Annotated in this window: 53 protein-coding genes (1 of these 53 running past the window's edge); 19 read left to right on the top strand and 34 right to left on the bottom strand. The window is 43.3% G+C overall.

Annotated elements, in window-relative coordinates; genetic code table 11:
* The 7 genes from KO511_RS18495 to KO511_RS18465 form a co-directional block, all read right to left on the bottom strand.
* Positions 1-4,908 carry the 5' portion of a non-ribosomal peptide synthetase gene (locus KO511_RS18495; protein WP_215988877.1) on the bottom strand. Its footprint begins 1,224 nt before the window's first position, so 4,908 of the gene's 6,132 nt are visible here — the first part of the coding sequence; its start codon is at positions 4,906-4,908; its stop codon lies beyond the left edge, outside the window.
* A 109-nt stretch (positions 4,909-5,017) separates the two neighbouring features.
* Positions 5,018-6,256 carry an MFS transporter gene (locus KO511_RS18490; protein WP_215988876.1) on the bottom strand — a complete coding sequence of 413 codons (1,239 nt, stop codon included), beginning with the start codon at positions 6,254-6,256 and terminating at the stop codon, positions 5,018-5,020.
* 4 nt (positions 6,257-6,260) lie between these two features.
* The gene (locus KO511_RS18485; protein WP_215988875.1) at positions 6,261-8,240 is read right to left on the bottom strand and encodes a TonB-dependent receptor; all 1,980 of its coding nucleotides are present in this window, start codon (positions 8,238-8,240) and stop codon (positions 6,261-6,263) included.
* A gap of 241 nt (positions 8,241-8,481) precedes the next feature.
* Positions 8,482-9,453: a helix-turn-helix transcriptional regulator gene (locus KO511_RS18480; protein ID WP_215988874.1), complete on the bottom strand. Its 972-nt coding sequence runs from the start codon at positions 9,451-9,453 to the stop codon at positions 8,482-8,484.
* 153 nt (positions 9,454-9,606) lie between these two features.
* The gene (locus tag KO511_RS18475) at positions 9,607-10,590 is read right to left on the bottom strand and encodes a helix-turn-helix transcriptional regulator (RefSeq protein ID WP_215988873.1); all 984 of its coding nucleotides are present in this window, start codon (positions 10,588-10,590) and stop codon (positions 9,607-9,609) included.
* A 376-nt stretch (positions 10,591-10,966) separates the two neighbouring features.
* Positions 10,967-11,434, bottom strand: a complete 468-nt coding sequence (bcp, locus tag KO511_RS18470; RefSeq protein ID WP_215988872.1) for a thioredoxin-dependent thiol peroxidase — start codon at positions 11,432-11,434, stop codon at positions 10,967-10,969.
* Positions 11,435-11,446: 12 nt separating this feature from the next.
* Positions 11,447-11,989 (bottom strand): glycine cleavage system protein R, encoded by a 543-nt coding sequence (locus KO511_RS18465; RefSeq protein ID WP_215988871.1) that lies wholly within the window; start codon positions 11,987-11,989, stop codon positions 11,447-11,449.
* A gap of 250 nt (positions 11,990-12,239) precedes the next feature.
* Between KO511_RS18465 and dapA the strand changes: the two genes are divergently transcribed.
* Positions 12,240-13,118 carry a 4-hydroxy-tetrahydrodipicolinate synthase gene (gene dapA / locus KO511_RS18460; protein ID WP_215988870.1) on the top strand — a complete coding sequence of 293 codons (879 nt, stop codon included), beginning with the start codon at positions 12,240-12,242 and terminating at the stop codon, positions 13,116-13,118.
* A gap of 54 nt (positions 13,119-13,172) precedes the next feature.
* A complete protein-coding gene (bamC, locus tag KO511_RS18455) occupies positions 13,173-14,198 on the top strand; it encodes an outer membrane protein assembly factor BamC (RefSeq protein ID WP_215988869.1) in 1,026 nt (341 codons plus the stop codon).
* Positions 14,199-14,298: 100 nt separating this feature from the next.
* On the opposite strand, the gene KO511_RS18450 is transcribed toward bamC, so the two are convergent.
* Positions 14,299-15,624 carry a Na+/H+ antiporter family protein gene (locus KO511_RS18450; RefSeq protein ID WP_215988868.1) on the bottom strand — a complete coding sequence of 442 codons (1,326 nt, stop codon included), beginning with the start codon at positions 15,622-15,624 and terminating at the stop codon, positions 14,299-14,301.
* A 27-nt stretch (positions 15,625-15,651) separates the two neighbouring features.
* On the bottom strand, positions 15,652-16,311 hold the full coding sequence (gene rnt, locus KO511_RS18445; protein ID WP_215988867.1) for a ribonuclease T: 660 nt from the start codon (positions 16,309-16,311) through the stop codon (positions 15,652-15,654).
* 195 nt (positions 16,312-16,506) lie between these two features.
* Between rnt and motY the strand changes: the two genes are divergently transcribed.
* Positions 16,507-17,391, top strand: coding sequence for a flagellar protein MotY (motY, locus tag KO511_RS18440; RefSeq protein WP_215988866.1), 885 nt, complete (start codon positions 16,507-16,509; stop codon positions 17,389-17,391).
* Between the two features lie 30 nt (positions 17,392-17,421).
* On the opposite strand, the gene KO511_RS18435 is transcribed toward motY, so the two are convergent.
* From KO511_RS18435 to flgA, 13 genes are all read right to left on the bottom strand, one after another.
* Positions 17,422-17,859 carry a DUF2753 domain-containing protein gene (locus tag KO511_RS18435; protein ID WP_215988865.1) on the bottom strand — a complete coding sequence of 146 codons (438 nt, stop codon included), beginning with the start codon at positions 17,857-17,859 and terminating at the stop codon, positions 17,422-17,424.
* A gap of 106 nt (positions 17,860-17,965) precedes the next feature.
* On the bottom strand, positions 17,966-18,382 hold the full coding sequence (gloA, locus tag KO511_RS18430; protein ID WP_215988864.1) for a lactoylglutathione lyase: 417 nt from the start codon (positions 18,380-18,382) through the stop codon (positions 17,966-17,968).
* A 12-nt stretch (positions 18,383-18,394) separates the two neighbouring features.
* On the bottom strand, positions 18,395-19,036 hold the full coding sequence (gene nth, locus KO511_RS18425) for an endonuclease III (protein ID WP_215988863.1): 642 nt from the start codon (positions 19,034-19,036) through the stop codon (positions 18,395-18,397).
* A gap of 33 nt (positions 19,037-19,069) precedes the next feature.
* Positions 19,070-19,762: an electron transport complex subunit E gene (locus tag KO511_RS18420; RefSeq protein ID WP_215988862.1), complete on the bottom strand. Its 693-nt coding sequence runs from the start codon at positions 19,760-19,762 to the stop codon at positions 19,070-19,072.
* A gap of 1 nt (position 19,763) precedes the next feature.
* Positions 19,764-20,390, bottom strand: a complete 627-nt coding sequence (gene rsxG / locus KO511_RS18415) for an electron transport complex subunit RsxG (RefSeq protein ID WP_125319455.1) — start codon at positions 20,388-20,390, stop codon at positions 19,764-19,766.
* Between the two features lie 8 nt (positions 20,391-20,398).
* Positions 20,399-21,445, bottom strand: coding sequence for an electron transport complex subunit RsxD (rsxD, locus tag KO511_RS18410; protein WP_215988861.1), 1,047 nt, complete (start codon positions 21,443-21,445; stop codon positions 20,399-20,401).
* Entirely contained in the window at positions 21,445-23,514 is a 2,070-nt protein-coding gene (gene rsxC, locus KO511_RS18405; protein ID WP_215988860.1) for an electron transport complex subunit RsxC, read from the bottom strand. Before rsxC ends, rsxD begins: the two co-directional genes overlap by 1 nt.
* A gap of 8 nt (positions 23,515-23,522) precedes the next feature.
* Positions 23,523-24,107 (bottom strand): electron transport complex subunit RsxB, encoded by a 585-nt coding sequence (gene rsxB / locus KO511_RS18400; protein WP_215988859.1) that lies wholly within the window; start codon positions 24,105-24,107, stop codon positions 23,523-23,525.
* Positions 24,107-24,688: an electron transport complex subunit RsxA gene (gene rsxA / locus KO511_RS18395; RefSeq protein WP_215988858.1), complete on the bottom strand. Its 582-nt coding sequence runs from the start codon at positions 24,686-24,688 to the stop codon at positions 24,107-24,109. Before rsxA ends, rsxB begins: the two co-directional genes overlap by 1 nt.
* Positions 24,689-24,957: 269 nt before the next feature.
* A complete protein-coding gene (locus tag KO511_RS18390; RefSeq protein ID WP_215988857.1) occupies positions 24,958-25,605 on the bottom strand; it encodes a lytic transglycosylase domain-containing protein in 648 nt (215 codons plus the stop codon).
* Positions 25,606-25,658: 53 nt separating this feature from the next.
* Positions 25,659-26,099: a flagellar export chaperone FlgN gene (gene flgN / locus KO511_RS18385; protein WP_215988856.1), complete on the bottom strand. Its 441-nt coding sequence runs from the start codon at positions 26,097-26,099 to the stop codon at positions 25,659-25,661.
* Positions 26,100-26,118: 19 nt separating this feature from the next.
* Entirely contained in the window at positions 26,119-26,400 is a 282-nt protein-coding gene (flgM, locus tag KO511_RS18380) for a flagellar biosynthesis anti-sigma factor FlgM (RefSeq protein WP_215988855.1), read from the bottom strand.
* Between the two features lie 151 nt (positions 26,401-26,551).
* Positions 26,552-27,283 (bottom strand): flagellar basal body P-ring formation chaperone FlgA, encoded by a 732-nt coding sequence (gene flgA, locus KO511_RS18375; protein ID WP_252724447.1) that lies wholly within the window; start codon positions 27,281-27,283, stop codon positions 26,552-26,554.
* A 145-nt stretch (positions 27,284-27,428) separates the two neighbouring features.
* Between flgA and flgB the strand changes: the two genes are divergently transcribed.
* From flgB to KO511_RS18315, 12 genes are all read left to right on the top strand, one after another.
* Positions 27,429-27,791, top strand: a complete 363-nt coding sequence (gene flgB / locus KO511_RS18370) for a flagellar basal body rod protein FlgB (protein ID WP_215988853.1) — start codon at positions 27,429-27,431, stop codon at positions 27,789-27,791.
* A 2-nt stretch (positions 27,792-27,793) separates the two neighbouring features.
* Positions 27,794-28,228 carry a flagellar basal body rod protein FlgC gene (gene flgC, locus KO511_RS18365; protein WP_215988852.1) on the top strand — a complete coding sequence of 145 codons (435 nt, stop codon included), beginning with the start codon at positions 27,794-27,796 and terminating at the stop codon, positions 28,226-28,228.
* Entirely contained in the window at positions 28,228-28,908 is a 681-nt protein-coding gene (gene flgD, locus KO511_RS18360; RefSeq protein ID WP_215988851.1) for a flagellar hook assembly protein FlgD, read from the top strand. The genes flgC and flgD overlap by 1 nt, the downstream gene beginning before the upstream one ends.
* Before the next feature lie 25 nt (positions 28,909-28,933).
* Positions 28,934-30,130 (top strand): flagellar hook protein FlgE, encoded by a 1,197-nt coding sequence (gene flgE, locus KO511_RS18355; protein ID WP_215988850.1) that lies wholly within the window; start codon positions 28,934-28,936, stop codon positions 30,128-30,130.
* 11 nt (positions 30,131-30,141) lie between these two features.
* A complete protein-coding gene (locus KO511_RS18350) occupies positions 30,142-30,873 on the top strand; it encodes a flagellar basal body rod protein FlgF (RefSeq protein ID WP_215988849.1) in 732 nt (243 codons plus the stop codon).
* A 21-nt stretch (positions 30,874-30,894) separates the two neighbouring features.
* Positions 30,895-31,680, top strand: coding sequence for a flagellar basal-body rod protein FlgG (gene flgG, locus KO511_RS18345; RefSeq protein WP_215988848.1), 786 nt, complete (start codon positions 30,895-30,897; stop codon positions 31,678-31,680).
* Positions 31,681-31,710: 30 nt separating this feature from the next.
* The gene (gene flgH, locus KO511_RS18340; RefSeq protein ID WP_215988847.1) at positions 31,711-32,379 is read left to right on the top strand and encodes a flagellar basal body L-ring protein FlgH; all 669 of its coding nucleotides are present in this window, start codon (positions 31,711-31,713) and stop codon (positions 32,377-32,379) included.
* A gap of 80 nt (positions 32,380-32,459) precedes the next feature.
* Positions 32,460-33,539: a flagellar basal body P-ring protein FlgI gene (locus tag KO511_RS18335; protein WP_215988922.1), complete on the top strand. Its 1,080-nt coding sequence runs from the start codon at positions 32,460-32,462 to the stop codon at positions 33,537-33,539.
* A 10-nt stretch (positions 33,540-33,549) separates the two neighbouring features.
* Complete coding sequence (locus KO511_RS18330; RefSeq protein WP_215988846.1) at positions 33,550-34,095, top strand: rod-binding protein; 546 nt, start codon at positions 33,550-33,552, stop codon at positions 34,093-34,095.
* Positions 34,096-35,469 (top strand): flagellar hook-associated protein FlgK, encoded by a 1,374-nt coding sequence (flgK, locus tag KO511_RS18325; protein WP_215988845.1) that lies wholly within the window; start codon positions 34,096-34,098, stop codon positions 35,467-35,469.
* A gap of 15 nt (positions 35,470-35,484) precedes the next feature.
* Positions 35,485-36,381, top strand: coding sequence for a flagellar hook-associated protein FlgL (flgL, locus tag KO511_RS18320; protein ID WP_215988844.1), 897 nt, complete (start codon positions 35,485-35,487; stop codon positions 36,379-36,381).
* A gap of 10 nt (positions 36,382-36,391) precedes the next feature.
* A complete protein-coding gene (locus KO511_RS18315) occupies positions 36,392-37,438 on the top strand; it encodes a flagellin (RefSeq protein ID WP_215988843.1) in 1,047 nt (348 codons plus the stop codon).
* Here the strand turns inward: KO511_RS18315 and KO511_RS18310 are convergent.
* Positions 37,435-38,436 carry a metal-dependent hydrolase gene (locus tag KO511_RS18310; RefSeq protein ID WP_215988842.1) on the bottom strand — a complete coding sequence of 334 codons (1,002 nt, stop codon included), beginning with the start codon at positions 38,434-38,436 and terminating at the stop codon, positions 37,435-37,437. The two genes, KO511_RS18315 and KO511_RS18310, sit on opposite strands and share 4 nt — an antisense overlap.
* 179 nt (positions 38,437-38,615) lie before the next feature.
* On the opposite strand from KO511_RS18310, the gene KO511_RS18305 reads away from it, so the two are divergent.
* Positions 38,616-39,485 carry a substrate-binding periplasmic protein gene (locus tag KO511_RS18305; RefSeq protein WP_215988841.1) on the top strand — a complete coding sequence of 290 codons (870 nt, stop codon included), beginning with the start codon at positions 38,616-38,618 and terminating at the stop codon, positions 39,483-39,485.
* A 145-nt stretch (positions 39,486-39,630) separates the two neighbouring features.
* Here the strand turns inward: KO511_RS18305 and KO511_RS18300 are convergent, their stop codons facing one another.
* On the bottom strand, positions 39,631-40,164 hold the full coding sequence (locus KO511_RS18300) for an Ail/Lom family outer membrane beta-barrel protein (RefSeq protein WP_215988840.1): 534 nt from the start codon (positions 40,162-40,164) through the stop codon (positions 39,631-39,633).
* Positions 40,165-40,670: 506 nt separating this feature from the next.
* On the opposite strand from KO511_RS18300, the gene KO511_RS18295 reads away from it, so the two are divergent.
* The gene (locus KO511_RS18295) at positions 40,671-44,261 is read left to right on the top strand and encodes a hypothetical protein (RefSeq protein WP_215988839.1); all 3,591 of its coding nucleotides are present in this window, start codon (positions 40,671-40,673) and stop codon (positions 44,259-44,261) included.
* A gap of 90 nt (positions 44,262-44,351) precedes the next feature.
* Here KO511_RS18295 and KO511_RS18290 read toward each other — a convergent pair whose 3' ends face one another.
* From KO511_RS18290 to fliD, 10 genes are all read right to left on the bottom strand, one after another.
* Positions 44,352-45,305, bottom strand: a complete 954-nt coding sequence (locus KO511_RS18290; protein ID WP_215988838.1) for a catalase — start codon at positions 45,303-45,305, stop codon at positions 44,352-44,354.
* A gap of 157 nt (positions 45,306-45,462) precedes the next feature.
* On the bottom strand, positions 45,463-45,750 hold the full coding sequence (locus tag KO511_RS22355) for a hypothetical protein (protein ID WP_252724448.1): 288 nt from the start codon (positions 45,748-45,750) through the stop codon (positions 45,463-45,465).
* A gap of 50 nt (positions 45,751-45,800) precedes the next feature.
* Positions 45,801-46,793 (bottom strand): flagellar motor protein MotB, encoded by a 993-nt coding sequence (locus KO511_RS18285; RefSeq protein ID WP_215988837.1) that lies wholly within the window; start codon positions 46,791-46,793, stop codon positions 45,801-45,803.
* 2 nt (positions 46,794-46,795) lie between these two features.
* Positions 46,796-47,650 (bottom strand): flagellar motor stator protein MotA, encoded by an 855-nt coding sequence (gene motA, locus KO511_RS18280; RefSeq protein ID WP_215988836.1) that lies wholly within the window; start codon positions 47,648-47,650, stop codon positions 46,796-46,798.
* Between the two features lie 9 nt (positions 47,651-47,659).
* Positions 47,660-48,388 (bottom strand): FliA/WhiG family RNA polymerase sigma factor, encoded by a 729-nt coding sequence (locus tag KO511_RS18275; RefSeq protein WP_215988835.1) that lies wholly within the window; start codon positions 48,386-48,388, stop codon positions 47,660-47,662.
* A gap of 11 nt (positions 48,389-48,399) precedes the next feature.
* Positions 48,400-48,897: a flagellar basal body-associated FliL family protein gene (locus KO511_RS18270; protein ID WP_215988834.1), complete on the bottom strand. Its 498-nt coding sequence runs from the start codon at positions 48,895-48,897 to the stop codon at positions 48,400-48,402.
* A 14-nt stretch (positions 48,898-48,911) separates the two neighbouring features.
* Entirely contained in the window at positions 48,912-49,883 is a 972-nt protein-coding gene (locus tag KO511_RS22350; protein ID WP_252724446.1) for a flagellar hook-length control protein FliK, read from the bottom strand.
* 2 nt (positions 49,884-49,885) lie between these two features.
* The gene (locus KO511_RS18260) at positions 49,886-50,200 is read right to left on the bottom strand and encodes a LafD (RefSeq protein WP_171362290.1); all 315 of its coding nucleotides are present in this window, start codon (positions 50,198-50,200) and stop codon (positions 49,886-49,888) included.
* Positions 50,184-50,570, bottom strand: a complete 387-nt coding sequence (gene fliS, locus KO511_RS18255; RefSeq protein ID WP_215988833.1) for a flagellar export chaperone FliS — start codon at positions 50,568-50,570, stop codon at positions 50,184-50,186. The genes KO511_RS18260 and fliS overlap by 17 nt, the downstream gene beginning before the upstream one ends.
* 20 nt (positions 50,571-50,590) lie before the next feature.
* The gene (gene fliD, locus KO511_RS18250) at positions 50,591-51,928 is read right to left on the bottom strand and encodes a flagellar filament capping protein FliD (protein WP_215988832.1); all 1,338 of its coding nucleotides are present in this window, start codon (positions 51,926-51,928) and stop codon (positions 50,591-50,593) included.
* Between the two features lie 674 nt (positions 51,929-52,602).
* Here fliD and KO511_RS18245 point away from each other — a divergent pair.
* Complete coding sequence (locus tag KO511_RS18245; RefSeq protein ID WP_215988831.1) at positions 52,603-53,058, top strand: hypothetical protein; 456 nt, start codon at positions 52,603-52,605, stop codon at positions 53,056-53,058.
* Positions 53,059-53,112: 54 nt separating this feature from the next.
* Positions 53,113-57,522, top strand: coding sequence for a PAAR-like domain-containing protein (locus tag KO511_RS18240; protein ID WP_215988830.1), 4,410 nt, complete (start codon positions 53,113-53,115; stop codon positions 57,520-57,522).
* Positions 57,523-57,671 lie beyond the last annotated feature (149 nt).

Below are 57,671 nucleotides of genomic sequence, written 5' to 3'. Positions count from 1 at the left end.
CAGCGCCTCAAGTTCTGAGAAGAAAAGTTGCATACTCAGCCCATCGAGCATCATATTATCCAACCCAATACATAACCTAGCATTGTCATGCTTTGGTGAGACGATAGCCTCTACAGTAAATAATGGCCAATTGGCAGGGTTATTAACACGATGAGAGAGTTGGGTTCGCAAAGAGTCAGCTTCTTTGCCATGAAGTTCTTCAAAGGTATGGCATTGAACTGAAAAGTTAGGGACCTTAACTAAGACTTGCTGCTTGTGATTGCGCACAATGGTTCTCAGTCCATCATGACGAACGATAAGTCTATTCATAGCGTGATTAAAGCGTGAGGGCTCGAACATGGTGACGCCGAATTCAACAAAGAATTGAGCACTCGTTTCGCCTAAAGAAAAACCTGATTGTCGACCAATCCAATATGCTTCCTGAACCTCGTTCATCGAAAATGGTTTATAGCGGTCTGCTTGGTTAGACTTTAGTCTAATTGGGTTGTCGTTAATCTTTGTTGTCGTTATTTTTTTTGCAAAGTTTTCCAATTTTGCGTTAGCAAATAAATCGGTAAGGTCTGCTGTATATCCGAGCTTTTGTAACTGACCTATACAACGTGTGGCCATTAAGCTGTCGCCGCCCAGCAAGAAAAAATCACTCTGACTATCAATAGATTGAGTGGGAAAAAGAGATTGCCACACCTGTGCTAATAAAAGCTCTTGGTCGGTGTTTAGAAGGCACTCAACCTGCGATGTCTTATCTACTTGCACACTATATTTCGACGATAATTGCTTGCGATCGACTTTGCCATTTGGGCTAAGAGGAAGGGCGTTAAGAAAATTAACATGTTTAGGCAACATATAATGAGGCAATTGCTCAGCAAGCTTTTCTTTTAGAGTATTGCTGTTGGGAATCAGAACTGGCGCTTGATTACGCAGTACATATCCCATTAAAGGTTTTTGATCGAGTGTATGTTCGAGTGATAGTTGGCTACTTTCAAACCAAGACAGAAGCTCGGATTGATTCGGTAATGAGTCTAATATTGGCTTTATTACCAGAGCACTAATTAAGGCATTTTCTCCAAAATCTGTCATTTCTAGAACTAACATTAACCCTTCGGCAGTGAGTAGCTTTTGTGCTTTGGTGAGAGTTTTTTCAGGTTCTTTGACTCTGTGGATGACATTATTAATCAAAACAATATCGCAGTGGCCAAATAATGGATGGTCTTCGCCGTTCCAATGATGGACATTACTGTTTGAGAATGTTGATAGACGATCTTTTGCAGATTGAACTAAAGACAAAGAAGTATCAAAAGCATGGTATTGAAGACTGTTTGGATTACATAAATCCAGTAATGCCTGCGCTGCGCGTCCACTTCTCGCTTCAAATTCAGCAATATTTACAGGGCGGCCGAGTTGAGATGACAGGGTTGATATAGCTTGAGCAATATTGGAAAGGTGAGATCTAAACTCTGAACAGTTGAACAATACTGCTTCCGGAGATATCTCTGTATCCAGTAAAGCATTAGCGGGTACTTCCCCCTGCAGTATACTTTTAAGGGTTTCACTATTTGATTGAAAGTTCGACTCGCTATCAAACCAAATGGGGTAAGGTGTTTTGGGGGGAAGTAGCCGATATTTGGTATCTATTCGTTCTGCTAATCCCTGCTCATGAAGTAATGCCCACCATTGCATAAATAGTGGCTCGTAGGTTTTAGATAAACCGTATGCCAGACACCATTCATCCCAAGTCTTAGGTGTTTCTTTGAACGGTATACTTATGTGGAGGTGATGCTGTAAGAAGTAGGCGACTTCTTCACCCTTTAAGCGTTCTAACTTAGGTTCTGTATTGGGAAACAGAGCTTGGTAGTTGTTCGGGATATTGGGTTCAGGTATTGAGACTCTTGAAAGATGCGGACCTTCTGGTATGACAAAAACTTCCAGGTGAGGATCTTTGCTGCCATTTTTTCTTAATGCTAAACTCACTCCATGACGTACACCCTTTATACGATTGAGTGCAGCGTCAATATCCCCTAACTCTATTCGATAGCCGCCAATTTTGACTTGAGTATCTTGGCGTCCGAGGAACTCAAGAGTTCCATTGGGCCAATAGCATCCCATATCCCCTGTTCTATACCAGCGCAGAAGCTCTCCATTTATAGGGTCTTGGCTTGTAACAAATTGTGCTGATGTTCTCTTTGAGTCGTTCCAGTAGCCCTTAGCAACGCCGACACCTCCAATCCAAAGCTCACCAGAAACCCAATCTGGACAGTCACGGCCTACAGAATCAACCACTCGATATGCTTGGTTGCTAAGAGGATATCCATAGGGGATTGATGACCAAAGTGGGTCAACTTTATCGACTATAAATTCATTGGACCATATTGCTGCTTCGGTCGCACCGCCCATTGCACTAAAAGTGCCTTGAGGGTGAAAATCGTGATAACGATCGGGTAGGGATAAATCGATCCAATCTCCGGAAAGCATGACGGTTCTAATCTGTGAAGGAGCCCTGAGTTCCAGTCCTTCACAATAAGTTAGGAACATATCAAACAAAGCTGGGACAGTATTCCAAATCGTAACACCATGTTTTTCGACTAGATCGGCCCATGCCATTGGATCTCGACGCTGGTTGTCTAAAGGTAGGATTAATGTACCTCCAGCAGATAGTATGCCGAAGATGTCATAAACGGAGAGATCAAAATGTAATGAAGATAGCGCTAGGACTCTATCTGTGAAATTGATTTGATGGCGTTGGTTGATGTCTATACACGTATTAAGTGCTGATGCGTGTGAAATTACTACGCCTTTGGGTGTGCCCGTCGATCCTGATGTATAGATGATGTACGCCGTGTCATCAGGCGTACGTGGATATGGAGGTGATTCTAATGGGTCTTTATTAGCGTCTTGCCAGTCGAAATGGATAGCTTCCGTCCAATTATATTTTGATGATGTGTTTTTGCAGCGCAGCACAAAACGGATCTTGGCGCTATCTATGATAGTTTGTCGGCGCATTAATGGTTGATCTGGGGCAATAGGGACATACACGCCACCCGCATAAAGAATTGCCAATACAGCAATAATTTGTCCGGGGTTTTTCTCCATGCTTATTGCGACTCGTTCGTCTGGCTCCAGTCCCGCTTGTAGCAATGTATTTGCCAAGCATTTCGCTTGATAGGTGATCGTTTCGTAGTTGTGTGAATCTTGGTTTTGGACAACCATTACTTTATTGGGGTTGCATTTAGCAAAGTCGAAAATACGATCGTGAAGCAGGCCGTGAGGTAAAATCGTGGGTGCTGTTATGCGTGATAGTCTTTGCTGCTTCTGAGCTTTTGGTAGAAGGTCAGGCAATGGTTGTGTCCAATCTGCATTCTCAGCAAGTAAATAATCAACACATTCTAAGAAGGCACTGAATAGGCTATCCACAAGGCCTGAAGGAAAAAGTTCATCGACGCTATCCCACTGTAACATGATGGCATCATTATGTTTGAAGGCGACAAAGTCGAGCCAGACCTGAGGGGTTTGTGAAATTCCCCAGCCAGGTTGACCAAGAGGGGAATCCACATCGTCGCCGAATAAGGATCGATTTAAGTTACTGGTAAAAACAACCGGAGCGCCGTTAGGGTGAGTACCACTTTTCTTTAATTCACGGATTACTTCGACACCAGAGTAGTGCCGGTGCTCATACACTTCAGCAAAACGTCGTTGCTGCGCTTGCACTAAATCTATAACACTTTTATCGTCTATTTTCATATCCAGTAACAAGATATTGGTAAAGTCGGCAAGCAAGCGTTGAACGTTGTCATTAAATGGATGACAATCAAATAAGGTTAAGTTGAGTAGGATGCTTGTTTGACCGCTCCATCTTGAAAGGGCTGCCGCATAAGCCGTTGCTAACACCATTGTTGGTGTCACCTTATGCTGAGAAGCATAGCTCTGGAACGTTGCCCATTTCTCAGCACTAAGCGAATGTTGGCGACGTTGAAACTTAGGTTTACTAATCGCCATTGGATCTATGGCCATAGGGAGCTTTGGTTCGCTAGGTAGTTTTTTTATTTGCTCAGACCAAAACTGCTGTGATGTATGTCTTTGCGCTGAAAATTCAACGGATTCTTGTGCTAGATAACTACAAAAATCGTAGTGTTTTGGTAATGGGTCCAGAGTGTGACCACGAAGAAGCTGTGACAATTCATTAAAAAATAGGCTAAAGCTTGCTGCGTCCATAACAAGAAGATCAATGCTTACATGCACGCGACATTGATTATTCGGAAGTAGTGAGTAATGGAACTCGATAGTTTGCCCATTCTGTACGTCTAATGTTCGGTGGCTCAGTGTGTCTCTTAAATCAAGCAGTATTGCTTCTACATCTTTAGGTAGCTGCCCCGTTAAGTCATGGCGAAACACAGTAAGTGGTGTGATGGGAGGCTCCCAACGCTGAAACCCATCATTTCTAAAAGCAACGCTTAACATGGGATGCCGGATTAACAATGCGTTTAAAGCTTTCTCTAGAGTATCTGGTTCAAGACCTTGACTTTCAAACTCTTGATAAAGGTGACAGCCATTACCTCCAAGAGGTTGTTTGGGATCCCTACCCACATAATAAGCATGCTGAACGGGTGTCATTAAAAATGATTGTCCGTCCGTCATGATAGGATAAGATTTGGTTTCCTTTGGCGTTGAATTTTGCTGAGTATTAAAGGTACTTAATAAAGTTTTGATTTCGCCTATCGTCGGGTTATCGTAAAGCTGTTTGAGGTTAATCTTGAATCCAGCTTGCCTAAACAGACTGACTACCCGCATCAAAAACATGGAATCGGCCCCCAGAGAAAACACATTATCGTTATCTTTGAGATCTGACGGAGATAAAAAATAGGTGTCGCAAAGCGACTGTTCAAATAGAGCAATTAAACCATTGATATTAGACATGTCGTCATCTTTCTTTTAATTATTTAGGGTAAAGACTCCCTAGGCCACGTACATATACGTGACAAGTTTGGGAGGATACTAAGCCCACATTCATGGGCTTATGTTAGGGTTAATTAGTCTCTGTGCGTAAAAAGAGCCCAGACGTTGAAAAAGGTAAAAGGCCAACTATCAAGGCAATAAAAGTTGCCAAAATCGCAATCATATAATGTGCGGAGTAACCTAATACGGCGATGATAGTGCCGCTTAACAAAGCCATTACGATTGCCACAGCCATATCCATTGATTGGAAAAGAGTAAAGTCGACCCCTGCTTGTTCGCCATAAGCCCACTCCATCATTAGAGTGTAAAGCGCAACAAATTTTGCAGCCGCGACAACAGAGCTCACAACGTAGAGGATTTGTAACCCTATTGTTCCCGTAATATAGTCGAGTGTATTGAGGAAAAATCCGAGGAATATTAATGCCTCTATACCTAAGCAGCTTAATAACATCACGCGAGCACTAAGGCGTTTCAGCATTAAGCCACTACAGAGAACACCAACCAAGCCTGTCAATGCACCACCACCGGCTGCTAGTATCCCAAGATCAGTAAGCTCTAGTCCTTGATCAAAAAGGTAAGGCATCAACATTGCTTGCACCGATCGAGTACCGATTTGGCATAATACGACCATTAAAAGCCCAAAACGTATATTAGGTGTATGCCAAGCAAAGCGTAAGGAAGCGCGTTTGTTAGTAGTCGCACTTGGCGTTGAAGAACGCTGGTTAAACAAGGTGATTGTTGGTAATGACATCAATACAATGATGGCGATCAACATATAGATAGCCGTTTGCCAGTGGTAGGCTCCCATCATGTAGATAAAAAGACCACCGCCAAATAGAGCCCCGATATAGCTGCCGCCGACTTGCATCATGTTACCTAAACGACGCTTTGATATTGGCAGTTGATCTACGGCTAAGCCGTCAGTTGTTATATCTGCCAAAGTCGATAGCAAAGTTAATGCAAATACACCACCAAAGAGCAGTATCGGTTTTTCTATGGCTGAATGTATAGCTAACCCTACCAGAATGAAGATGATACCTATTTGGGCGACTGCGATGAGGCGCCCATGACTAATGAGACCGTAGCGTTTGCGATGTATTTCAACTTTAGGTGCCCAAAGAAACTTCAAGGCCCATGGCAACATCACCAAATAAAATAAGCCAATTTGTGATGTTGAAATCCCCTCTGCACGCAGCACTGCAGGTAAGCCCTGCAGTGTAAACATCCCGACGATACTTTGTATCGTATAAACGCTAGCAAGGATTGCTAATAATGGCTTAAAACCCAGCATAGTTTGCGAGCCGTTCATGGCTTTACCACCCTAATTTCAGATTGATACCAACTTCTCGCCCTGTCCCATAGTTGTTTAGCGATGAAGGAATTTGTGGTAGTATGCAGGAAAAGGTTTTGTACTCTTTATCGGTCAGGTTATTACTAAATAACCGCATAGATAGGTTGTCGTTTATGGCATATTGAATGGCTAAGTCCACCAGTGTGTAGCCGTTTTGAGCTAGGGTATTCGCTTCATTAAAGAAGATGTCGGATGTATAGCGGGCATTGGCGGTAATCGACAATTCACCATCTAGCCAAGTTTGAGGTAAGGAGTATTCCATTCCTGCGACAGCGGTTGTATCTGGTGCATAAGGTAGGGTATTGCCTTGAATAGCGCTATTGCCAGATTCAAATGTGGAGCGACCGAATGTGGCGCCCAAGGTCAAAGCTAGATCGTAAGTTGGGTAATAAGTAACGTCGAGTTCAATGCCTCGGCTTTGAGCATCACCCATGTTTCGTAGTACTTGGCTACCTGGATCTCCCGTATACAGCTGAATGTCTGACGTCTCAATCCAGTATAGGGCGCCGCTAAAGTGAACTTGGTTGTCTAGTAGTTTTGTGCGCCAACCGAGTTCGCCATTTAGAGATTTTTCGGCATCATAGCCATTTTTATCCCCTGAACTTCGTGGTATTGGGCTAAAACCACCTGGGCGGTAACCATTGGTAATAGAGGCGAACACTCTTGATGTGTCATTAACTTGCCAACCAATCGCAGCTTTAGGAGATAGAACACTTTCGGACTTTTCTTCATTATAACTTTCAATACCCCACGCAGAGTTACCAGCGAAATCCGATTTTGATGTGTATCGAGATGCTCGTAGGCCTCCGGTTAGGTCAATTGACTTTGTTAATGCATAAGTACTTTGGCCAAACAAAGCATAGTTATCAGTTTGAATGCTATTTTGGGCACCATTATTGTTGGTATCAAAATGACGATTTTCATAGTAACCACCCACTAAAGCGGAAAGGTCTTGATTGAATTGTGTGTTGGCACGTATTTCTTGATTGAAGGTGTTTTGATCTTCCACCCACTTTTGAGTTCCAAAAAAGGCGCGATCAATATTGCGATTTTGGTAGGCAGTAATACTGGTTACTTGGGTTGAGCCAAGATCATAATTCATATCTAATACGTAGCTATTAACGACTCTTTTGAGTGTTGGAATCGCTGTGCTGGTGGCTTTTTCATTATACTCTTCTTCCGTTAGATACCACTCTTCATGGCTGTTTAAATTTGCTGAAGATACTGAAAGTGTTAGGGAAAGAGGAGACTCTTCAGGTAGATAATGGAAGCGCGCTGTGCCACTTAAATCTTCGCTATCATTCGCGTCATCAGTATTGGTTGGTATATAACGAACGTTTCCTTGGTCTTTGAGCAACCGAATGGCAAAATCAGCGTATGTGGTATCACTGATAGCGACGGCAGCTGCGCCATCAAATTGCTGGCTTAGATTGCTGTAGGTAATCCCTGTGAGAGCACTGGTACTGTCGGTTGCTTTTTTAGTGACGATATTAATTACACCACCTTGTGCATTTCCGCCATAAAGTGTGCCTTGAGGGCCTCTGAGCAGCTCGACTCGTTCGACGTTAATCAGCTGCTGAGTAAGAAAAGCGCTATCTTGTAAAACGCCATCAACGTAAACACTTATTGTTGGTGAATAAAAATCAGGCGAGCTTATTCCCCTTATAGTGGTATTAGCGTAAGTACGATTGCCTCGGGTCTGAATAATTAGTCCTGGGAAGGCTTTCTCGAGATCTTTTACCTCATGGATCCCAGACTTTTCAAGTTCTTCTCCTGTTTTGACTAATACAGAGCTATCAATGTGTTCTATGGGGATATTCTGTTTAGTGGCGGTTATGACCATAACTTCGTCATGACTGTCTTGAGCGGCCACAGCAGGGCTTAAGGTTGCGGCTATCAACGCTAACTTGAATGGGGAAGTTGAGAAACTGTGCGTGTACATCTTTACCGTGTTCCTATATTTATTAATAATTTTATTTTCTATGGTTAAAAATCTAATTTCTGGAGTGCAAATTAAATCAGGGGGAAAATACATGAATAGACTTTTCCTACTGAAAAAATAAGTATAAATAAGTACAATACCCATTAGAGAAATATGTCTTTTCTTATTTATGAGTATCAACTTATAGATTCTTTATTTATTATTTCTATGCTTTTCAAGCAAAGCTCTTATTACAAAGTAGTTAGTTGTATGTCGATACCTCATAGTTAAGATTAGGCTGCGATGAAGGTAGGTAATCAGAAGGGAGACAACCTAGCGCCTTTTTAAAAGTGGCTGAGAAATGTCCATGATTTGCGTACCCAACTTCCTGAGCTACAAATGAAACTGATGGGGGACTTTCATTGAGTAGTTCAATGGCTTTTGACATTCGTTGTTGAACAATATACTGGTGAACAGTGGTATTTAGCTCTTTACGAAATAATTGTTTTAGAGAGGTTTCGTTTGTACCTACTCTATGAGCTAACTGGCTAATGGTAGGAGGGAGACTATATTCTTGGTCTAATATTCCTATTGCAACTTCTAGGTGCTTAAAGCTTATTTTATGATTCGTTTTACATTTATCATCGTTAGCCAAGTAGTAAACGGCCTCATTAATAAAAGAATAGGACATATGATGATGCAAGCTATTCTTAGTCACCGAGGGTTCTATGAGTTGTTTGGCAATTCTGAGTAAGGTATCTGTTGCTCTTTTGGTGATGAAGAATGGCTGTTTACGTTTAAGCTTATTTTTAATGTCTGTACCAATTTGCATGACTTCAAAATACTCTACTAACATTCTTCTAGGTACCTGAAGTGCTATTAAGTGAGCATTCTGATGTTGATATTTACATGTACCAGACTGAGTATCGGAATAACAAAAAATCAAAGCTTTATTTGGGATTATATGTTGGGTGGATAGACTGTTGATGTGGTAGCATACAGCATTACTCATATTAATCATAATGGTCACTAAATCGAATTCAGTATGATTATTAGTCTCCAATTTAATTGGTGAGTAGAATTGAGCACGAAATTCATTGAGTATAATTTCATCATTTAGCTGATTACACCTGACGAAGAAATTACATTTGGGATGTTTAAACACAATGTTTCCATTTTTTTGTGTCGATTCCTGCATGAGTTCTATATCGAAGGGTAAACGGTAATAAGCCATAATTATATTTATTCTTTAACGATAATGAGAAACATTATCACTAAAATCAATCTATGTCTATGGTTGCACTTAAATTATTGATATAATTAACCAAAAATATATATATTTTTGTAATCTCATACTTGTCAATATTAATAAATTTGATTGGCAACACTATGCTGTTTGACGACATTTTCGATATTGCAGAGGATTCTGCCCAAAATGTTGTTTAAACAGCTTAGTAAAGTGTGAAGGACTGGAATATCCGACGTTATAAACGATATCAATGACTGGCTGATCGGTTAATACTAGCTCAATGGCCGCGACATCCATTCGAGTTTGTTGTAGATGCTTGGAAAAGGTGGTATTGAAAAGTTGTTTAAATCCTCTTTTAAAGCTGGTTTCATTGGTCCCCACCCGCTTACACAATTCAGCAATACTCCAGTTCTTGCTTGGTTCATTTTCTATTAGCTTATTTGCTTTACGTATTTTGCTCAGGGTTCGGCTTGATAGACATACGTATTCGTCTTGTTTCCGATTGCTATTTAACATCTCCAACTTATGCAGCAGTCTTGATAAGCACTGGTATGCTTGGGAAGATGTATAAAGGTGGGCTGTAGAGTGTGATAATTGGACTGAACTAGAGTTACCTAATTGATGAGCAAAGCTATGGATCTCAGGGCTGGTGTCAAATATCCAAGGACGACTTTCTATAAAAGGTTGAAGTTTACTATCTTTGAGGAGATCTAAAATTTGATTGTTTATATTTCCCAAGTATTGGCAATCAAATCTTATATCAACAACCTCAATAAAGCTTTTCTCGGAGCTTGTAAGAATATCATTGAAATTACAAGTTGATCTTATAAGAAGACTTTTTCCAGGTTCTAAATTTATGGTTTTTTGTTTACTGTCGTGCCAAAGTATATCTTTACCTTGAATTACGGTAAGTATGCGCAGGCTTGTGGTAGGCTCTTTGTTTTCAATGCTGCTGACCACACATTTTCCATATCCTGAGAATGTATAAATATTGCACCCCAAAAATCCACCATATGAATGGTAAGTAGAATTTATTGTTGATGAGTGATCGCTTCTAATTTTTGTGCACTGCATTGTTGTATGAGTACAGCTTGGCTGCAATGTTGATTCAACATAGCTCATAGACATTCCTCCGAGGAATCATAGTCAGCTAATACAGGCATATTCCATCAACATATTGAAGTGCTCTAAAGATCGAAATATTGTCTACATGCATACATATTTTTATCCTGCATAAGCGAGTTCTATATTCTGTTGGGTTGTTTGATTCTTGTCTGCTCAAATTGGAAATTATCTCGGATTTATTCCTGCCGAGATTGAGTAATCAATTCTTATTTTTCTGAAGTATCGTTAATTTTTGAGAATAACGACTTACATTGTTGGGCTAATGCTAATGAGGTTAATAATTAGGTATATGCAGTGTTATTTAGGTTAGTGCGTATTGAGGAAAGCGAAAAGAGTAGAGCCAGTGCGAGTGAAACTGGCTCTTTAGTATCAGCTATTGGTTACTGAGATAATCCAGCACCACTTCATGGTGATCTTTGGTTTTAAACTTATTAAATACATGCTCAATCATACCTTCCTCGTTAATAAGGAAGCTAATGCGGTGTAGCCCATCATAGATTTTACCCATGAACTTCTTTTCTCCCCAAACTCCAAACTGTTCAGCGATGGCATGATCTTCATCAGAAAGTAGGGAGAAGTTGAGGTTATCACGTTCGATAAATTTACCTAGGCGTTTGACCGGGTCGATACTGACACCCAGTACCACGACATTGTGCTTATCCAGTTCTGCTTTCACATCACGCAGGCCTTGCGCTTGAACTGTACACCCTGGTGTCATCGCTTTGGGGTAAAAATAAAACAGCACCTTCTTACCAGTGAAATCACTGAGTGAAACCGTATTATCATCTTGATCTTGAAGTGAAAAAACTGGGGCAATAGCACCCGCGGTTAGCGTGTTCATTGATTTTCCTTTCTATAGACTGTTTTTGATGAAATTGAGTGATCCATGTACACCAAGGGTGGCGCATAGCTCATCAAACTCTTCGCTCAATTGCATTAAGTTAAAATGGGCATCGACTTTTGCTGTGATGGCAATGTGGAATTGGTTTTTAGCACATTGAGTTTTATCTTTATGAATGGTTTGTGCGCTCAATGACGAAAGACCAATAGTCCTATCTGCAAAAAACTGTGTAAATTTCTCCGTAATACCCAGTTTATCATCAGATTCTACAAATACCTCTACATGATAAGAATTATCTATATACGTATGTTCAGAGGTACGCTTCATCATAGTAATGAGGTCGAGTTCTTGACCCAATAGTGGCAGCGTTGTCTCGACACGAATAATACTGGCATTATTACCCGAGAGTAGCATGATAAGAGTGAACTCATGGCCAAAAAGAGCGATGCGGCTGTCAACAATATTGCACCCAGATTTTGTGACGAGCTGTACGACTTGGTTGCACACCCCAGGCCGATCTGTTCCTACTGCTGTTATCACCAGATGTTGAGTCATAGTATCACTATTGAGTCATTGTTATGATTGTTAACCAAACAGCTTAGCATAGTTACACTAGGGCCAGTAGACCTGAGATAAAAGTATGATTTATGACCTCAGTCTGACACCTATACAGGGTGTAATTTGGCAAAGTTCTAACATCTGGTAAATATTCATTCAAATAGGTGATTTAAGCGACTTTAATCCCTTGTGTTTCTTAATCGCCTTACAGTAACATGCAAACAGTATCTATATTAGGGAGAAAGACATGTTTTCGGGAAGCATTGTAGCGCTCATTACCCCCTTTACCCATGATGGCGAAGTTGACTTCGTTAGTCTGAAAAGATTGGTGGATTATCATGTTGAGTCTGGTTCAAATGGCATAGTCGCTGTCGGTACAACAGGAGAATCGGCAACGTTAACTGTTGAAGAGCATGTCAAAGTGGTGTCTAAGGCAGTCGAATTCGCTGAAGGTCGTATTCCTGTTATTGCTGGTACAGGCGCTAATGCCACACATGAATCCGTTACCTTCAGTCGCTTACTGAATAATTCTGGTATTTCAGGTTGCTTAAGCGTCACGCCTTATTACAACAAACCGACTCAGGAAGGGTTGTACCAACATTATAAGGCGATTGCAGAAGAGAGTGATGTACCGCAAATCTTATATAATGTTCCTGGTCGAACGGCAGTAGACTTGCTGCCTGAAACCGTCGCTCGTTTGGCTGAAATCGATAATATCGTCGCACTTAAAGATGCCACGGGTGATTTAAGCCGAATTGAGATTCATCGTGAACTTTGTGGCAAAGATTTTATCTTACTAAGTGGCGATGATTCCAGTGGTCTCGATTTTGTGAGACTTGGTGGTCAGGGAGTGATTTCTGTGACGAATAACATTGCTGCGGCAGATATGGCGACCATGATGAAACTTGCCCTTGAAGGTAAGTTCGATGAGGCCGAAGCGATTAATCAACGTTTGATGCTGCTGCATAAAAACTTGTTTGTTGAGTCTAGCCCCATCCCAGTTAAATGGGCAGCACATAAAATGGGTTTGATAGAATGTGGCGACTTACGCTTACCGTTAACTGAACTGTCTGAATCAGCTCACCCAATGGTGATAAAAGCAATGACGGACGCCAGTATTGACTAAATTAATATGAATTGCCGAAGCCTCTGCTTCGGCATTTAATTACCAGGAGTTTCAATGAAATTGTCTCATCAGCTAGTCGTGAGTTCGCTAGCTGTTTTTGTTTTGAGCGCTTGCTCTGGCGGGGCGACTCAGCGCCGCCAGGCTAAAGATGACTTTGAGTATCTTGATACCCAACCGTTAACAGAGTGGAAAAATATTGAAGGTGTTGAGCCCCGTGTTTATCCAAATTACCAGATCCCGTCAGGAGTGTTTACTGGTGGTGTAGGGAAGTCTGTCGATATTCGACCTCCTCAGCAAGTTCTTGAGTTAATCCCAGGTGCACGAACTGAACGTCATGGTGAAGAAGTGACATTATGGCTGCTCAAGAAAGATGAACTAGATAAAGTGTGGCAAACGGTGCTAACCATGCTTGAGGAGCGTAAGATCACCATTCGTGAGCAAAGCGATAGTCGTATTGAAACGGATTGGGTGACATGGGTATCTGAAGACGAAGACAAAGAAATTGGTTCTCGTTATGAGATCACTAGCATTGAAGCGAACAAACGTTATGGCTTCAAAATATCTTTGATTGATTGGCGTGAGGCTGGTAAAAAGCACCCAGTATCGGCGACTAATAAAGAGCGCTACAACGTGTTGATGACTAATTTGGTGACTGCACGTTATGATCTTGATGCTCGTCAGGCTGCGGAGCGTCGTGCTCAAGAGTTAGTTAAAAATATCCCAATTACTATGGGTACTGATCGCAGTGGTTTCCCTGTCATTATTGCGCGTTCTCCATACAATGTTCTGTGGTCTCGTTTGCCTAACTTATTACCATCAATGGGCTTTACCATTGAAGAACGTAATCAATCACAAGGAACAGTTAAAGCTAAGTACGCCGAACCAAATGATGAATTTTGGACTAATATTGGTGTTAAACCGATTAATTTGCCTTCCGGTAAATATACTTTCCTATTTGGTGATTTAGGTAACCGTACTTCTATTAATGTGACGGATTCTTCAGGTAAACCAGTCGAAGAGAAGTTTTTAAAAGATATGGTCCCCGTACTATCTGCTGTTGTTGATAAGCGCACCAAGTAATGGAATAAAAACTAACTCTATACCTTAAGAGTAAAAGTTCGACAATAAAAAGCTGACTATGAAAAGTCAGCTTTTTTGTGTCTATATTATCGCTAGTCGACTATAGAACCATTGCAGCGACCCACCCAAATACTATCAAAGGAACATTGTAGTGCATGAAGGTAGGTACAACGGTTTCCCAAATGTGCTCATGTTGACCATCAGCATTGAGTCCAGAGGTTGGGCCTAAAGTCGAATCAGAGGCTGGTGAACCTGCATCACCAAGAGCTGCTGCTGTACCAACTAGTGCAATGGTTGCCATCGGAGAAAAGCCAAAAGCAGCCGCTAGTGGGACATAGATAGTGGCAATAATTGGAATGGTTGAGAAAGATGAACCAATCCCCATAGTCACCAGTAGGCCTACGACTAACATGAGTAATGCCGCCAAAGGTTTGTTATTACCGATGCTGGTAGATAGCGCCTCTACTAAAGATTCTACGCCGCCAGTTTGTTTCATTACCGCGGCAAAACCAGCAGCAGCAATCATAATAAAGCCAATCATCGCCATCATATGAACACCTTTGGTGAACACATCATGAGTTTCTTTCCAAGCAATGACCCCACCAAAGGTAAAGACCATAAAGCCTGCTAATGCACCAATAATCATAGAGCCTGTGGTTAACTGAACGGAAAGTGCAGCCAGAATACCGGCAGCAGCAACGAGAATGTTCTTCTTATTAATCGATACTGTGTTTTCTTCCACATGAGTCAACTCAGTTTCTTGATACTCACGAGGTCGGCGATAACTAAAGAGAATTGCGACTAAAAGGCCAAAAATCATGCCAGCGGCAGGCAGTAACATTGCCACAGGGACTTGGCTAGCGGTCACAGATTCAAGTCCGTTATCATGAAGGTTTTTGAGCAAAATGTTGTTTAAAAAGATGCCACCAAATCCCACCGGAAGGACCATATAAGGAGTCACTAAGCCAAATGTTAGCACACAGGCGATCATACGACGGTCAAGTTTTAACTTAGCAAATACGCCAAGTAATGGTGGGATCAAAATAGGAATGAATGCGATATGGACTGGAATAACATTTTGTGAGGACATAGTGACTAAAACAAGTGCAAGCAATACTGCGTACTTTAGTCCAGTGGATGCGGCGCCGTTTTCTTTGCCATGTATACGTTTGATAACACTATTGGCTAACAAATCGGTAATACCTGACTTGGAAATCGCGACGGCAAAAGTCCCGAGCATAGCGTAACTTAGTGCTATGGTTGCACCACCACCTAGGCCACTTTCAAATGCTGCGACCGTGTCATTTAAACCCATGCCAGCGACAAGTCCACCGACGATGGCACTGAATGTCAGAGCGACCACGACATTCACGCGCATCAGTGCTAGAAGCAGCATGATACATACAGAAATTACTACAGGATTCATAGTTTACTCGTTGGTTGTGTTTACTTTTTATTTATTGTGTTCGACATCTTCGCAAACAATAGGCCAGCCGCCGAGCGCTTTCCATTTGTTGACGATGCCGCAAAATAACTCTGCTGTTTTTTGAGTATCGTATAGTGCAGAGTGGGCTTCTCTATTGTCAAAATCCATCCCAGCCACTTTGCATGCTTTTGCTAAAACGGTCTGGCCATAGGCAAGTCCGCTGAGAGTCGCAGTATCAAATGTGGCAAAGGGATGAAAAGGGACACGTTTAAGGTTGCTACGCTCGCTGGCAGCCATAACAAAATTATGGTCAAAAGTGGCATTATGAGCGACGATGATCGCCCGTCTGCAATCTGCTGCTTTCTGCTCTTTGCGTACAAGCTTATATATTTCTTTGAGGGCTTCGGATTCCGGTACTGCTCCTCTTAAAGGGCTAAATGGGTCATGGATACCATTAAAATCCAGCGCTTCCTTTTCTAAATTCGCTCCTTCAAATGGTTCAACATGGAAATGTATTGTTGAAGCGGGTTTAAGATTACCATGCTCATCCATAGCTAGAGTGATGGCACAAATCTCTAACAGGGCATCGGTTTTAGCATTAAATCCTGCTGTTTCGACGTCTATTACTACCGGAAAATATCCGCGAAAGCGTTGCTTCAGCGTCAATGCTTCGTTATCTACACTCATGTTGGCCTAATATTATGTGACAAAGCCAGCATTATTGCAGATTCTAGGGACAAGAAAAACCTCATAATCACTCATCAGCTGGGTTGATTCGATTAAATATAGTGCTGCATATTCTGGCGAGGATTTTGCATTCTTTCTGCTGTAGTTGTATCAGCGGCAACAATAGGCCGCATTATGTAAGAGAGTCCGTGCGCCATGAAGAAACGGTTAGCCACTACCTTAACAGCCATTGCTATTCACTCCATTACCGTACCTGTTATGGCAATGGACGTACATTATGGGGCTAAGCCTGAGCAGTCAAAGTGGCAAATGATAATGAATACACCACTAGAATGTAGAATGGTACACCCTATTCCGAATTATGGTGATGCTGTCTTTTCTTCTCATGCTAGTAAGAAAATTAACCTCGATTTTGAGTTGAAAATGAAGCGGCCAATGGGGAAAACACGTGATGTTTCCTTGGTTTCTCAGCCTCCAGCATGGCGACCTGGTGACAGTGGTGAGCGCATTACTAGTCTCCAATTCTTCCAACAGTTTGATGGGTATATCGGAGGTCAGACGGCGTGGGGTATTTTAACTGAACTAGAAAAAGGACGATATCCCACGTTTAGTTACCAAGAATGGCAAAGTCGAGATCAACGTATTGAGGTTGCACTCTCGTCTGTATTATTCCAGCGCTCATATAACGCCTTTAGTGATTGTATTGCGAATTTATTGCCTTATAGCTTTGAAGACATCGCCTTTACCATCTTACACTACGACCGCTCGAGCGTAGAGTTGAGTAAGGCATCGCAGAAAAGGTTGGCCCATATAGCTGAGTATATAAAGCATAATCAAGACATCGACTTAGTATTAGTCTCCACTTATACCGGCAATGAAGACAGCAAAAGCGTCAGTCAAAATCTATCTGAGCAACGTGCTGAGGTACTACAAAAATATTTTAAATCCTTGGGCTTACCGGAAGATAGAATTCAGGTTCAAGGCTATGGTCGCCGTCGTCCTGTCGTGGATAATAACTCGCCATTAGGAAAGGATCGAAACCGAAGAGTGGTGATATCACTAGGCAGAACACAAGTTTAATACCTAGTTCTCAGCCATAAGCCCACGAAATCAATTCAGGCGGAATTTGGCAATCAAGTTGCAGTGGGTAGTAGTGTCAATTTCCTGCACGAGTTTAGCTACATTAGGGCTAGGGTGTCTCTTCATAAAATCGATCAGAGCTTTTTTACAGCAACCCATTGAATCAACAAAAGCATCACACTCGCTATTAGGGCATTGAGGAACCAAAGTGAGTACCTTTTCGGACGCCATTTGAAGGTATTTTAGTTCGTGTCTGTTATTGCCGACAGTTCGCCAGAATGAAGCCATATTATGACAAGAGATTACAGAAATTGTCAGTCTGTCTTCTGCTTCAACATCGTTCGATATACCGATACCTTCACTGAGAGTCAACGCCTGCTGGTAATGAAGAATGCTACGCAGATGATCGTGTTCACTGAGTGCAATATCAGCCAGTAATGTATGTTTTTCCCAGTCGACGATACCCATGATTAGCCCTTATACATTGACAATATCATTATATTAAATGATAATCATTATCATGTAAAGGCGGATGGAAAAGGCAGTATGAACTGCCCTTGAAAGAAAAGCGTATTTATCCAGTTAACCCTGATGAAGCTTGTTTGTTTTGGATAAGCTCTAGCATATAGCCATCAGGATCTTTAACAAAAGCAATATGTGTTGAACCACCTTTTACTGGCCCGGGCTCTCGGGTCACATTGCCTCCTGCGGCTTTTATTGCGTCACAGGTGGTATAGATATCATTGACACCAATAGCAATATGACCAAATGCTGTACCGAGGTCATACTCAGTTGTACCCCAGTTGTAAGTGAGTTCAATGACTGCGCCTTCTGACTCGTCGCCAAAACCTAAAAATGCTAGTGTGTATTCGTATTGCTTGTTCTCATTGGTGCGTAGTAACTTCATGCCCATTACTTGAGTGTAAAACTCGATGGATTTTTCCAAATCACCAACACGCAGCATAGTGTGTAAAATGCGTCCGTTTGACATTGCTATCTTCTCCTAATTCTCTGGGTAAACCTTGTCTTTAAATTCGCACAAATCTTCTATAATGCAGCTCCCACAGCGTGGCTTTCTTGCTACGCAGGTGTAACGGCCATGAAGTATTAACCAATGGTGGACATCGAGTTTAAACTCTTTAGGCACAACCTTAAGTAGTTTTTCTTCCACTTGGTCAACATTCTTACCCATGGCAAATTTGGTACGGTTTGATACACGGTAAATATGGGTATCGACAGCGATAGTTGGCCAACCAAATGCGGTATTCAAAACAACATTGGCTGTCTTACGTCCAACACCGGGAAGAGCTTCAAGAGCAGCGCGATCTTCAGGGACTTGGCCACTGTGTTTATCAAGTAAGATGCGACATGTTTTAATCACATTTTCAGCTTTTGAGTTAAATAAGCCGATGGTTTTGATGTATTCCTTCACGCCATCCACGCCCAAGTCAAAAAGACCTTGCGGAGTATTGGCGACAGGGTAAAGTTTATCGGTTGCTTTGTTAACACTTACATCTGTAGCTTGTGCTGAGAGAAGCACGGCGATAAGAAGCTCGAAGGAAGAGTTCCAGTTTAACTCAGTTTGCGGGTTAGGGTTGTTTTCCCGTAAACGCTCCAGTATTTGTACTCGTTTTTCTTTATTCATTTTCGTATTGCTATCCAGTGTATCAATCAGAATTTACTGATTGGTAACGCGAGCTCGTTCTATTGCTGGTTTCTGTGCTTTTGGTTGACGAGCTTTTTGCTGTGCATCGATGACATTTTTTAAGGCTATCAGTAAGCCGACGCCGATAAAAGCACCGGGTGGTAGCAATGCTAATAAGAAACTGCTATCGAAGTGGAAAATCTCAATCCGTAACACGGTTGCCCAACTACCAAGCAGTAAATCCGCGCCATCAAACAATGTCCCATTACCAATTACTTCCCTCATCACGCCCAATATAACGAGAATACTTGTCATACCTAATCCCATCCAAAAGCCGTCTTGGGCCGCGGGAAGGACGTCATTTTTCGATGCAAAGGCTTCTGCACGGCCAATAATAATACAGTTGGTTACAATCAGAGGGATAAAGATACCAAGTGATAGATAAAGGCCGTATGCGTAGGCATTCATTAGTAACTGCACACAAGTCACTAAAGCGGCAATAATCATTACAAAAATTGGGATCCGCACTTCGTTTGGTACATGGGCCCGCACTAAGGAAACGATGACATTGGAACCAACCAGAACCAGCAAAGTCGCGACACCCAGCCCAAGAGCATTGGTGACAGTTGAAGATACAGCGAGTAAAGGACACAGCCCAAGTAATTGAACCAGCGCTGGGTTATTATCCCACATCCCATTTTTGATTAATGTTTTATGATCACTCATCTCACTCTCCACAGTTGTGTGGTTGGTTTCGAATCTCATCACCATGGTCGTTGACGAATTGAACTGATTTTTTTACCGCTTTTACAACGGCTCTCGGTGTAATCGTTGCACCAGTAAATTGGTCAAACTGCCCGCCGTCTTTACGAACTTTCCACTGTGAATCATTTTCCGATGTGACTTTTTTACCGCTAAAGCTTAGGATCCAGTCTGTGATGCGTAAATCAATTTTGTCACCCAAACCGGGTGTTTCCTGATGGTTTAACACGCGCGTACCGAGAATGGTGCCGTCTTGTTGGACGCCAACAATGATCTTGATTGCGCCGCTATAGCCATCTGGTGCAATGGCTTCGATGGCAAGAGCGGTGGGTTGACCATCTTTAGTGGCTAAGTAAACTGGCATATCAGCGTCAGTGCCAAGGTCAGGGTGATTGACCAAAGTGCATGACTGATACAGATTGTTATCATGCATATCTTCAGGAATGACCTGATTAAGAACAGACAAAAGCTGCGCTTGCTCTTGTTGGCTAATTTGCTCTTTGGTTAAGTAGTGAGTAAGAGCAACAACACCCGTTGAAGCACAAGCAAAAAGAGCGAGTACGGCTCCATTTTTACGAATAGCGTTTAACATTTTGCTCCTCAGTGTCCGTAGGTTCGCGGCTTAGTATAATAATCGATAAGTGGAACACACATGTTTCCTAGTAATACCGCAAAAGCGACGCCGTCTGGGAAACCACCCCAAGTTCGAATCATAAAGACCATCGCACCAATAAAAGCGCCGAAAATTAATCGACCTTTGACCGTTGTTGAGGCCGATACAGGATCTGTGGCAATAAAAAATGCGCCCAGCATCGTTGCGCCGGAGAGTAGGTGAATACTTGGTGATGCAGTTTCACCCGGGGTAAAGAGACTAAATAATACGCTGATGACGAGTAAGCTGACTAAGAAGCTTACAGGGATATGCCAGTTGATAACTCTCAATTTTATGAGCAATACCCCCCCCGCTAAGTACGCTAGATTGACCCATTCCCACCCTATGCCAGCCAAGCCAGTAAACTGTGGCTGAGCAACGGCTTCTGCTGCGGTGTTTCCAGAATGTAGAGCGGTTTTAAAAGCATCTAATGGTGTCGCCATTGTTAGCCCATCGATTCCGGTACGAATTTGCTGTAGTGATAACCCATCTAGGTTAAAACCAGTAAAAATTAGCGATAGGGAATCAGTAAATGATACCGCTGAGGGCTGAAGTTCTGTTGGGGCAATCCAACTGGTCATTTGGACTGGAAAGGAAATTAATAACACGACATAGGCAACCATCGCAGGATTAAATAAATTTTGCCCTATACCACCATAGAGGTGCTTGGCAATAATGATAGCGAAGATAAGGCCTATGGTGACTAGCCACCAAGGAGAAAGTGGAGGGATAGCAATGGCAAGTAGCCATGCCGTGACAATAGCACTGTTATCGCGCAAAGCTGAGACAGGTGGACGTTTGCGCACCATCATAACTCCAGCTTCAAGTGCTAAGCCTAATATGATAGCAAAAAACAATTGAATTATTGTGCCCCAACCAAAGAAATAGGTCTGAACAAACAAGCCGGGAAGAGCGCAAAGGGCAACCCACTTCATTAAATCAGGTGTGCTTCTTCGGCTGTGAGCGTGGGGTGAGCTGGCAATAAAAAAGGCCATTACTCGTCCTCCTCAAGTCTATGGTTCTGTTCATTTTGTGCCTTGCGTGCTTTCGCTCTTGCGATAGCAGCAGCAACGGCGGCTTTCTTCGGATCTTGCTCTGTCGGTGCTGTTTCTACTTCAGCGTCTGAGCTGTTGGCTGTCTTGTTTTGCTCTGCTTTGCGCGCTTTCGCTCTTGCGATAGCCGCAGCAACGGCGGCTTTCTTCGGATCTTGCTCTGTCGGTGCTGTTTCTACTTCAGCGTCTGAGCTGTCGGCTGTCTTGTTTTGCTCTGCTTTGCGCGCTTTCGCTCTTGCGATGGCAGCAGCAACGGCGGCTTTTTTGGTATCTTGCTCTGTCGGCGCTGATTCTGGGCTCTCAGTTTTCTGTGCCTTCTTCTCTCTCGCTAAACGCTTGCGTTCTTCACGCAGCTTAATCATTTCTGAGTTATCAGGTTCGGTTTGACCTGCCTCTTTTGCTGCGGCCTGTTTGGCTTTTGCTTTGGCGATGGCGGCGGCAACAGCGGGTTTGACGGTTGGTTCATCCGATGCAGAGTCGGACTTTTGCGTTTTTACTCTGGCAATAGCAGCCGCAATAGCGTCTTCACCGTCGGGTTTATTAATCTCTTTTCGCCTTTCTTGAGCTGCTTTTTTAAAGCGATTTTCTCGTTCAACCTTATCTCGTTCTAGACGGTTCTTTCTCTCCTCAAAACGGACTTTAGCACGTTCGGCATCTTGGGCTTCGTCTTTTTGAGTGCGTATCTCGGCTTTGGCTTGTCGATAATATTGCACAAGTGGAATTTCGCTTGGGCAGACGAAAGCGCAGGCACCGCATTCAATACAGTCCTTAAGATTAAGTTCTTCACACTTGTCGTATTCTTCAGCCTTAGCATGCCAGTAGAGCTGTTGAGGTAGTAATGAAGCAGGACATGCTTCAGCACACAGACCACAACGAATGCAGGACATTTCGTGCTGCGCAGTGGAAATTTCTTTAACGGTTGGCGCTAGGATGCAGTTTGCCGTTTTGGTAATCGGCACATTCGCGTGAGGAAGAGTAAAGCCCATCATTGGGCCCCCCATGATCAGGCGAGGCAGTTTTCTTTCTGCTTTATAACCAAATTCATCTAATAGCGCTTGGACAGGAGTACCTATAAGGGCTTTGACATTTCTTGGCTGTTTAAATGTGTTACCTGTTAGAGTGATAATACGATCGATCAGAGGTTCTCCATCACAGACGGCCCGTTTTATGGCTTGTAGTGAGCCGACATTTTGTACTAACAGGCCAATATCCGCAGGGATACTATTAGCGGGCACTTCTTTATTGGTCAGAAGTTTAATCAGTTGTTTTTCACCACCTGAAGGGTATTTAGTTGGTACAACTCGTATAACAATATCCTTGTGAGCTGCGGCTTGTTCAAGTGCTTTTATCGCCGTAGGTTTATTATCTTCAATACCAATAATGGTCAATTTAGGTTTTAAGATGTGCTCAACAATTTCGATGCCTGTAATCACTTCATCGGCGTGAGTCTGCATTAGCATATCATCGGCTGTGATATAAGGTTCGCACTCTGCCGCATTCACAATCAATATTTCAGTACGGGCAAGTCCGGACTGAATTTTCTTGGCTGTTGGGAAACCTGCGCCGCCCATTCCAGAAATACCAGCCTGGCGGATGATCTCGATTACCTCATCTGGTGAGCAATTGGTAAAGTTAATTTTTGTGTCGCGTTCAATCCAACGATCTTCACCATCGGGTTCAATCACAATACACATTTCTGATAAACCAGAAGGGTGCGCGATAGTACGCGGCTCTACCGCTGAAATGGTGCCAGAGGTCGGAGCATGAACTGGCAGCATAAAGCTAGTATCGTATTTAGTCAGCGGCTGCCCTTTAAGAACCTTATCCCCTAGGCTGACAATTACTCTCCCTGGCTTACCGATATGTTGCTTAACCGGTAGAATTATCTCGTGAGGAATACTTGCCGAAGTAATGGATTGCTTGGTGGACTGAGCTTTGTTTTCCGGCGGGTGTATACCGCCAGGGAAGTCCCATAAAGCGCCTGATTTAATTTGTTCGATTAGTGACAACATACCAGTCCTTAATTCACTCTATTCTGCGTTTTGGCAGAATCGGTAATATCCACAACAGGAATTACGTTGAGTTGCCATTTCCAATTCGCTGTAGTGGTTTCTACTGGAATCATTTCAATACAATCTGTTGGGCAGGGCGCGACACACAGGTCACATCCAGTACATTCATCCTTAATTACCGTATGGAGTGCTTTTGTTCCGCCGACAATGGCATCAACAGGACAGGCTTGAATACATTTGGTGCAGCCAATACACATATCTTCATGAATAAACGCGACAGTTTTGACATTATCTTGCAAATCATGGGCAGAGTCTGTGGCCTCAACGCCCATCAGATCGGCTAATTTCTCAATCGTGGCTTGGCCTCCTGGTGGACATTTATTAATTGCGTCACCACCCGCTATAGCTTCGGCGTATGGGCGACAACCAGGGTAACCACATTGGCCACATTGAGTTTGAGGCAATATATCATCGATTTGATCGACAATCGGGTCCGCATCAACCTTAAAGCGGATTGAAGCAAAACCTAATATGGCGCCAAATACAGCAGCAAGCGCCGCGATGACTAAAATGGCAATCATGATCGCGTTCATTAGAGTTTTACCAATCCAGTGAAGCCCATAAATGCTAAAGACATCAGGCCTGCGGTGATCATGGCAATCGATGCGCCTTTAAAAGGTGCGGGAACATCAGCGGCCGTAATACGTTCACGCATCGATGCAAAAAGGATTAGTACTAATGAGAATCCAACGGCGGCGCCAAATCCATATATAAACGACTCAATGAAGTTGTGGTTTTCATTGATGTTGAGCAAGGCAACCCCCAGCACTGCACAATTAGTCGTAATGAGTGGTAAGAAAATACCGAGAAGGCGATACAGCGTTGGGCTGGTTTTGTGAACTACCATTTCGGTGAACTGCACCACCACAGCAATGACTAGAATAAAGCTCATAGTACGAAGGTACTGTATACCCAATGGCATTAGGATATAGTTTTCAACAAGGTACGCGCACACTGAAGCAAGGGTTAGAACAAAAGTGGTCGCTAACCCCATTCCTATTGCTGTTTCCAGCTTTTTAGAGACGCCCATAAAAGGACACAGCCCCAAAAATTTTACCAGTACAAAATTGTTAACCAGCACAGTGCCGACCAACAACAAAACATATTCGGTCATAGTTATATATTTAAGAGATTCCGATCCCGATATTATCCTGCTTTGCTGAGTTAATAACAACCAACGAAAGCTAGGGTTTTGTATGGTTGAATAAAAATTATACGGGATCTTATCAGTTTTGGTGACATATTAATGTTTAACCCAGTTAAATGGTTGCTAAGCTCCACCCTTAACAGAACAAATGGATCTCAAAACGTAGCTTTTATAGCGGCAAGGAATATAAAATGAGGGCGACAGATGAGGGGGGTACTCTTTAAGCTGAGTTAAATTCAAAGTGTCACTAATGGGGGAAGGGGGGAAAGATTAATTAAGGGCAATGTGTTTTGATGGTCAAATAAATACAAACGGCTTTTTTTGCCTTGTAAAATGTCTTTAATCTGTATCAGCTTTCTTAAAGCGTAAAACCGATGTACATAGCGTCGGGTTTCCTTTGGCAATTGTAGTTCAGAAAAATGTCGACTTTCGGCTTGAGTTATAGCTCGTGCAACTCGCCCTTCTCCAGCGTTATAGGCAGCCAACGTAAGTGCTATATCACCAAACTTGGTGTATAGAAATTGCAAATAAAGCACAGCTGCTTTCGTACTGGCTTGCACATTAAAGCGCTGATCTTTATCAGCGCTGACTTGTAGCCCAAAACGTTTTGCTGTGGCAGGCATAAGCTGCCATAAGCCTGCAGCATCGGCATGGGAGATTGCGGAAGGATCGTAAGAAGATTCCAGCATGGGAATAAGAATAAAATCAATTGGAAGCGAATGTACCTTCAGCTTATCAGCGATCTTGTCTATCAGGCTTTGGTTGTTTTTTAAATGCACTTCAATCTGAGCTTTGTAGGGAGACAATACTTGCCATTGAGTTTCAATATCTGATGCCATGGGTGAAGCATTGATATAGCTTAGACTAAAGCAATACACTACCATCAATTTTGCTACCAGATGAAGGATCGGGATTGGACGGCATCTATTTGATAACATTAGCCTAATAGGTGTTCTTGATAAGTATGCTGTTCGGCGCTGGTGACTGATACCATTAATTCATGAAAGTTAGCGCTTGTTTGACCATTTTCCTGGTTCAATGTTTGACATCGTTTGACCATATTTTCTAAGTGTTGCCATTGGCACCTGACTTTTTTTCCAGCAGCAGAGGGAAGTGCTGAAAAGAATCGTTCAATACCTGTTTTATCTGCTGATAATTGAAGGCTTACCATTATTTGGCTGCGCTTTTGGGCATGTTGTTGTAACTGTGAAAGCAAAGATTGCTGCAAAGTGAGGTTTTGCTCAAGTTTCTCTGCATCAAAAGATAAGTACAGCAGTTTTTGCTGTTTTAGTAGCACTTCGAGTTTTTGATACGCTTTAAAATCACGGACTAATGTATTGAAAAAGCTCTGTATTAAGTATGAATTTTTTGTTGTCATTGTCCTATCCTCAGTCGGGTTAACCGTGACCCGTATGAAATTGAAGGACGGCTTTAGATAGTGCTTGGGTATCGAGTGATAATTCTCCTTTTGCTAGTGCATCGCGCACTCTAACAACTTTTTCCATGTCTACGTCTGCCAAAGACTGCATCTCGGCTTGAGCGTGTTCAAGCGTTGTTACATTGATGTCTAATTTGGGTTGTGTGTCTGGTTTTACACTGGTGTATTCAGCTGCTTTTTTGGGGGCCTGGTCGAGGTTACTTTGGGTAACATGTCCGCCTGTAACTTTGTCTATTTTCATAAATTTTATCCTATTTTTTGTGGTCACAATATTATTAGTGCGACCATAGTAAAGCGGATATTAAGTTTGATTGACACTTTGTTTAGATTTACCGCAATTGAGGTATCGTTGACGATAAGAAAAGAAGAGAAATGATAACTTCAGCCCAAAATCAGAATTGAGTCTCTACTTGGTTTCGCCCTGTCACAATGGCTTTGATCTCCTTTTCCGATGAGAGGTTCTTAATATCGATTTGCTGTCCTAATGAACCTTGCTCCAATGCGACCCCTTTAGTGGTAGCAGTAAATCCATTTTTTGAGGCTTTGACAATCACTTGATTGCCTTTCTCTACGAGCGGTGGTGACTCCAGCTGTTGTGGGTTAAGGATTTGACCAGAACGAATTCGCCGCAGCGCAAGTTTCCCTGTAGCTTGGGAGATTTGAGTCAAAAAATCCTGTTCTCTGCTTAGTGTTCGCCACTCCAGTTTTAGATCTTTTTCAGTAATCGTTTGTTGACGACGAATTCCAGTACTTGTTACCACGAGATTAAGGCTTAATTCTGCTTTGATGGTGATATTGATTCGCCAGTCAACTGTGGTCGATAAGCAACTCACCGACCTTTTTATAGTTCCAACAGGAAGCGTTTTGTTGTCTGAACCAATGACGGTGAGTGGTTCTGGACAGAGAGGTAAATGGTTTGCTGAGGCAGGCACTCTAACCTGAAAATCAAGCGAGTGTATTCCCCAGTGACTCGTACTAGCCTGGTGCTTGGTTTGCTTTTGGAAGTCTTGCTCGACGACCTGATAAATCGCTTGGTATGTTGGGCTATTTTCGTTGGCCAAAACTGTATTGGAGAATAGAAAGGCGCTCAATACACAAGCTGATTTTAAAGGGGAAATAATCATTTTTCCTCCGCTGGTATAGGCTTCCGTAGTCCGGAAGTGCATCTTCCTTTTTTGTTTGTAACTCATTGTTATTAAAGTCTTATTTTTATGGCACACATTTTGTTTGATTTAAGACTATCTGAGCCGACAGCATAAGGAAAGATAAATGGCTATTTCATTTGATAATGCGTTAGGAGTTCATCCCGACGCTCTGAATTTTCGAGTTCAGCGTACCAAAGTACTGGCCAGCAACCTAGCAAATGTTGATACACCGGGATATTTGTCTCGCGATCTCAGCTTTAGCACAGTTATGGATCATATGTCATCAATAGGCGTGAGCCAAAAAAGTCCTAAGTTGTTGGTATCTTCCATGTATTCAATCCCTTACCAGAACAGCAAAAATGGCAACACGGTAGAACTTGGTGTTGAGCAGGGAAAGTTTGCTCAAAACAACATGGATTTTCAGACCAGCCTGACATTTCTAAATATGAAGTTTTCAGGATTAGCTAAAGCGATAGAGGGACGTTAATTATGTCATTTACCGATATTTATTCGATTGCCGGATCGGCGATGAATGCTCAGACAGTGAGGTTGAATACGGTTGCCAGTAATCTTGCCAATGCAGATGCGGTATCCGCAAATGCTAAAGATGCATATAAAGCATTAAAACCTGTCTTCGCAACGGTTTATAACAAAACTCAACTCAGTGCGAGTAAAGGTAGTTACCCTAATGCTGAGGTTAGGATTGTCGATGTTGTGCAGAGTTCGAGTCAAGCTGAGCAGCGTTTTGAGCCAAATAACCCTTTAGCCAACGATCAAGGCTATGTGTATTACCCCGATATTGATGTTGTGGCAGAGATGGCTGACATGATGTCGGCGACACGAAGCTTTGAAACCAATGTTGAAGTTCTAACCAATGTCAAAAGCATGCAGCAAGGATTACTGAAATTAGGGCAGGGTAGCTAATGAGTATTGCCCCTAATAACGCTTTAAATTTCGACACTCCAATCGGCTCAGCCTCAAGCTCCAATGGTGTATTAGGTAATCCGAAAGATGCCAATAGTGCGACGTCACTAGAAAACGAATTCATTAGTTTGATGGTGGCTCAGATCCAAAATCAGGATCCACTCAATCCGCTTGATGGTACTGAATATGTTAGTCAGCTAGCGCAGTTTTCTCAGGTTCAGAGTACCGAGAATATGGCGTCAATGATGAAAAATAACATGGTATTGCTCGATAACATGCAAGTTTTGTCAACTGCTGGGCTAGTAGGACAAACCGTTTATGTTTCATCCAATGAATTTGAGTTAGATGAAGGGCAACAGCGGGGGAAAATAGAACTGCAACACCCTTCTAGCCAGGTCAATCTGACGATCACAGATGAGTTTGGTCAAGTGACACCTCTTTCTCTGGGCGCTCATCCAGCGGGTGATGTCGATTTTTCTATTAACCCAGAGTCTCTAGGGTTGAAACCTGGTAAATACACAGTGTCTGCTCAAATTCAGGAAGGTCAATCTGCACCCAACTTATTGTTAGCTGGTGAGGTTGAGCAAGTGAGAATCCCTAGTTCTGGTGGCTCCGCACAGGTCAATGTGCAAGGTGTTGGCAGCGTTCCATTTTATCAAATTACCCAATTTGGTGCTTAACCAATAAGGAAAATAGAGGTTAATTATGAGTTTTAATATTGCCCTAAGTGGCTTGGATGCAACAAATACAGAGCTGAATACTATCAGCCATAACATTGCCAACGCATCGACTTACGGATTTAAAGGAGCACGTACCGAATTTGCAGCTGTATACAATGGCATGCAGCCTGGTGGAGTCGAAGTCGCATCTATTTCGCAGAACTTTGATAAAAATGGATCTGTAACGGGTACTGGTCGAGCAATGGATTTGGCGATCAATGGTGGTGGATTTTTTGTCACCAAAGATAGTGCCGGCCAGCTTCTTTACACTCGGTCAGGAGTCTTCAACACAGACAGAGAGAACTATGTGATGAGTAATACTGGTGCTAAATTGCAAGGTTATAGTGTTGATGGCAATAATAACCTTCTCACAGGTGTGACAGGTGATATCAAGTTATCGACTTCGTCATTAGCGGCACAAGCGACGGATAAAATGGCGTTTATTGCCAACTTTGATGCGACCAATGAGCCTATTGATACCACCCTTAATCCATTTGACTCTGACAATACGAAATCTTTCCATTCTTCATACACAACCAAAGTGTTCGATTCACAGGGTAAACCCCACACCGTAACTCAGTACTTTACTAAAACGAGTGACAATTCGTGGCAAGTCAACGCTCAAGTAGATGGTGGAAAAGCGGTTGTATCTAACATTACCATGACGTTCAATCAAGATGGGTCACTGGCCACACCAACTAATGCTTATCAGGTTGCATTTCCTGCTACTGGAGCAAACCCTGTAAGCATTGACATTGATTTGTCTGGCAGTACTCAATTTGGTACTGAGTTTGGTGTAAGTACTAACAACCCTAATGGTTACACCTCAGGCGAGCTTGCGGGAGTACGAGTCGAAGACAACGGTATGGTTTACGCCACATATACTAATGGTCAGTCACAACTTCAAGGGCAATTGGTACTGGCCAATTTTGCTAATCCTCAAGGATTATCGACTGTCAGCGGTACGGCTTGGACTCAGAGCTTTAGCTCCGGCGCCCCAGTCGTAGGCGTTCCGGGATCCGGCACATTGGGTGAATTGACCCCAGGTGCACTTGAAGGTTCCAATGTCGATTTGACCAGTGAACTGGTTAACTTAATGACAGCGCAGCGTAATTATCAAGCCAATGCTAAAACCATTTCGACTAACGACAAGCTGACTCAAGCTCTATTTAACGCGGTTTAACGGAGCTTAGTATGGACAGTTTGTTATTTACCGCCACTTCTGGAGCGAGTCGAGTACTTAAAGCGCAGCATGTCCGCTCAAATAATTTATCCAATGCCGATACAGCTGGATTTAGAGCGGATATGGAACGTGTAGCGAGCATACCACTCCAAGGGGCAGGGTTTGATGGTCGTACGTTAGCTGTGACTAACTCTGCATCGACTCGATTTGACTCCGGTGATGTGATCAAAACCGGACGAACTTTGGACGTGGCTGTGATGGGCGAGGGCTATTTGACAGTACAGACCTCAGAAGGTCAAGAAGCTTACACTCGAGCAGGTAATCTCAAGGTTGATCAAAACGGTGCACTCACCATTAATGGTTTTGCTGTTATTGGTGATGGAGGGGCTCTGGTATTACCGGAATATCAAAAAATTGAGATCAGTGAGCGTGGACGCATTTCCGTCGTGCCTCCTGGTGGTGGAGCGGAGCTTGAAGTCGGAACCCTTAAACTGGTTAAGCCTGATTCGACTGAACTTGAGAAGCGCAGTGATAGTTTGCTTCATAGCGTGGATGGTAACCCATTTGCACAAGATCAAACGGTTCAAATTGCTCCAGAGCATATTGAGGGTAGTAACGTCTCAGCAATTGATGAGTTGCTCAATGTGATGTCATTGACACGAAACTTTGAAATGCAGATACGGATGATGAAAACCGCCGAGACAATAGCTCAGGCTGGAAACAAATTGATCTCGCCGCGCTAGTGGCGACATAAGGAGTAGGAAATGCATTCAGCGTTATGGGTTAGCAAAACGGGAATGGCAGCGCAAGACACAAAAATGACTGCTATCTCTAACAATTTAGCCAATGTTAATACGGTTGGTTTTAAGCGTGATCGAGTGGTGTTTGAAGACTTGTTCTATAGCATTCAGCGTCAACCTGGATCCCTTGTAGATCAGGTCAATCAATTACCAACAGGAGTGCAGTTGGGCAGTGGTGTTCGCGTCGTGGGCACACAAAAAGTATTTACCCAAGGGAACACTCAAAACACCAATCAAGAACTTGATTTGGCTGTGATGGGACAGGGCTTCTTCCAAATAGAAAATACAGATGGTCAAATTACGTACACACGAAATGGCCAGTTTCATGTTAACGCAGAAGGTTTGATGGTCAATAGTCAGGGCTTACCTCTTGAGCCACAAATTCAGATACCAGAAAACGCTTTGTCGGTTTCAGTGGGGGTAGATGGCACTGTTTCGGCAACGTCAGCAGGTAATAATGCACCTGAAGATCTTGGTCAAATTACATTAGCTAAATTTATCAACCCAGCGGGCCTTGAGGCCCTAGGCGGTAACTTGTTTCGTGAAACCGAAGCCAGCGGACAAGCCGATGAGCTAATTGCGGGTGAAGATGGAGTTGGTCGAATTAAGCAAGGTGCATTAGAAGGAGCCAATGTCCAGGTGGTGGAGGAAATGGTTGATATGATCACCACTCAGCGCGCTTATGAAATGAACGCCAAAGTAGTGTCTGCTGCTGACGATATGCTCAAGTTTGCTGCTCAATCGTTGTAATGGCTTATTGATGAAAAAAAGGAATAGGGAATGCAGGCATTTTTGAGAGTGTTGCCGCTAGTCATCCTGCTTGGAGGATGTGCTGGTCGACAGGAGTTCACACCTCCAAAACCAGATGAAGAGAAATATGCTCCGCCGGAGCTGGATTATTCCTTGCCCGCTGCAAGTAAGGGCAGCCTCTATCGTCATCAATACACCATGACCTTGTTTCAAGATAGAAGAGCATATCGCGTCGGCGATATGCTCACTGTCGTCCTTTTTGAAGAAACGGAATCAAGCAAGAAGGCGGATACAAAGTATGGTAAGAACTCGAGTGTTGGGTTTGCGGCACCTACTTTTGGCACAAAGACCATCGATGAGTTGGCCGCCAGTATAGACGCGGAGCGTGGCTTTGATGGCAGCGCTTCAAGCTCTCAAGGTAATAAACTCGAAGGTGCGATAACGGTGACTGTTCATGAAGTGTTACCTAATGGGGTTTTGCGGATCAGCGGAGAAAAGTGGATTCGTCTTAATCAAGGTGATGAGTTTATTCGCCTGACGGGCATGGTTCGTGTTGATGATATTAATCGCAACAATCAAGTATCGTCGGCGCGAATAGGTGATGCTCGTATTACCTATTCGGGACGCGGAGCTTTATCCGATAGTAATGCCCCTGGCTGGTTGAGCCAATTCTTCAATAGCCCATGGATGCCATTTTAATGAAACAAATATTAATTCAATATATAAATTGCCTAAAGTTACTTGGATTAAAAGTCACACTAGCTAGCACCTTTGTTGTGATGTTGTTTGGCGCAGCATTGCCTGCACATGCCGAAGTTAAGATCCCAGTGATGGACTTAGTGGATATTCAGGGTATTCGTCAAAATCAATTGGTGGGTTATGGGCTGGTGGTTGGACTTGATGGACAGGGAGACCGTAACCAAGTCAAGTTTACGGCCCAATCTATCACCAATATGCTACGTCAGTTTGGAGTTCAGATTGACGACAATACGAACCCTAAATTACGTAATGTTGCTTCCGTGAGCGTGACGGCCACCGTTCAGCCAATGGCAGGGGTAGGGCAAGCTTTGAATGTCGTGGTGTCCTCAATTGGAGATGCAAAAAGTCTGCGCGGCGGTACGTTGTTACTTACTCCTTTGCGGGGTATTGATGGTGAAGTTTACGCGGTAGCACAAGGGAATCTTGTAGTCGGGGGCGTGTCTGCCAAAGGAAAAAGTGGTTCTAAATTGGTGGTTAATACGCCAACATCAGGCCGTATTCCTGGAGGGGCTATTCTAGAGCGTGAGGTGCCAAATGACTTTGCTGACAGTGATCATGTGGTACTCAACTTAAGAAAGGCCAGCTTCACCACAGCCAAGAATATTAGTCGAGAAATTAATAACATCTTCGGTCCTAAGGTTGCGGTGGCTGAGAACAATGCTCGCGTTAAAGTTAAAGCCCCGAAAGACAGTCAGCAACGTGTGGTGATGATGTCGATGCTAGAAGATATTAGTGTTAATCAAGGTCGTAAGCCTGCTCGTGTGGTATTTAATTCTCGTACTGGTACGGTTGTGATTGGCCAAAGTGTCAAAGTCAGTGAAGCAGCAGTCAGCCATGGTAACTTAACTGTTACGGTTGCTGAGTCCAAACAGGTGAGCCAGCCCAACGCCTTTGCGCAAGGTGAAACCCAAGTGGTCGATAATTCGCAAATCAACATTGATGAAGAACGGGGCCAAATGGTGATTTGGCCGCCGGGAACTGAATTAAATACCATAGTTAATGCTGTCAACAGCTTAGGTGCAACTCCCACCGATTTGATGTCCATTTTGCAGGCATTACATGAAGCGGGTGCTTTGAATGCTGAACTTGTGGTGATTTGAGGGGATTTTTATGAAATCGGATGAATTAAACCAGAAACCATCGATGAGCTCAGTCCTCTATCATGACAATAGTGCACTTGATCAAATAAAGCACAACCCTCATTCACCACAAGCTCTAGAAAAGGTTGCGGGACAGTTTGAGGCAATGTTTTTACAAATGGTCCTTCGCCAGATGCGCAGCAGTAGTGATGTTTTGGCTGATGAAGACAGCCCTTTCTCAAGCCAAAAACAAGGGGTATTTCGTGATATGTATGATGGTCAATTAGCGATCGAAATAGCCAAAAAGCAACATGCGGGAATTGCTGATATGTTAGTTAAACAGCTGAGTTCTTCGATGACTGATGTTGAATTTAAAACCACTATAATAAAGCCGCCTGCTAACGACCAAACAGCTGAGCTGGAAGAAATATCACGTCTTACACATACAACTGTTTCTGATTCGCCACAATCACTTCATTCATTTAGAGATTCAGTCGCCTCAGTTAGACAAGTCTTGGGTGAAATTGGCGCGACGACAGCGTTTGCTCAACCATTGATTCGTAAAGGGGATCTGTAAATGAATTTGGTTAATATTGCCTTATCAGGCCTAAATACCAATCGGGTTGCATTAGATGTGACGGCACAAAATGTCTCAAATATCAATACGCCGGGGTATAGTCGCCAACAGGCGTTAATGGCGTCTGTCGGCGGCGCAAAGCATGATAACCTCAGTGCTGGTTCAGGTGTAGAAGTGGCAAGTATCCGACGTGTGACCGATAATTTTTTAATTAAACAGACCTGGGCAACACAAAGTCAATCTGCTTATGCGGCACGTTATAGCACGAATATGAGTCAGTTAGAAAACACACTTGGCGCAGATGGCTTTAGCCTTTCTGCGGGGTTAGATACATTATTTTCGGCCTTAAATGATGCGACTGTGAAACCCGAATCTATCCCTTATCGTCAACAAATAATCAATGAATCCGAAGCATTAGCCCGTCGATTCAACACTCTAACAGAGTCTTTGTCCCACCAGCACAAAGATATGAATGATCAGCGTAGCGCTGGGATAGTCCACGCCAATAGCCTGATGAGTAATATCGCAGATATCAATAAACAGATTGTTGAAATAAATGGTACGGGTGGGAACCCAGCCCAGTTACTTGATACTCGTGACAATTTAATTGGTGAGTTATCTCAAGTAGTATCGGTCAAAACGACGTCCCAAGCTGATGGTAGCCTTCAGGTCACCTTGTCTTCAGGGCAGCCTTTGGTGATGGGATCTGATGCAGCGAAACTTAAGGCAACCCCAGATCCAAGTGATCCCTACCTAGCTTTGGTTCAGGTGGAATTTGGTGTACAGAGTTTTGCTACAGCAGGGGATCTGGGTGGAAAAATTGGCGCACTTACCGATTATCAAACCGATGTACTTAAGCCTTATCTTGGTGCGATTGATGATATGGCTAAGGCTTTGGCCGATGAATTTAATGCCTTGTTTGTAACGGGTACAGATCTTAAAGGGGATGGGGGGCAGGCACTGTTTAGTTATGATGCCGCTAACCCAGCCGCGAGCTTGACGATTTCAGACCTTAAACCAGAGCAATTGGCTCTATCGGCTGATGGTAACCCTGGCAATGCAGATGTATTGGATAAGCTGATTGCTATCAGTAACAAAAATGTCGCGATCAGCGGGTTTGGTTCCGTCAGTCTCAATGATGCTTTTTCAGCTATTGTGGGTGAGACGGCAATACAAGCGCGACAAGCGGATGCAGACTATCAAGCTAAATTGGCAATGAATCAGCAAGCGATTGCTGCGCGTGATAATGTCAGTGCTGTCAACAGTGATGAGGAGGCGGCTAACTTGATGACATTTGCTAATGCCCATCAAGCGAATATGAAAGTGATCAGCACAGCCAACCAGCTGTTTGATTCAGTCCTTCAATTATTCTAATTACAGGGAACTCAAATGCGAATCAGTGATACTCAATTTAGCCACATGATGCTGCAAAGCCTGCAACTTAATAATGCCGGTTTAGGTAAAGTGATGCAGCAAATGTCAACCAGTGAACGTTTGACTAAGTTATCGGATGACCCGATGGCGTCCGTGAAGTTACTTAATCTTGACCGCGAAGGCTCAGCTATTGATCAATACAAAAGTAACATTGCTAATGTTAAAACGGCTCTTAACAGTCAAGAAGTCCATTTAGACTCGGTTAATGAGAGCCTTAAAAGGATGAATGAGTTAGTACTTTGGGGGGCTAATGGCACACTGACTGACAATGAACGGTCGGGCATGATCACCGAATTGGAAAATCTTCGTGCGTCGGTGGTTTCTTCCTTTAATGCTCAAGATGAAGAGGGGCGTTACTTATTTTCTGGAACGAAAACAGATACTCCCGCCCTATCTTCGGTGGGTGGAAATTATGTGATTGAAGGTAATAATGATAAGCGAGTTGTTACGGTTGCTAAAGGAGTGACGATGGAAGCGAATATGACAGCAGCAGAAATTCTTGATCTTGGTGGTAGCCATGTTTTGAATGAACTTGATGCCATTATTACTGAGTTTAAGGTACCAAGTGCGGCATTTCGCAGTACTGTCGAGACTGCATTAAGTACTATTGAAGCAACGTCAAGTCAGGTGCTAGCCGCTATGACCCAAATGGGGGGCCGTCATAATAATCTCGATCTAATGGACAGTGCTCATGGTGAAAACAAGTTGTTTGTAGATAAGGTAAAAGGTGATCTTTCTATGCTCGATTATGGTGAAGCATCGGTGCGTTTGAGTAGATATATGACGGCATTACAGGCGACTCAAGCCAGCTATGTGAAAATTGATGGCTTGAATCTTTTTGATCGTATTTGAGAACTCTACTATGGCAATGAGTACACTAGAGGTTCGCCCACAGAATGTCGCTTTAACCACGCACGGCAGAACCTCCATTTCTCCTCCTCGCTTTTCACACCCTCACAGTGATGCCAACCGTACTAATGTGGCCTCCCATCATAACCAATCGCCGGCCTCATTTTCTGTATCGGGAATGTTATTGACTCAAGGGCAACAAAATGCAACTTCGTTGCAGATTGCTACTCGTTCATATCAAACTATTGGCGTTGAACTGACGAAAATTAAGCAAGGTCTTACCCGTGCAATGCAGTTGGGTAATGCTCAGGCGCAGTCTTTACAGCAAGGGTTATCGAGTTCGAGACGCACCATCGAACAGGCTATAGAGATGGCTCGATTTGATGGTAAAAAGGTGATTGATAATCAGTTGGCGCTTAAACTAAATCAAGCCGACATACGTCGCTTTTCTATTCCAGGACTCGATATTCACCGCTTGGGTGATAAAGCTGAACAAATTCGCTTGGATTTCCCGCAGGGACACTCAGTCATGGTTGAGTTTGACGGCCGATCAGATGGGAAAAAAGTGGTTAAAATGCTGGATCGTAGTTTGATTCCACTGGGACTAAGGGCCTCTCTCTCTCAACAAGGGGCTATTATTTTTGTAGCATCTGAAAAAGCTTATGGGCAGATGCAAAAACAGGTTCGAGTCACAGGTCAAGGCCATCGCTTTCCCGCAGGGCAATCCAATGTAATGACTTTGCAAGCTGAACCTGAGGGTGTGGCAGAACTTAGCTTTGAGCTAGGTTCTCGTGAAGGTCTAAAAAGCAGTATTGCTCAAGTTAATAAGCTGCTATGGCAAGCACGTCAAGGTCTGGAACAGGCAAGTTCCATTAAGGCTGAACTCAATGGGCAAATGCAAGCTTTGCACCAAAGCTCTACAGTGATTTCGGTCAATCAGGTAGAGGATAAGCTCAAGGCATTTGATTCATCAAGTGGAGATTTTTCTAATGTATTGATGTCTCTTGGCGCGCAAGCTAATGTTAAGCGTCACTCTGTGGTGGCACTGTTGAGAGACTAAAAATCCATTAACATATCCAAGAAAATTGCTCTTGAAACAGGGCTGTTATCTCTATGCGTTGTGAATTCGACATGCTGATTTGCTTTTGCAGAGGGTGATAGCCCAATGCTCCAGAGCGCTTTCAATTGGTTAGGAATGATTGAGTAACGTACATCGATAATCCGCAACGGATTTTCAGGATCTTGTGCGATAAAACCGTGCGAAAAATGCCGAAATCGCTCAATATCTTTGTGCTGTTGAGTACCAATAGCAAGCCAAGGGAAGTCCTTAGCAATGTTTAATTTAGCGATAGACTCGCCAGGATAAATTTTTTCTGTTGTCCCAATCCTGATAGCATCAACAAAGTACCGATCTTCAGTTTCATAAATTACTTTCCACAGCAAAATATTGGCGAAACTAGGCTTGGCTTCCAATCGAAGTGGAATATGCTGACGTTCTTTTGCTAGTTGCCAGCCTATGTCTTCAGCCCTGTCTTTTTGAAACATTCCAATGGTTGGGTAGATAAGAGCCCAAATAAAAGCGATGCGGGCAAAGCATGCATTTTGCTTTAGCACGGTGAATATGAGCAAGACGAGAATAGGCAGAGTAAACGCAGGGTCAATGATTGAGATTGTATTCCAAGCGTAGCGTTCGTTAGTAAGTGGCCACAGCAGTTGAGTGCCATAAGAAGTACAAAAATCGAGTAACGCATGGGTACCATAACCTAATGCGCAATAAAGCCAACTTTGTTTAAATGATAACCCACATTTTTTGGCGAATAATGGGTGCAAAACCAAAGCGCAAGTCAGGCTTCCGAATGGAATAAACAGCAGTGAATGGGTAAATTGACGATGAAACTCTAAAAACAGCAAGGGGTCCTGCGATGATCGAATCAGAACGTCTAAATCAGGTGCCATTCCTGCGAGTAGCCCCAGTATTCCTGCAACAACTAAGTGTTGTTTTTTACTCACTGATTGGGGTAATGCTGCGCCCAGCAAACCTTGTGTTAATGGATCCATAATTCATTTATTGTTAGTCACACATACAATATCTTATCTTGTGCCGTGCATTTAAAGTGAGTGCTAGCCCACTATTTAATACTTTAAGTGCAGCGTTTAGCATTAATGCAGTATTCTCAAACTCGATACATTTTCAAGGTATTAATAATCACCTCAGGTATCACTATTTCATGTGATTCATGCCTTTAGCAACAACGTCTAGTTTTGGCCTGCGCCCTACATTAGATTTGTATACTAAACTTACCAGGTATCATTTTTCTATGGTAGAGGGGATGGCAATGAAGCCAAAGGTCTTGAGTCTTATTTTGTTTTTCGCTGTGCTGATAGGTTCGGTACAGGCCAATGATGTGACATTAAGCGCTGATTTGTGGTGTCCGTATACTTGCGACCCATTAGCAGATGAAAAAGGTATTTTGGTTGACGTCGTTGTAAGTATTTTTGATAACACTGAGCATACCCTTGATTACCAGTTGGTAAATTGGGCCCGTGCAATAAAAACGACTCGTGGGGGCAAGTACGATGGTTTGATTGGCGCATACATCAGTGATGCGCCAGACTTTGTCTTTCATGATGAGCCAATTCAAATGTCAAAAATGTGCTTTTTTGTTAAAAAAGATGATCGATGGAAATACTTTGGTTTGGATACATTAAAAGATAGAAAAATATCAGTTGTTAACGCTTATTCTTATGGTGAGAAATTCGATGGCTATATAGTAAAAAATCATAATAAGGGTGATGAAAATATCATTAAAATTTCTGGTATGGAGATAACACAAACACGAGTTGAACAATTTGATAATAATAAAATTGATACCATACTAGAGGATTGGAGAGTTTTTCCCTATAACATAAGTAATTATAAAAAAAATAATGAAGTGCAGGGTGATATGGAATTTAGAAATGCTGGTTGCTTGCCTGGTGAGGGACTCTATATCGCGTTATCTCCGAGTCGGGATACGTCTAAGGGCTATGCAGAAATTATTAATAAAGGTCTCAAGCAACTGGCAGATTCGGGTAAGCTAAATGAAATTATTAGCCGCTATGAATGAATATAATATTTACCGTTCACTTTTTCTTCTAATATAAATCCGATATCAATGATCTGCTACCGGATTTTTCATAAATCACAAGCGCTTAGTCGATGATTGTTTTTTACCGATCAAACTCGACTAAGTTGAGCAAGTCATTGGGTAATTAGAAGCGATAGCCAAGAGAAACTGAGTAACTTAGTGCTCTAGCGTCGCTGAGATGTTCGCTTAATTCAACGCCTGTGTTAATAGCAACGCTTTTTGAAAGGTTGAACTCAAAGCCACCACCTGCTGCAAAACTATCATCTTCAATTTTTGATGTAGTCCGGCCTAGTTGCTTATTTTCTATTTCTAATCGAGCGTATCCAATAGTGGCATAAGCGCTGACAACGTCATTGATTCGGTATGTTGGACCGATATGGAAGCTGCCATAGCTGCGAGTAGTTTCTGAAACAGTGGTAATGGTTGGTCCTGGGTCTACGCGAGACCTAGAGTCACTATCTGCTGTGCCTGTTAAGCTAGCAATGAAGCCAATAGGGCCATTGTTTTCATAACGATATTTTAGCGTCAGTCCATGCAGTGCGTTATCAATGTGTTTGATGTCTGTTTGTGCATAACCAAGGCTAACGGTATGCTCTGCAGCCTGAGCATTAAACGTTGCTGCACCAAGTAGGGTTGCAATAGTAATGAACTTCTTCATACATTTCTCTTTATCAATTGACATCCAATCATGTGGATGAATAGTTAAATAACTACTGACAATGATATTAATAGAGTTGATTTACAATACCAATGCCTTAAGGGCGGGAATATTGTAATATTTATTTAATATATGTTTCAGGATGTATTTGTTCATAATCAAAATGACATATCTATTTAAAATTTGTTAATTATGTTATGGGATATGATGAATATTCTATTTATTTTATCTCTATTTATCGCAAATATGCTCTAATGTAATATGTTTTAAATGATAACCCTCTCCTATTTTTATCATATTAACAATAAAGATTAAATATAAAGGTTATCGATGTCGTAGGAAAGTAATATAATTAAGCTTGTTTATCACAGGATATTAAATTTATACATATTAAAATAATTCTTATTATTTGTTTTTTTATTTCCCTATTTAATAGAGATTTTTCACTATGGATTGATTCTCTAGTCTTACTTTATTAAGGGAATTTACCTGAATAAGGAATTAATATGTCCTCTACACCATTGCTCATGCCAAAAAATAATTTGAATCCTTTAACCCGTGCAATTAGAGGAGAGGCAGATAATTGGTCGTCTATGGTTACGCTTCTAGTTGGCGATAAAATGCGAGCGATGGACTCAGCGCGAAATATATTTGAGTGTTTTAAGCTCAATAACTTCATGCCTCGCTTTTACCAGACACTGTTTCAAAACGAACAAAATGTGGCTCTCCAACAAAACGGAATTGGCCTTAGTTCAGCTTTTGACGCCACCCGACACTACAGTGGCTCACAGATAGCGGCTAAATTAAACGAAGAAGTGATAGCGTTTGCTGGTCTATTATGTGCGGAGGGAATTGAACACCAAAATGGTGAAATAATCAGTAATCGACGTATTGATTGTAGAGAAACTAATCTTATTTATTCCGCGAACGATAAGTTTAAACCTCATACAGGTAGTTTATATTTTACTAACCCTAATGGCGATGACTACCTATATTTTATGCACTTTTCAGAAATGGTTCGCCTTGTTGATGGTCAGGTAACAGATGAAGATCGTAAGCATGTAGTAGAAAGGTTGAGGTACTACTATTACTCGTTTCAGTGGCCTTATAGGACTCGTGGTAATACTCCGTCTAAATCTGAGAGAGATGATAGGTTGAGCACTTGGAGCGTACCCCTGCGTGAGAAAGTTAAAATTCCAACCAGTGATATTTTAAAGCAAAGATATGAAGGTGATGTAGTACCAAAGCCCAATCATACTTTTCGTCTCCTTGAACAAGCTGATATGCCTGCTGTGCATTCTAGTGCCTTGGATAAGATGGCGGATATTTTGGGTGAAGAACTTAAACTTGAATATCAACGTAAAGTCAATGATCTCGTTTTGGCTCGACAGGAACATTGTAAAAAGCAAATACCTGTAGGGATTATGCCCCGAGGGTTGCAAAAGGAATTCGAGATATTGGCCGAGACCTTTTCTGGTCAAAAGAACGCTTTTATTATGTGGGATACTTGGGGGAAATGGGATTGGGATCTCATGGTCACGGACTGTTTCTATTTTGATTATACCTACAAGCAACACCCTGAATGGCTGGGCGTATTGTTTGATGTGGTCACTGGAAAAACATTTGAAATCCCGCAAGATACAAGGCAATTCATTGAATTTATTTCGAGTAATGAAGATTACCAGAAAGTGATTCAACGAGGTTTATCAGCTTCAGCCATCCCAGATTTGAATAAACCAAAATCAGAGTTGCCCATTAGTGCTGAAGGCAAGAAGCATTTTGCCACAACAAACACTAGGAACGGAAAAACCATCTACCCGAATATTCACTGGGGAGTAAAGACTACTCTACTTGCAATATCTATGGGACTGCTGACCCTAACAAATGACGAAAAGCGTTACCTTCAATCTGTTATCGATTCACCCTTGATTAACCGGTCGGACAATTTTTTTGAGCGTCTTGGCGGGACATTTCGCAGCTCAAATGAGCGTTTTATTGCCAATCTTGGCCTTGGCTTAAAGGATATGCTCATTAAGCGAATCGAGTTAGATATGGATTATCAAACCACTAGCAATAGTGAGAAAAAGGCCAATGCTGTGCTTGATGTGATCATCGATATTGGTAAGGTTTTGGTTCCCCTGATTAGTATTATTGCGGGGATAATTTTCCCCGGCTTTTGGATTGGAGCAATGATAGGTATGGTTGCGACGATTGCTTTGGCAGTGGTACCAAAAATCATTAAAGGTACCATCGGTGATAACCCTGATAAGGTATCCAGTGCGATTGCCGAATCCGTGATAGATATTGTCGTTGAAGCAGGCGGTAACCTTGTTGGACCTGCGCTTGAGAAACTGAAATCTCTCATGACAAAAGTATTTACTAAAATCAGCCGAAAGCTGGTCAAAGCAGGGGTGATTAGCGACACTTTCTTTAGTCGCTTGCGGCCGCCTGCTGATTGGCAAACACCGTATTTAAGAAAGATGAAGCTAGCATCTGAAAATAGCGCTGGACCTTATGAAGGTAGACTTGGTAGCCGTTTGGAGGATGACTTTGATTTTTCAGGTGATTTCGTATATGGCTTAGGGCCTTCTCGGGCTAAATATATAGAAAATATTCAAATGGTTAGGCCTCAAGTAGGTAATTATAACCCCATAATAGATCACTTCAACAATCACTTTAATAAAGAGGTGGTTGATATTATGGGGGCAGCAGCATGGGATGATGCCATCATTGCAGCCCACAGTAGGAATCTTCCTTTTTTCAAGAAAAACTTTTCTGATCTTTCATTTTTTAGAACTCATAAGTCTATTAGACAGGTACTAAAAGAGAACATATTTGAAGATGCTCAAAAGGCCTTGAGATACAGTGCTGATCAATCAATAAACCCTGCAGGAAGAAATAATGAGTTATTATGGCGATCCTATTTTGAATTGGGTGAAAAGGACGCCAGGTTTAAAGTAATTAACATCTATAAAGAGGTGCTAGAAAGTAAACGCTTTAACGCATTGAATCAGGGCTATAACTCTATTGCCAACAATGTTCGACCCTACGCACCAAATAAGCTGTTTTTACGAGGTTCATTAAATGGAATCATAAATGCCGAAAAATCAGGTGCGAAAATTCGCTTTATTCTCGATGACATCGATATTGAGAAGGTGTTGAGTGGTGTTCGAGGTTCCAATGGTATGGCGGTGACTAATGAGGAATTAATCACGTCATTTGCTTATCGTGGCTTCGATAATGTGAAATTTTACCGAGATGGCAGGTTGGTTGCGCCGCCTTGGAAAGGAAATATAGCTAAATGGAATGAAGCGCTGACCCAATACACGCGCCGAGATGCAATAGAATCACTTAATGTGTCCGAAGGAATGCTAGATGTTGCCGAAAAACTTGGTGATTTTGCAGCAAGTCGCCCAACTCCGACACTTTGGTACTTTACCAAAAAAGGAGTCAACATTGCCGCTAAAGTGAATGTGAAACCGCCATTAAAACACATGCTGATTTACGATAACCCTACAGAGCCAATCCAACTGAGCAACATGATGTTTGACGAGCAAATCAAATCAGGAGATATGACGCGTAACCAGACCTTGGTCAAAGCTCAGCGCTTTTTACGCACTCATGCCAATCTAAGCGATTTCCGAGAGAGATTATTTGACAGGCAAACCGATATGATGAGTGAAAACTTAGTGTGCTTTTCGATGGATTACTTAGATGCTTATAACGACAGAAATAGTGCTTCGATTGCATTGTCCGATGGAGAGCGCACCTATGCTGAACACCTGAAGGATGGGGAAGATACACAAATACTTGAGCAGCGTTCATCTATTCCTACTGAGAGCATGGCGACCATACTGTCGCTGCTTGATGCATTACATAATAATCTAAAGAGTCATTATCCTTCATCTCCAGAAAATTGGCAGTTTATACGTCGCTATCCCGTTGCCTTTGAATATGATTTTTCTTCGGGAGGACAACGTGCGGATATCAATAGAATATTTGTCGATGTTCGCGGAAGGCGTGAATTTGAAAAAGTGAAACGAGAGTTTTCTAATGTGTTGAGCTTTATGGATAATATCAGCACCATTTATCTATAGATGGATGGTTTATAGTTGAGAGCGTGAGCTGGTGTTGTGAATAAGAACTTAGGGAGGGCATGCCCTCCCAGTCTTCTCTTACCTAAGACACTATTGTTCAGAAAGTCTTCTTCCAAGTCCTACTGCGTAGACGGCTGAGCGCGCGGCTAGCATAGGATCTTCAGATGGAGCAAAGCCTTTGCTTATCGCTAGTGGGTCAAAATTCATCGTCGCGCAAGACCCTTCGCTTTCTGGGATCGCTTGTTTTACAGTCAATCTTGCGACCGTCATGCGTTTGTTATCATCATTCCATTTAATATGTGGATTTAAGATATCGTCATCTTTATTGGCGAGTGTTAATACCATATCCCAAGATACCCCCCCTTTTTTAAGGTTGGCTTGCATATTTTCTAAAAAGAAATCTGCTTGCGGCGTTTTGACTATGTCATGTTCACCTGAAGGGACAAATGACCAACGGACAGGTGTTTTCTTGCCTTGGCTGTTCACTAGGTAAAAGGTGTTAATGCTGTTGTATGTTGCACCTTCATAAGGGTGCAGTTCATCACTTAGAGCGGCATGATATTTTTTATACTCTTGAATTTCTGGATGGCTTGTGACGAAGGCTTTAGTCGCTTCTGGACCTTTTGCTTGAGCTTCAAGAAACGCCATAAAGTCTGCAACTGTTGAAGTTGGAAAGAAATGCTCGGTGTTCATGCTCATCATATGAATGCTGTTATCAGCGGTGGTGATTTTAAAGGCAAGGCCGTAATGTCCAGGTGTATTGTCTGCTGGGTTGGCTTTACCTCCTTTATGCGATACTCGACCATACACCTTGGATGTTTCAGTAAATATAGGGCTGTTTGATAGTTCCCTTACTGCGCTATCGACAGGTGTAAATTCGCCTTCAAAGCAAAAGCCTTTGGTGTGGTTTCTACGCTTTCCTTCCGTTACACCAAACAGTTTCTCAAACGTATCTAGGTGCTGGGCTGGGCTTCTTTGTTCTTGAGCCAAGTTTGGTGTGGCGACTAAAGCTAGGCTGGTGGCTAAGGCAATTTTATTCAACATAGTCTCATTCCTATTTTGGGCAATTTAATTGTGCACAATTTATTTTGTAACAGAAAATATTCTCTGTGTATACAAAATAGTGATAATTTAATAATTAATTTTAAGTGGATGAGGAAGAGCCTGAAATGAAATAAGGCCCAAAAGTGATGGTAAATACTTAGACGAGAAAGAAAAAATATAAGAAGCAAACAAAGGCTAGCAAGGTTGCCGACAAGGTGGGATATATAATATAGGAATCACGCTTATTGGTGCGCTGAAAACATAGGAAACTCAGCAGCACATTATAGATAAGCAGTAAGGTGCTAATGGCAGTGCCGCCGTTTAGCGTTAGCTCATACAACTGAAAGAGAAATAAAGACAGCAATCCATAATCGATAACGATAAGCCATAAAAAGGCTTTTCGTAGTGGATCTTTCTTTATGGTCTGATGGACAAATTGAGACATGTGGATAATTACGCTTGAGTTATCAGGCGCCACTAGAGCGCCTGTTGAAGTTAAAGTTGTTGAAGAGGCGGTGTATCTTTAGCAGACGCTTCGCTTGAGACAATCACATTGTGACGGACCACAGGTTGATTTAGTGTCGCTCGTTGCTTGGCATGATCAATAGGATTGTTGGGCCTATCGGCAAAGAAGGTTTCCAAAATCTTGGCCGCTGGCGTGGTCAGGACAAAGAGTTCAATACGGCGGTTTTCACTCGATTCAGGGTCTGAGTCGTTTAGCAATGCTCTATCGGACATTCCGGTCACTTGCAATACACGTGCGTCTGGCATACCACCAGCAACCAGAGTATGTCTGGCAACATTGGCACGTGATGCAGACAAATCCCAATTTGATCGACGATCTAAATGCCCGATATATCGAGTCGAATCTGTATGCCCACTGATAATTACAGGGTTTTCAACCCGTTTAAAAATAGGAGCTAGGGCCAACAACAAGTCTTCAAAAAATGGCGTTAACTGCGATGCCCCTCGACTAAACATGAATTGACGCTCGTCATCTTGCAGAACAATTCTCAAACCTTGAGGGGTAATTGAAACGTGAACATTGCCCTGCGCGTTGATTTGCTTAACTACGTCTTCGATCACTTTAGCGAGTGCGGCCAAGCGCTCCTGAGTGTCAAACTTGCCGGGAATAAGAGCATCTGTTTCTGGTCCATCACCATCACCTTGAAAGAATGAACTGACCATGTGATTGGAGTCATGGCGACTTGGCACCGAAGAGTCAGTGGCCAAGTCAATAGGCGAAATACTTTTTTGAGTATCAAATGGGCTGCCATTACTTTTCTCAAACACGCTGGCACTTTGAAGATGGGCCATAATCGCTCGGCGATCTTCTTTGTCGACTATTTGCATTACCCATAAGACCAAAAATAACGCCATAAGGGCGATCATAAAGTCGGCAAACGCGACTTTCCACGCGCCACCACGATAGTCATCATGCTCTAGAGTTTTGCTTCGCTTGAATACAACTTGTTGCTGTCTTTGCATGTTTACTCCTGCTCAGCGAGCCACTTCTCCATTTGGTTAAATGTCGGCTTGATGTCTAATTGAATATGTTTACGACCAGCATCTATGGCCAGCAACGTTGGTTTTTTCGCTGCATAAGCCACTAACGTTGCTCTGACACATTCAAACGCCGTCATATTGCGTCTTACACGCTGCGCCATCGCATTACTTAAAGGATCAAGGCAGCAATAACAGCCGAAAATCCCGATAAAGGTGCCGACCAGTGCAGCGGCCACGTGGTAGCCAACCAGTGCAATGGAACCGTCGATGGCTTGCATCGTGATAATGATGCCACCGACAGCCGCCAGAATGCCAAAACCTGGCAAGGCTTCAGCGGTTCGATGCATAGAACGCGATGGCAGTAACATTTCGGTTTGGATGGCTTCAATTTCTTGTTCTAGAAGGCCTTCTAGTTCATGAGGCGACATTTGTCCCATTGCCATTAAGCGGAAGTTGTCGGTAATAAAAGAAATCAGCCGATAATCTGCCCCCACTTTGGGGTAGGCAAGAAAAATTGAACTGTGGTGCGGCGCTTCAATGTGAGAGTCGAGAAACTTAAATCCTCGGTTACGTCCAATTTCAAGTAGGTGATTGAGAAGGGCCATCAGCTCCATATAATACTGATATTCTTCCTTGGGAGCTGACATAGTGGCTTTCACTTGGCGACGCATTTCTTTGAGTACTTGAGGTGGGTTACCAATAATTAAGGACCCAACTGCTGCGCCGATGATGATTAAAAATTCAGCGGGTTGCCAGATAGCGCCGAGCCGGCCACCGGCCCACATATACCCGCCAAAGACACAGAGTAAAACGGTGATGGCTCCAAAAAACTTTTGCATGTGTGACTCCTAGGAGGATAAATAGTGGTTGAGTTGTTTGAGTGCTTTTTTATGTAGCTGGCAAATTCGCGGCGGTGTCAAATCAAGTACCAAGGCGATTTCATTAAGATTGAGTTCGTGTTGATAAAATAAGGTCATCAGCAGTTTATCTCGCTGAGGAAGCCTTTCTAGGGCTGCTTCAAGGCTGCGGCGAGTATGCTCGTGGGCCATACCGTCATAACTGGCATTGGATTGTGTATCGACCCCATTTTCAAGCAACTGATCCAAGCTTTGCATTTCACCGGCGAGCGACGCATTTTGCCGCGTCAGCAAGTCATTTTTATCGGTACCGAGTACTTCGATAATCTCGGCGTCCGTGGGGTGGCGTCCTAGCTTGCGCATTAGATCTCGCGTTACATCGTTTAGCTCATGAGCTTGCTGTCGGGTTTGTCGCGAACGCCAATCAAGACGACGCAACTCATCTAAGATAGAGCCGCGAATACGACAAACGGCAAAAGCGGGAAAGTTATCATCGTCGACATTGCCATAGCGACGCCCTGCTTCAAGCAAACCGATAAGGCCAATCTGCTGCATGTCATCAATGCTACATTGTGGGCTCACATGCACTCTGAGTTGATTCACGATCCGGTTGACCAATACGTTGTGTTTTTTTAGCAGCGCGGCTTCATCGAAAGCGTTTTGCGGTGCAAGGCTATGGCTTGGCACACCGTATTCCTGTTCAATGTTCATATCCAACATAGTCGCGCTCCTTATTGCACGACATATTTGGTCAGCAATACGTCATCGATATCACGCACGATGTCGGTTTTTTGAAATGCGAGTAAGACGGTCTGCTTGATTTCATTTTGGAGCAGATCAATCGCACCATCTTGGCGCAGATCATCATAGGTTTTATCGCTAAACAGTTTGAGCAGCGCATTACGTACGACTGGCATATAGTCATTGATATTTTCAATTCGTTTAGGGCGACGAGTTTCTACCGCCACCTCAAGCATCACGAAATGAGTTTGACGCTTACCTTTGACACTCAAGACAATTTTCTCTAGTGGATGAAAGCTTGGTTGGTGCGCTTGGTTCGGATCTTCTGCTAAAAAACCAAAAAGGGAATCATCGACCCAAGAATCGGTGTTCGTTTGCTGATGAGATTGTTTGGCTAACCAGATACCACCAAAGACGGTGGCAGCGGAAACCAGAGCACTGGTTAGGATCATGGCGGCAAATACCGCGATCATTTGTTGTTTTGTCATTGCGCTATTCCTAGTTATGCGTGAGTACTGAGCCAATGCTCTGATGGGCTAAGTGAAAATTCATTGTCTGGATGTTCGTTGCTGTCGAAGATCACGGCGTGTTGCTCATCGGGCCGATTCGATTGGCCTCGTGGGGTATCTCCAGAGCCGACATTGACATCAACATGTAAAAAGTTTTGATTTTGCAGCTCGGCCCTAAGTCTGTCTGAGACTTGCATCAACGCTTCGCGTGTCGCTGAACTATTGGCATGGATTTGTACACTCAGTCTGTCGCCTTCGACCCGCACCAGTAAATCCATCTTGCCAAGTTCGGGCGGGTCGAGGCGTATTTGTGCTTGCTGCAAATTTTGCTGCGCTTGAACAGACACCCTGTCATGCAGCACTTGCATCATTTGTTCGCCCCATTTGGCTGCGCTAGTGTCGACTTTTATGGCTGCCCACTGAACGGTAGGCGAGCTTGCCTCAAGGTGACTGCTTGGCTGTGCTTGAGCCTGAATTGGCGTGGCGCTTAACCCATGTTGTAGCGCGGTCATAGCTATTGGTGCTGTGCTTTCGATAGACGTTGAACTTGCGGTTGCTACCTTGCTTGACGCGGCGATATTGGTCAGAAGATGGGCTGGGTTGGTCTGCTGCGAAAGCGTTAAGTGCGTTTGCCCCTTTGCTGACATCGATGACCGAAACTCGGCTTCGATCCCAAAGTTAACGCTTTTTAGATTTGTTACCTCGTGGCGGTTAGACAAGTCTTGCCCATAAGGCAGTGCCAGTACTTGATGGGTATCTGGCCCGTTTGACCAATCCATTGCGGCATCTTGCAGATCAGCATGAGTCTCTTGCTTTGCGATCTTGGCCGGTGCGAGCGAAAATCTTGTACTAGGTGGCTGCGCATCGCCTGTCGTTCTGGCCTTTTGAACGGATCCTTGCTCGGCTGAGGTTTGCTGGTGTGATGGTTGCAGCTTTGATGGGATGGTGAGTGGTGATGTTTGCATATTTAAGACTCCAGATTCATGGCCAATTGATAGGCTTTGGCTCTTTCGTGCTGAGCATTGACCACATTAATACCCGTTTCCATATCACCAATGGCGTTATCCAATGCCTCAAGGGCTAACTTATGCTCGGCTTTGACGTCTGCAATCACAGCTACAAAATTGGCATCCTTAAGGTAGGGCTTATGGACGGTTAGCAGTTCCCTTAACTGCAAGTCATACCGTTTTAGCGAATGCCAATCTTGGGTTTTGGTTGCAATGTGAATCAACTTGGCAAGATGGCGAAATCGCTCAGGAGAGACTTTATATTTGCTGACCAAAACTCATCCACCCTGCACGTATGTTATTCATTACATGTTCGACGTTAGTCAGCTTATCTAGGCTGTTGTTGACGCTAGCGTGGTAAAGCTCTACTTGGCAAAAATCATAAAGTTGGTGGAGGCTTTGTGCGATTTCTCCACCATTATCGCTGTCAAGGGCACTATCGAGCCCAACCAAAATATTCATGCACTTATTGATGCCTGTCCCTTTTTCGGCCAGTCGACCTGAAGTAATGTGCCCACGCACGCGTTCAATTTCATTGAGCAGGCCGTCTATTAGCATGACCACCAATTGATGGGGGTTGGCCGCAGCGGCCTGTGCGTCGAGATCAACCTGTTGATAAGAGCTATAGCCGGAATCCATTAACATAAAACATCTCCTAATAGTGGTTAACCAAACAGCGATTGGGTTTGGCTCATTTGGCGCATAATGGTGTTCATTTTGGCAAATTGTTTGAGATAGCGGTCGTAGGACATGTCGAATTTACGCTCCAGCGCAACCTTCTTATCGTCGATACGATCGACGTTTTCTCTCAATGCATCTTTGCGTGATTTAAATAGTCCTGAAGAAAATTGCAGGTAAGGCTCGACCAGATCATCGAGAGAGTCGAGTAAGTTTTCATCACCGTTAAACATGTCTTCCAACGCTGCGCTATTATTGGTTTGCGCTTTTTCAAATCTTTCTGAGCCGAGCTTCATCTTGCCATCGCGGCCAATTTCTATTCCGATCTGGCTAAGCCTCATGCCGGCAAACTCACCGCGCACGGCAGATTTAACTTGGCTTTCAATCGAGCGCAGGGTAGGGTCGCTGGCCAGCGCGGCGCGAGTGTTGGTCTCTGGGTCGACTTTGCTGTAAGTATCAAGCGTTGACATTAAACTGTTGTACGCATCAATAAACTCAGTCACTTGCTCTTTGGTGCCCTCTTGGTCACCTTCAACGCTGAGTGTGAGGGGAGATTCCCCGCTTTCTTGTGCTTTGGTTACTGTAATGTCTAGACCATCGATAGCATCGCTAAAGGTATTGCTTGCATTTTCAAGTTTAAGCCCAGAGCCCTTTTCACCGATCCAAATGGTGGCGTCTTTGGCTTGGCTAAGGGTAGTGAGGTTTGCAAACGCATTGTCAAACCATGCTTGCCCCGTAGCAGAGGCAGAGACCTTGACCGCGTTGTCTTTGCCGGTTTCTTCACTTGAAAGCATAAAGTGAGTGTTACCGCCAGAGCGCACTAAAGTGGCATTTACACCAGGGTTATCTGTATGGTGATTAATCGCTGAGGAGAGGTCAGCAATGGTCGCTTTGCCATCGCCGTCACTGTCTAAAGTTGATAGGTCAATCACAAGCTCTTCATCGCCAATCTCAAACTTGAGAGTGCCTGTTAACGGTACTTCTGTGGTGGGCTCTAAGGTGTCTGGCATACCAACGGATACTTGATGTGACGTGGCGATTTGTTCAACAAAAATTTGATAGCTGCCGGTCAGTGCATTTGACTCCGCATTAGCGGTAAATATACCTTCACTTGATACATTAGCGCTGTTTTTGATTATTCCAGAGCTGCTATTGTTCATGTCGTTGACGGCGGTACGAAAATCTCGCAGTGCCGATTCGACTTTGCCAAGCGCATCAAGCTTTGATTGATACTGAGAAGCTTGAGCGGTGTAACGCTGCCTGAACGATTGCACATCAAAGGTCGCCAGTTGCTGCGCCATGGTGGCTGGATCGATTGAACTCATCAAAGTACTCCTTTGTAATTTGCGCATGACCTTACGGGGCATACAAGACGTGATGTATTCGCTGACAAAACGTAATTAAATTAAGTATTTAGCAAGACGAATGCCATATATTTAAGTCAAGTTTATCAGTAACTTAATGGGTTTTATCCTTGGTTGCGGAAGTGGATTTTCCCAGTGAGATATTCCGCCATTTCCCATTTAAATCGGTTTTTCCTTATCCATTTGGTTGACTCTATTTTTCTATGGGATTGTCATATTTGATTCCCATAATCGACAGAGGCGACCTTCCAACGAGTTTGATTAAATAGAAAGGCGGTTTTGGCTAGGGTCTACCGATTTTTTGAGCTGAGAAATCGGTAGGGCTCTGGCAATAAAAATAACGAGTGGGTGCGATATGCAAGGTGGCGTCAAACAAGAAAATTGTGTCAATTTTCGAAGCAAGATCAAAAAAATTGTGAACTGTTACTGTATTTTGAATTAATTCCACCCGCTAAAAATGCTTTTTATCAGGCTGATTTGCTGGCTATGACACATATGCGATGTGAATCTGACTTTCATAACGCAGGAAAGGCTAGTTAAATCGATGTATTCACCTGTTATTTGAACACTTTTCATTCGGTGCTAGCGGTGGTAAATTCGCCATCATCTATAGCTATCATATGAGTATCATTGCAATGAGCGCCACAGTATTGGGCCCTGATGAAGCATACCTTTATGCGCGTATTGGGCAGATCAAACAGGTACACCCCAGCCATGATAAAGTCAGCGTTGATTTTGAAGGTAACCCAGCGGGAGAACCCGTATGGGCGTCGATTGGCCGCGCTTTTACTCGCGCGCAGATCAATCTTGCTATTGATAATCAACTAGCTTGTAAAATTGAATTTATGAATACGGATCCCTCTTTACCGATCTTAACCGATGTCTATTTCTCTTTTCTTGAGCAGAAGTCGCTCATTATCAAGGCGGAAACGTTAATTTTGGAAGGCACAAAGGAAGTCACGCTCAAGAGCAAAAACACCTCAACTCACTATGATGGCCGCAGCGGGCGAGTGACAACTAAGGCAGATTATATTACGTCGCAAGCCGAAAGAAGCAATAAGATCCAAGGGAAAAAAATCGACCTCAATTGAGCCTTTTTGAGTCAATAGCGCAAAACCCCATCAACCCCAAAACGAGAAAACATCATGCCAGTCACTATCAATGCCAACGGATTAAGTATTGTTCATAAAGGCTCAGGCGGTGAAGCCAATGCCACCTTACCTGATGTGTGTTTAACCACAGTAGGCCCTGCGGTGGTGCGCATTTCCTATGGTAACAACGCCAAATCGGCCGATTTAGTCGATGGTACGACGACTGTTAGTGCCGATGGCGGTAACAGCATCGCCATCAAAGGCAGTAAATTTGCGGTCAGTACGGGTGATGCTGATGGTGACCAAAAAGGGGCGTCGTCGGGGACAATTGAAGATGAAGCGGAATTTATTTCTGCTTCGGCTAATGTGATTATTGAAGGGAAAGGGGTGTCGCGTCTGACTGACCAGATGACGATGAACAAAGCCAACACCATGTGTTTGGGTGGGGTGCAAAACCCAAGTGTGACGGTTGACCCAACCTTAGATGTGCCTTCAGCTGTGGATATTCGAGCGCGCTACCCGAACGGGAAACTGCTGACTAATGCACCTTATGTATTAACCGATGAAGGCATTACGCCACTTGGCGCAGGGGTATTAGACGGCACTGGTGAGTCTTATGTCTCTGGCTTAAAGCCAGGTAAAATCAAAGTGGTGATGGAAGAGAGTCAAGATGCTTTTTGTCTCTCCCCAGTTCGGCGCACCAATCCGCATTGCATAGAAGACATCAGTGACGACGACTTTTTCGATAAGGCGCGCAAACGTAACCAAGGCTTTTGGCAACCAACACGGGTAGAAACGGGCCTAGCACCATGGGGCGCGATTGGCCATGAGCTTACCAGCGACCGCTATTTTCAAGATATTATCGAGCTGGAAACGCGTCTGCACTTTTCGCACTTGCACCCCGCGACGGAGTTTAGCTTAGAAAAATCCTGTGACACTTTAGTTGGCAATCTAAATATGCCCTTGCCGCACACCACAGAAGCCATGCTTGCCTATAGTATGCCGATGATACTGGAAGAAGGTGAAATACTCTCGGCCATACTGCGTCTTGCCCCTTATGAAACCACCGATCGCATGCTGGCTTATATTCGCGCCCGTGGTCAGGGTAACCCGCAATCTTACCTTAACAATTATGATTGGGCGGCGGCGAAAAAAGCCGTTAATGAAAGCTTCGACAGTTTGCTGAAAAAGCTTCAATCCCGGTTGGAGTTTTTGCGCGACCAAGCCAGTAAACTCAAATACGCTTATTTATCCGATGATCTATTTAAAAAGCACATCGACACCATTAAAGCTTACGGCAAGGGTTTAACTGAGCTTATCGCAGGCGTGTTTGCCAAAATGCAGCTTAGGGCGTCTACGCTAATGAGCAATACCGCCAACGTTAAGGTGATTAAAGCCGCTGATAACGTCTATTCTGCTGAAGCGGGCACCATTGAAACCGTAGTCAACACCACGCAAACGGTGGATTTGGTTGAGCCCTTTATGAACGAAGTACCGGGTAAAATAGCCGATGTATTGCCGATTTACCCTGTACGTTACGGCTATGCCAACTTCTTTGACACCATTATGCCCGCCCAAGCGCCGCCCACGTTGCCAGAAATGGCCAGCGCGTCTGGCCTTAATGAAACCGGCGGCTATATTTTGCGTCTGCTGCGTGAAGGCTGGATTTACATCAAAGAGGAAGAAGGCAAAGCTGATAACGAGCAGATCCATATCTTCCGCTACGCACAAACTGAAACCGCCACGGGTGTAATTGAAAAATTTGAGAAGTACTATTTCACCAATGAAGAAAACGCTCAAGATGGCCTAACGCTTGATACCTCATCCGGTGCGACCTTTTACCCATTTGCGTTTGTTACCAATGGCACCAAAAAAATCTCGATTGCCTACTCAGAGCACGAATGGGCCGCTGACATCATAGATAAAATGAACAGCGACCTTGAATGGCGCACTAAAGCCATGCAGCAAGTGGATATGACCGCCAGCGATGACTTTAGCGATACCGCCACTCAAGGCACGTTAAGTAGTTTGGTGGAAGACTACCGCAGCCATGATGAGAAGTGGCTAGCGGATAAAGAAGCGCAAAAGCCGACCGATATCGGCATGGATATTGTGACCACTCAAAGAAGCTACCATCTTGTGGCGGATGAGTTAGTTGAAACCATGCAAAAAAGCCACAGCGAGAAAAAAGACGGCACTTTAGTGGTGCTATTTGACCCTGTTGGCCGCCAGTTAGACATTGCCAATAAGCTCCGTATGACGGTCGCTGAGGGGCAAGCTTATCAACAAAACAATCTCTATCCATTGACAATAGGCACTTATGCCAAAGCTTGTATGGACAGTGAAGTGCCTGAAGTCAGCGCAGCGGCGCAAGAAAACCTTGATACTCAAGCGCTCACCGACTTTATAAATCAGAGTAAGACTCAAAAAGAGGATACGGCAAAAGAGATCCAGCAGTGGCTCGATATAATGCATTATTATGTCGCTGGAGAGGGGGCAAAAAATGAGCTAGGCTCGCTACCTTTTTATCTGCACAATTATTTTGATCTTCGCCAAGAGGGTATCGTTAAGCCGATAGAGGAACTCGCTAAGCTGTTCTTTTTGCTCGGTACGCTTTTTGACGGTGTGACCGCCAGTGAAGAAGGCATGGAGACCATGGATGATTGGGTTGGTCAAGCGTTTGCAACTGCTGAGCTGACGCCTACAGACAACGTTCTTGGGATTATGTTTAAAGGTGCCAAGATGATTTTCACTCAGTGCCAAGGCAGTGACTGGCGTGAGCTGTCAACCGATGTCTCCAAATATGTTCTTATTTCCCTTGGTAACTTTTTAGCGCGTATTCCTGTTGCCTTTTCCTACGTAGGTCAGCATGCTGGTAAATGGGCCAATATCGCGGCAAATGCAGGACTTGAGAATTTTTATAGGACAACATTACCTGATATCTTCGATGCGATGTTAGGGGTCAAGATCAATGGTAAAAGAGTTCCGGTGTCACTGGATGATATTGAAGCGTTACTGGAAAAACAGGCTAACACGGGTAAGGCTGCGGCATTGTGGCAAAAGACGAAAACCAATTGGCATGAGCGCTTGCTTGATTGGTCGGAAGTCAAAGCCGATGCTAAAGAGCAACGTATTTTTCAATTGCTAGAGTTAGAAATAACGCCATCTAGCCCCAAAGAAGTAAAAGGTTTTTTTGAAAAAAGTAAAGTAAAAACATCCTTACATATCACTGGAGGTGTGGTTGATGTTGGGTTCGCGGCTTGGTCTTTTTACTATAACGTTTTAGCAATGTATGATTTAGCATCGCAACAAGAGTATGCAGAGCTTGACCCAATTAATGATAAAGATACCCTGTATGATCTTGGTAAAATGGGATCAACATTAATGGCGTTGGCGGCCGATAGTGCTGCTCTAACTCAATATGGAGCCAAATCCGCCAATGCTACCGCTTCGATGTTTAATCGAGGACTCGGTGCCCAAGCGGTGCAGAAGTATCTTCCCAACTTAAGTAGCAAACTTGCCAGCAAGCTAAGATTGGCAAATATTATGGCGTACAGCCAGCATATGGACACCCAACTGGCCAAGGTGCCTATTAGGGGGTTAGTCGCTGTAGCGAATATAGGGGTGGCGGCGGTATATTTTGCTGACGCCTTTACCGCCAATCGAAGCGGTAATAATGGGTTGCGAGATGGCCACTTAATTGGCGCGGCAGCAAGCCTATTAATGTTAGGCACGCTAGCCTCAGGTCCAATTGGGTGGGCTTGCTTTGCTGTGGCTATGGCGGGTTTATTTTGGAGTGGGTATACCATTTCCCGTTTTCAGAAATCAGACTTTGAGAACCTGCTATTTAGCTGCTTTTGGGGTAAAAGTAAGTATTATTCATTTTGGGAGTTTTCAAGCTCAAAAAAGATAAGTACTATCGACGGCCGTTTTACTTATTTGCGAAATGAGTTGAGAGAGTTGAAAAACTTTTTTGATGCAGCTTTTCGTGTTGAATCACAAGAGTTTATTAACTACTTCTATTGGCCACAACTGAAGGTTGACAGAGATACATCTTCGCAAGGGATATTAAGTGCAGAGCAGCTTTGTACTTTCCGTTTTATCTTACCTGAGTTTAAAATGGGCATTTCTCAATTGCATGGCACCATGTGTAATACCTTTATCTCGCGCTCAGGTACATCAACTGTGGTGGCCAATGAAGCCATGACAACAACCTTTAAGCAGGCGTTGCTTGCGGCGTTGAATAACCCCGAGCAACACCAATTAAAAGAAGATGGACTGCATTTAACAGTTGTGGCTAAGTTTCCAGTAGGATTAGGTATAAGCCCAAGTTTGCCAACACTAAAATGGTGCTATGAGCCTGAACCAGCCTTGGTTGTACCTAAGCGTATGTTAACCTCATCGGGCAGTATTGATGGCCATATGATAGGCATGCTTGATGAGCGCCCTAACGACAAATATTAAGGATTAATTATGCAGCGCCGTTTTATCGGACTATTTACCACCAAAGCCCAGCCTTTTTCTAAATGGTGGCAGGCGTTTCGCTCTGAGGTAACCGTTATTCCCATGGAGGATCCGTTTGACCCTGTCGTGTCAGTGGATGATAAGGTGCT

Source organism: Vibrio hepatarius (assembly GCF_018860525.1).
Classification (GTDB): Bacteria; Pseudomonadota; Gammaproteobacteria; order Enterobacterales; family Vibrionaceae; genus Vibrio; species Vibrio hepatarius_B.
Note: the sequence above shows the minus strand (reverse complement) of the source record. Positions and strands in the feature narration are given on the sequence as shown.

Bases quoted from the DNA above. Each gene is read 5' to 3' on its own strand.
- KO511_RS18490 (WP_215988876.1), bottom strand. From the start codon at position 6,256: ATGAACGGCTCGCAAACTATGCTGGGTTTTAAGCCATTATTAGCAATC.
- KO511_RS18485 (WP_215988875.1), bottom strand. From the start codon at position 8,240: ATGTACACGCACAGTTTCTCAACTTCCCCATTCAAGTTAGCGTTGATA.
- KO511_RS18480 (WP_215988874.1), bottom strand. From the start codon at position 9,453: ATGGCTTATTACCGTTTACCCTTCGATATAGAACTCATGCAGGAATCG.
- KO511_RS18475 (WP_215988873.1), bottom strand. From the start codon at position 10,590: ATGAGCTATGTTGAATCAACATTGCAGCCAAGCTGTACTCATACAACA.
- bcp (WP_215988872.1), bottom strand. From the start codon at position 11,434: ATGAACACGCTAACCGCGGGTGCTATTGCCCCAGTTTTTTCACTTCAA.
- KO511_RS18465 (WP_215988871.1), bottom strand. From the start codon at position 11,989: ATGACTCAACATCTGGTGATAACAGCAGTAGGAACAGATCGGCCTGGG.
- dapA (WP_215988870.1), top strand. From the start codon at position 12,240: ATGTTTTCGGGAAGCATTGTAGCGCTCATTACCCCCTTTACCCATGAT.
- bamC (WP_215988869.1), top strand. From the start codon at position 13,173: ATGAAATTGTCTCATCAGCTAGTCGTGAGTTCGCTAGCTGTTTTTGTT.
- KO511_RS18450 (WP_215988868.1), bottom strand. From the start codon at position 15,624: ATGAATCCTGTAGTAATTTCTGTATGTATCATGCTGCTTCTAGCACTG.
- rnt (WP_215988867.1), bottom strand. From the start codon at position 16,311: ATGAGTGTAGATAACGAAGCATTGACGCTGAAGCAACGCTTTCGCGGA.
- motY (WP_215988866.1), top strand. From the start codon at position 16,507: ATGAAGAAACGGTTAGCCACTACCTTAACAGCCATTGCTATTCACTCC.
- KO511_RS18435 (WP_215988865.1), bottom strand. From the start codon at position 17,859: ATGGGTATCGTCGACTGGGAAAAACATACATTACTGGCTGATATTGCA.
- gloA (WP_215988864.1), bottom strand. From the start codon at position 18,382: ATGTCAAACGGACGCATTTTACACACTATGCTGCGTGTTGGTGATTTG.
- nth (WP_215988863.1), bottom strand. From the start codon at position 19,036: ATGAATAAAGAAAAACGAGTACAAATACTGGAGCGTTTACGGGAAAAC.
- KO511_RS18420 (WP_215988862.1), bottom strand. From the start codon at position 19,762: ATGAGTGATCATAAAACATTAATCAAAAATGGGATGTGGGATAATAAC.
- rsxG (WP_125319455.1), bottom strand. From the start codon at position 20,390: ATGTTAAACGCTATTCGTAAAAATGGAGCCGTACTCGCTCTTTTTGCT.
- rsxD (WP_215988861.1), bottom strand. From the start codon at position 21,445: ATGGCCTTTTTTATTGCCAGCTCACCCCACGCTCACAGCCGAAGAAGC.
- rsxC (WP_215988860.1), bottom strand. From the start codon at position 23,514: ATGTTGTCACTAATCGAACAAATTAAATCAGGCGCTTTATGGGACTTC.
- rsxB (WP_215988859.1), bottom strand. From the start codon at position 24,107: ATGAACGCGATCATGATTGCCATTTTAGTCATCGCGGCGCTTGCTGCT.
- rsxA (WP_215988858.1), bottom strand. From the start codon at position 24,688: ATGACCGAATATGTTTTGTTGTTGGTCGGCACTGTGCTGGTTAACAAT.
- KO511_RS18390 (WP_215988857.1), bottom strand. From the start codon at position 25,605: ATGGTAGTGTATTGCTTTAGTCTAAGCTATATCAATGCTTCACCCATG.
- flgN (WP_215988856.1), bottom strand. From the start codon at position 26,099: ATGACAACAAAAAATTCATACTTAATACAGAGCTTTTTCAATACATTA.
- flgM (WP_215988855.1), bottom strand. From the start codon at position 26,400: ATGAAAATAGACAAAGTTACAGGCGGACATGTTACCCAAAGTAACCTC.
- flgA (WP_252724447.1), bottom strand. From the start codon at position 27,283: ATGATTATTTCCCCTTTAAAATCAGCTTGTGTATTGAGCGCCTTTCTA.
- flgB (WP_215988853.1), top strand. From the start codon at position 27,429: ATGGCTATTTCATTTGATAATGCGTTAGGAGTTCATCCCGACGCTCTG.
- flgC (WP_215988852.1), top strand. From the start codon at position 27,794: ATGTCATTTACCGATATTTATTCGATTGCCGGATCGGCGATGAATGCT.
- flgD (WP_215988851.1), top strand. From the start codon at position 28,228: ATGAGTATTGCCCCTAATAACGCTTTAAATTTCGACACTCCAATCGGC.
- flgE (WP_215988850.1), top strand. From the start codon at position 28,934: ATGAGTTTTAATATTGCCCTAAGTGGCTTGGATGCAACAAATACAGAG.
- KO511_RS18350 (WP_215988849.1), top strand. From the start codon at position 30,142: ATGGACAGTTTGTTATTTACCGCCACTTCTGGAGCGAGTCGAGTACTT.
- flgG (WP_215988848.1), top strand. From the start codon at position 30,895: ATGCATTCAGCGTTATGGGTTAGCAAAACGGGAATGGCAGCGCAAGAC.
- flgH (WP_215988847.1), top strand. From the start codon at position 31,711: ATGCAGGCATTTTTGAGAGTGTTGCCGCTAGTCATCCTGCTTGGAGGA.
- KO511_RS18335 (WP_215988922.1), top strand. From the start codon at position 32,460: ATGTTGTTTGGCGCAGCATTGCCTGCACATGCCGAAGTTAAGATCCCA.
- KO511_RS18330 (WP_215988846.1), top strand. From the start codon at position 33,550: ATGAAATCGGATGAATTAAACCAGAAACCATCGATGAGCTCAGTCCTC.
- flgK (WP_215988845.1), top strand. From the start codon at position 34,096: ATGAATTTGGTTAATATTGCCTTATCAGGCCTAAATACCAATCGGGTT.
- flgL (WP_215988844.1), top strand. From the start codon at position 35,485: ATGCGAATCAGTGATACTCAATTTAGCCACATGATGCTGCAAAGCCTG.
- KO511_RS18315 (WP_215988843.1), top strand. From the start codon at position 36,392: ATGGCAATGAGTACACTAGAGGTTCGCCCACAGAATGTCGCTTTAACC.
- KO511_RS18310 (WP_215988842.1), bottom strand. From the start codon at position 38,436: ATGGATCCATTAACACAAGGTTTGCTGGGCGCAGCATTACCCCAATCA.
- KO511_RS18305 (WP_215988841.1), top strand. From the start codon at position 38,616: ATGCCTTTAGCAACAACGTCTAGTTTTGGCCTGCGCCCTACATTAGAT.
- KO511_RS18300 (WP_215988840.1), bottom strand. From the start codon at position 40,164: ATGAAGAAGTTCATTACTATTGCAACCCTACTTGGTGCAGCAACGTTT.
- KO511_RS18295 (WP_215988839.1), top strand. From the start codon at position 40,671: ATGTCCTCTACACCATTGCTCATGCCAAAAAATAATTTGAATCCTTTA.
- KO511_RS18290 (WP_215988838.1), bottom strand. From the start codon at position 45,305: ATGTTGAATAAAATTGCCTTAGCCACCAGCCTAGCTTTAGTCGCCACA.
- KO511_RS22355 (WP_252724448.1), bottom strand. From the start codon at position 45,750: ATGTCTCAATTTGTCCATCAGACCATAAAGAAAGATCCACTACGAAAA.
- KO511_RS18285 (WP_215988837.1), bottom strand. From the start codon at position 46,793: ATGCAAAGACAGCAACAAGTTGTATTCAAGCGAAGCAAAACTCTAGAG.
- motA (WP_215988836.1), bottom strand. From the start codon at position 47,650: ATGCAAAAGTTTTTTGGAGCCATCACCGTTTTACTCTGTGTCTTTGGC.
- KO511_RS18275 (WP_215988835.1), bottom strand. From the start codon at position 48,388: ATGTTGGATATGAACATTGAACAGGAATACGGTGTGCCAAGCCATAGC.
- KO511_RS18270 (WP_215988834.1), bottom strand. From the start codon at position 48,897: ATGACAAAACAACAAATGATCGCGGTATTTGCCGCCATGATCCTAACC.
- KO511_RS22350 (WP_252724446.1), bottom strand. From the start codon at position 49,883: ATGCAAACATCACCACTCACCATCCCATCAAAGCTGCAACCATCACAC.
- fliS (WP_215988833.1), bottom strand. From the start codon at position 50,570: ATGTTAATGGATTCCGGCTATAGCTCTTATCAACAGGTTGATCTCGAC.
- fliD (WP_215988832.1), bottom strand. From the start codon at position 51,928: ATGAGTTCAATCGATCCAGCCACCATGGCGCAGCAACTGGCGACCTTT.
- KO511_RS18245 (WP_215988831.1), top strand. From the start codon at position 52,603: ATGAGCGCCACAGTATTGGGCCCTGATGAAGCATACCTTTATGCGCGT.
- KO511_RS18240 (WP_215988830.1), top strand. From the start codon at position 53,113: ATGCCAGTCACTATCAATGCCAACGGATTAAGTATTGTTCATAAAGGC.